The following is a 57,245-nucleotide window of genomic DNA, read 5'->3' as shown; positions in this document are numbered from 1 at the left end:
CAAAAGCAGCCATTACCGCAGCTTCCGCTGGGACCCCCAGGCCGGCACCATCGACGAGGCCGCCGTGCCCTACGCCGACTACATCGTGAACCTGGCCGGGGCCAGCGTCTCGGACGGCAAATGGACAGATGAGCGCAAGCGAGACATCATGACAAGCCGCCTCGGCGGCCTGGCGCTGCTGCACCGCGAGCTGGCCAAGGGCAAGCACCACGTGAAGGCGTTTATTTCGGCTTCGGCCATCGGTGTGTACGGCGACACCGCCGACGCCGTGCTCACGGAAGAAACCCCTCCGGGCCAGCCCACCCACGATTTCCTGGCCGATGTGGCCCATCAGTGGGAGTTGGCAGTGGAGCCCATTGCCGCGCTTGGCATCCGCACCGTGGTCCCGCGCATTGGGATTGTGCTGAGCAACGAGGGCGGCGCCCTGCCCCAAATGGCCCGCCCCATGAAGCTGGGAGCCGGCGCGGCGCTGGGCAGCGGCAAGCAGTTCATGTCCTGGATTCACCTCGACGACCTCTGCCGCCTCATCATGGCCATGATAGACGACGACACGTGGCACGGCACCTACAATGCCGTGGCCCCCACCCCCGTCACCAACCAGCAGTTTACCGAAACGCTGGCCCAGGTGATGCACCGCCGCCTGGTACTGCCCAAAGTGCCCGCCTTTGGCCTTAAGCTGGCGCTGGGCGAGATGAGTGACATTGTGCTGGCCTCCCAGCGCGTGAGCGCCCAGAAAGTGCTGGGGCAGGGATTCACCTTCGAGTACCCCGACCTGCGCGAAGCACTCGAAGCGCTGTACGGCGAGAAGGTGTAAATGCGGGCTTGCGTCACACGGGTACTTGGGCTGGCGACGGTCGGCTTGCTCGGCTGCCGGCCAGAACCTGGCTCAACCAAGCACATCCCTGATGGCGTCTACGTGGGTTTGGAGCCGATGGGCGACCTGACGCCCGACGAGCCCGGCGACAGCTGGTACCACGAAAATACCCTGACGGTCAGGCAAGACTCGCTGTATTTGAAGAAAGTCCCGGTATCGATTCGCAAACAGGAAAAAGCTATTCTTCGTCTGACGGGGGCTTCTACAACTACAAAGGCACCGTTGCGTGGAAGGGCGACTCGGCTACGGCACAACTGCTGCTTACAAGTCACGACTATGTTCTGATTCGCTACCGGCTTATCAAACCGGCTGACACTGCCCTGGCCATCAACTTTGAGGAACAGGTGAAGCGCGGCATCTACGTGGTGGATTCCAGTGTTTTCAAGAAAGCTTATCCCTTGATGGCCTCTCCCGGCTGCCTTGTGATGGCCGGCGTGGCGTACCAATTGAAATAGGCCAGCAGTGTGCTGCCGAGTCTGGCAAATTGGCCGGCTACTTCCTTGGGGAGGCATTGACTAAAAGCGGGTTAACAACGTAGAAGCGGTAGCCTTGTGGCGTGTTGTTTCCAGTTGAACAGGTCCGGGAAAGCTTTTCTAAAAACGCTTAGCATCCATCCTATGCCAGCAGCCCAATTTTCCCGTCGCGATTGGCTCAAGGCCACAGCCCTGGCTACTACCCCGCTCCTCTTGGCGCCCGTGGCGGTGTGGGCTGAGACTGCCGGGCCCGGCAAGACGCCGCCGCTGAGCGCGGCCAACATCGCCGCCATTGAGGCCGCGATGGGTAAAGGGCACCTACGTGGAGGCGCAGGCCACGCACACCACGCCCCTGCCCCGCAACGACCTGAAAGTAACCATCAAGGGCGAGCCCGTGCCCATTGCCTTCGGTTTTGGGGGCTGGGTGGCCATCAAGCACACCCTGGATGGCAAGTCCGCAATGCTCATGAGCGACACCGTACTGCTGCAGGAAGAAGTGAACCCGCTCATTTCCGCGGCGCACGCCAATGGGCTGGAAGTGGGCGCGATACACAACCATTTTTTCTACGAGGAGCCGCGCATCTTCTACATGCACCTTCACGGCATGGGCAGCCCCGCCGAGCTGGCCCGGAAATTTGCCGCGACCCTCAAAAATTCCAAGCTCCTGCCGGCCAACCAGCCACAAGCCAGCTCAACTACGCCGGCCCAACCCGGCAACAACGCCACGCCAGCCGCTGCAGCCGCCCAAACCGGCAAAGAGCTGTTTGACCTGGCCGCGCTCGACCAGATTGTGAAGTACCAGGGCGTGGTAAACGGCTCAACCTACAAATACACCGTGGGCCGTGCCGACCTGCAGTCTGTGATGATGGGCACAGAAATGACTGCGGCCATTGGGCTAAATTCCTGGGCTGCGTTTGCGGGCAAGCAGGCCGACGCACACATCGCGGGCGACATTGCCATGCTCGAACGGGAAGTGAACCCGGTTATCAAAGCCCTGCGCGCCCACAACCTGGAAGTGGTGGCCGTACACAACCACATGCTCTTCGACCAGCCCCACATGATGTTCCTGCACTACTACGGGCGCGGGCCAGCCGCTCAACTGGCCACCGGCTTTCGCGCCGCCCTCAACGAGCTGGGCAAGAAGGAAGGCGGCATGCACATGCGCCATTAGCACGCCGCCTGATTCCCCAAGTTGCAAGTGTTCCTAGCGCCGGGGCAGGCGGTTGGGCAAGCTGTCGGGAACGCCGCTGCTGGCGCTGTTCATGCGCTCCAGCAGGTTGTCGGCGGCGATGGTGTCCACGCTTTCGGCGCGGCGGCGCAGCTCGCTAGGCGATACGCAGTTGTACTTCTTGGATATCTTGACCGTGGGCTTGGGAAACGGCCCCTGGGTGTAGCCCAATTCCTTGTCGCGGTACACCTTCTCCATGAACTTGCCGAAGATGGGCAGAGCCGTGCGGCCGCCTTCGCCCTGCTGCGAGCCCACGAAGTGAATGCTGCGGTCTTCGCCGCCCACCCACACGCCGGTCATCAGGTCCTTGGTCATGCCCATGTACCAGCCGTCGGAGTAGTTGGACGTGGTGCCGGTTTTGCCGCCAATCTGGTTGTTGTTGCGCCACGTCGTAGTCCCACAGGGCCTGCGAGGTGCCACCGGGCTCCTCCATGCCGCCGCGCAGCATGTAGGTCATCAGCCACGCCGTTTCGGCCGAGATGGCCCGCTTTTGCACGGGGTCAAACTGCTTGATGACGTTGCCGTTGCGGTCTTCGATGCGCGTTACCAGGCGGGGCTCGCTGCGGAAGCCGTTGTTCATGAACGTGCCGTAGGCATTCACCATTTCAAACACGCTCACGTCGCCGCCCGAGCCCAGGCCGATGCTGGGCACGGCCAATAGTGGGCTGGTGATGCCCACTTTGTGCGCGTACTTGGCCACGTTCTCCCAGCCCACTTTTTCGGTGAGCTGGGCCGTGACGGAATTCACCGACCGAGCCATGGCGTAGCGCAGCGTCATGTTCATGCCGGTGTACTCGCGGGTCACGTTGTCGGGCTGCCATTCCATGGGCTGGCCGTTTTCCACATAGTTGATGGTCACGCGCTTGTCCTGGATGCGGTCGCAGGGCGAGTAGCCGTTGTCGAGGGCCGTGAGGTACACAAAGGGCTTAAACGTGGAGCCGGCTTGGCGCTTGCCCTGTTTCACGTGGTCGTACTGGAAAAAGCGGTAGTCGAGCCCGCCCACCCAGGCCTTGATGTGGCCCGTGAAGGGGTCCATGCTCATCATGCCGGCGCGCAGGAAGTGCTTGTAATACGCCAGCGAATCGAGCGGCGACATCACCAGCGTGGTATCGCCGTCGTCCTTTTTCCAGGTAAACACCTTCATCGGGCGCTTGGCGTGCAAGGCCGAATCCAGGCGGAAGGGCTGGTTTTTGTAGCGGTTGGCGAGGGTCTTGTAGCTCTCCGTGCGCTTCATCTGCGTTTCGATGAAGTCGGGGATTTCCTTGCCTTTGTCGTCGACCCAGGGGTCCTGGCCACGGTTGCGCCAGAAGTTGTCGAACTGGCGCTGCAGGGCCTTCATGCGCTCGTGCAGGGCCTCCTCGGCCAGGGCCTGCATGCGCGAGTCGATGGTGGTGTAGATTTTCAGGCCATCGCGGTACATGTCGTGGCCGGTGCTGTCGCACCAGGCGTTCACAAACTGGCCGATGGCGCTGCGGAAGTACGTGTCGGGCCCGTCGATGTGGCGCTCCACGTGGTAGTCCAGCACAATCGGCGTGGCTTTGAGGGCCGCGATTTCGGCGGCGGGCAGCACGCCGGCCTGGCCCATGCGGTCGAGCACCACGTTGCGGCGGCGCAGGGCCGCGGCCGGGTGGAAGCGCGGGTTGAAGGCCGTGGGGTTGTTGAGCACGCCCACCAGCATGGCAGCCTGCTCGGGCTTGAGGCTGTCGGGCGAGGTGTTAAAGAAGGTTTTGGCGGCCACCTTGATGCCGAAGGCGCTGGAGCCGTACTCCACGGTGTTGAGATACATCCGCAGAATTTCTTCCTTGGTGTAGCGCTGTTCCAGGTCCACGGCCGTGAGCCATTCCTTGGTTTTGGCCACGATGGTGCTCACCACCGGAATGTAGCCCAAGGCGCCGCGGCTCTGCTGGCGGCGGATTTTGTAGAGGTTTTTGGCCAGCTGCTGGGTGATGGTGGAGCCGCCGCGCTTGTCGCCGCGCAACGACGAGTAGAAGCCGCCCAGCACCGCCGCCAGGTCGATGCCTGAGTGCTCGTAGTAGCGCACGTCTTCGGTGGCGATGAGGGCCTTAATGAGCAACGGCGACATCTTGTTCAGCGGCACCGGCGAGCGGTTTTCGCGGAAGTACTTGCCAATCAGCACTCCGTCGGAGGTGTATAATTCGGACGCCCGCTCCACTTTGGGGTTTTCCAAATCGGCCAGGCTGGGCGACTTGCCGAACAGGAACATGAAATTGGTGCTCACCAAAAACGGGTACACCAGGAACAGAATCACGACGAGCCCAAACAGCACCCAGGCCCAGGCTGGTAATGCGCAACGGCCAGCGGCGGCGGCGCGGCGCCGCGGATTTAGCGCCCGGGGTACGGGGGAAACGGTCGGTTTGAGGTCGGCCATGCGAGGCAGCTAGGGAAAAACGGGGACAACGTCCTGCCGCGAGGAATGACAAATATACCAGTCACCCGCCCCAAAAGGTCAGTTGTGCAGGCGCGTGGGCAAAAATGCGCGCAAATCACCCGACGGCCCGCTAGCGGCGCGGGCGGGCCGACAGCAGGGCGTGGTGGTGCACGTTGCGCCGCGCCCGGGCCCGCCGGAGCTGCCAGCGCCAGCCCAGCTCCACCAGGGCTGTGAGGATAATGCCCAAGCCGAGGAAGTAGCTCCAGTGCAGCAGCCGGATTTGGCCGCGCGTGGGCGCATCCAGTTCCTGAAACAGCAGCAGGCCCCACAGGCTCGTCGAGCAAGGTGAACACCCACACCGCCGTGGCAAACGTGCGGCCCACCCGGCCCAACGCCAGCTGCCAGTGCAGCGCGTAAAGCACCACGCCCGGCAAGGCCGACAGCAACACCAGCGGCGCGGCCTTCACGAGCGGCAACCCCAGAAAAATCATGCTCAGCGTCTCCTTCAGCACCTGCGCCCCGGCCATGGTGCGGCCGAAACGCGAGAGTTTGGGAGCGACGGTGAGTTGGTGCGAGTGAGAAGTGGGCATAGGGCGGGACCGGTTAAGCCGTTGAGCCACCAAGTTACTGATTTACCGCTAGTAGCGGCGGGTCATCATGCGCGTGGCTTGGCAGCGCCATGTGAGTATCACAATAAGCAACCCTTTTACGGAATCGAGCAATAAATTGCCAGGTTTTCCGAAGGTAAAATAAATGCCGATGCCAATACCTATCCACCACAAGCCCAGCACGTAGCACCACGTAGCGTAGCTGGGCCGCCGCTGCCACACCTGCCCCAATGCTACCACCGCCACTACGGACACAAACAGCAGCAACCACCCCAGAATGTAAGTCAGAAACCGGGTTTCGGGCCCGTACTTCACCCCAAACTGCGCGAGCATAAAAGCCGGCGCATGAAACGCGCCCCCGTCAGGGTCAGCTCCAGCACCAACGCAATGAAAAGCACAATCAAGAGTAGCGTTCGGGGCATAGAAAAAAGTAAGCATGAACCCGTTGCCAGCCCAATTCTTTATGGAAAGCCAAACGGGCTGCCAAGCTAAACAATAAAAAGGGATAAATATTTATTTAAGTCTATTCTGAATCATACTTTCCACTTGGCTGGCAAACTGATAAGCAACATTTTAAACTGCATCGACCGCTTTTTATGCCTACTTAATAAGTGGGCGTGACGCTGGCTCCTCACTGCCCCGACCACAAGAGCAGCATCTGCACGAAGGCCAGGAGCAGCAGTGCCACCAGCACCACGGCACCTGGCAGCACGCCGCGCAGCAAGCGCTGGCGTCGGGCCGCGGGCGTGGCCGCGCGCTCCTGCCATGTGAGCAGGACGGCGAGCACGGCTACGTCGCCGGCACAGAAAAGCAGGCCCAGAAAAGTGAGCAGGAGTTGCGGAAGTCCAGTCATGGCATCAAGGAATTGATTAGGGGAATTGAGCTACTTGGCCCCCAGCGCCTGGGCGGTACGCCAGTCGGCGTAGGTGCGGCCCTGCCAGTCGGGGTGGGCGGAGTAGCGGCTGGTCCAGCGGGCCACGGCGGCATCGAGGCGGCGCTGGGCTTCCTCGTCCGAGATGACTACGGTGCCGCCGTATTCAGCGTCGGCAGTGAGCTGGGGCGTTTGGTTGAGCAGTTCGCGGCGGGCCACCAGCGTGGGCAGCACGCGGCCGGGCATGTCGAGCAGAAAGCCGATGTCGATGCTGCGAAAGCGGGATTGCAGATTATAGCTGGCAATCCAGACTTCCCAGTTGCCGGCCGCCAGCATTAGCAGCACCACATACGCTGCCAGCGAATTGAGCCGCACCAGGCTGTAAGCCGAGCGTCGCTGCCAGATTTTGAGCAGCACCGTGCCCAGCCCGAAAAACACCAGCAGCAGGAAGAAGCACACGCCAATGCGCTTGTAAGCCAAGCCGCTGTGGAGGATGTAGTAGTAATTGCGCAGCCCCACCGACACGGCCAGCACCACGTTTTGCAGCACCCACACGGTAGCGCCCCAGCGCAACCACGGCAGCCCGGGCTGGTAGAAGTTCAGGTTGCGGCGGAAAAACCACAGCACAATTCCCATGGCCAGCAGAATGCTGAAAATGAGGACGTAGGTACCCTCGTGCACAAACTGCGTCAGGTCGAAGCCCGGCTTGGGCACAAAGCCGAACCACAGCCAGTTGACGTCGATGGCGTTCACGACCAGCAGCAGCGCATTCACCAGCCCAAACACTGCGGCGGCCGCCACAAACTCCTTGCGCAAATCAAGCGCCTTGGCTGTGTTGAGCTGAAAATTGGGCCGGCGCACGGCAAACGAGGCCACCCGGTCGCGCTGCCGCCGGATGAATTCGCCGAAGTGGGATTCGTGGTCGGCATAGAAGTACACCGGCACCGCCACTACCGCCCCGGCCGTAACCAGGAAGCCCAGCGTGACAAACACTAGGTGCGCCAGCGAAACCTCCGGCAGCAGCCACAGCAAAAAGTCACCCAGCGCGGCCAGCACCCGGCTGCTCAGGGCGCTATACCGCGGGTTGGCCACCGCAAACAGCAGGTGGAATGCCCCCAGCACCACAAGCGGCACCAGCAGCAGACGGCCGTAGAACCAGCCCCGGCGGGCGCGGCCACTGGCGTTGCGCGGCGCCCGCAGCCCCAGCAGCACCCGCGGCCCGGCCTGCGCCACGCTGGCAAAAGCCGTGAGCAGGGCGTACAGCACCAGTTTCAGATGGGGCTGGTTGACGTAGCCCAGCAGCATGAGCACCGAGGCCACGCAGGCCAGCGCCGCCGCGCCCGAGCCGTACACGGCCATCATGGCGCCGCTAAACAAGCTGCCGCCCACCATCAGCCAGAAGTACCCCGAGCGGCGCACCGCCGCTACGCGCGGCAAGAGCACCAACTGCACTACCACCACAAAAATGGTAAACACCAGCAGGTTTGGGCCGCCCTTTTGCAACCAGAAAAGCCAGTCAAACAGCAGCGCGCCCAGCGGCAGCAGCAACTTCTGCGCGGTGGTCAGAGGAACGGAGGCTGGCGCCAGGGCCGAAATGGCGGCCGGCGAAACGGGCGAGCCGACTGGCCAGCGGGCCAGGGCGCAGAGGGTTGGGCGAAATCAGACATGAATAAAAGTTATTAAAAGAACTTTGTGTTTCAAAGTAACTGTGCAAAAAGAAGCGCCCATCGCCGGGCGCACGAATTTTTAAGGCCTTAGAAGCTTCTCCAGGGTGACAAGGTGCTGCTGAAAGGCGGCTTTGCCCGCGGCCGTGGCCGAATAAGTGGTGTTGGGCTTCTTGCCGATGAATTGCTTGCTTACGAGGATGTATTCGGCCTTTTCGAGGGCCGCCACGTGGCTGGCGAGGTTGCCATCGGTGAGGTCGAGCACCTCTTTCAGGTCGTTGAAGCTGACCGATTCGTTGGCCATCAGCACGGCCATCACGCCCAGCCGCACGCGGTGGTCGAACGCCTTGTTGAGGGTATGGATGAGGTGCTTCACCGGACAACTGCGGAGTTAGCCGCTGCGCCGGCTTTTGCCGGCCGCTCGTAGCGGTTGTACATCACCAGGCCGTAGCCGATGTGGCCCAGGCCAAAGCCCAGGGCAAAGAAAATCAGCCCCCAGCCGGGCAGCAGCATGCACACCAGCCCCAGCCCAATCTGGGTAAGCCCCAGCCACCGGATTTCGTCCAGCGTGAACTTGCTGGCATTGAGCAGTGCCAAGCCATAAAACACCAGCATGCCGGGCACCACCATGGCCGCATCGCCGCCGAGGAACAAGCGCAGGCAAAAAGGCCACCCGCCACCAGCGGCACGGCCAGAGCCAGTACCAAGCGCCGCGCCGGGCCGGTCCACAGGGGCTGGCCATCGTGCTTGGTGCGCCGCTGCGTGAAAAGGAAGGCCGCCAGCAGCGCCGCGCCTATCATCGTGCCCGAGAGCAGCAGCAGAAACGGCAGCGCCGCCCGCCGCTCCAGCGCCGAGCCTTGCATGAGCTGCAGGTAGCCGTCGGAATAATGGCTTTTCAGGTAGAAATGGCCCACCGCGGCGCCCACCAGCGCCACCACCCCAGCCCCCACCCCGCTCAGCCCCGACAGCGACAGATAGCGCGAGCCTGCGGTCCATGATGGCGCGGATTTCAGTGAGCTGAGCAAGCGGGTCGGGATTGGCGGGCTTCATAGTGTTCGAAGTTCTTTGGGCTGCAAAGTTGGGGGAAAAGATTGATACATTTGATGCCATCAACTTTTTTCTGTCGTGGAAGCCCACTATCCGTTGTCTACTCCAAGCGCCTGGGGACGGGCATGCCTGCTATGGTTGCTCACTAATCTTGTCGGCACAGCTATCTGCCTATTTTTAATAGGCTCAAGAAAAGCGCTTTTCGGGATGGAAAACATGATTCTAGCAGCCTTGTACGTAGCCTTATTTGCTGCAATTGGGTCCTTGTCGGTTATTCCCTTTACTGTTCTGGCATTTCGCAAAATGCTGCCCATGCCCATTCGTAACCTCCGGCTTTTGGCCGTTGGAGTTACTGTGTGCAGCTGCTTTCTTTTTCGAGCCTTGGCTGGTTAACATTTGGCAATGATGTGATGACCGCAATGGTCTTAATGGCGCTTTACTTAGGCGGATGGGTGTATCTGCCCGTAGCATTAGCAGCAACTGCTTTAGTATACCGCCATTGGCTGTTCAGACCTAATGTAAAAAGCATTGCGACGACCAATGGGCTCAGTTAAAAATTTGCTGCACCTTCCCCTGGAGCGTGTTTGCGCTGTTGGTTGTATTAGGTATCAACTGGCCTTTGGTGGGGCTCGACCTCAGCGCAAGTGCTAATCTAAAGCGGTTTTCGGGACCATGTACAGGTAGCGTGGACTCTGCAAGTCTGCGTGTCGTTCGGTCAGCATCACCATGCGCGGACTCGCAGAGTCCACGCTACCTGTATACCAACTTCAAAGCCGCTCTGGCTAAATTCGGCGCCCCGTCATGTTTCTGCGTATCCTTGGGCCATGCGCCTCCGCCTACGCCTGTTTGAATTTGAGGATTTGCCGTGGTTCCCCACCGTCATCCGGGCCGGGATGATGGACTACCTGCGGTTCATGATTTCTACTCTAGGCACCTACCGGCCCATCGCACCGCTGCTGGCCGAAGGCCTGCGCCGCACCGGCCAAACCGCGCTGCTGGAGCTCGGCGCCGGCGCGGGCGGCGGCACCGAAACCGTGTGGCGCGCCCTGCAAGCCGAAGGCCTGGCCGACGTCACCGTGACCCTTACCGACCTCTACCCCCAGCCCGCCGCCTGGGCCGACATCGCCCAGCGCACCCAGGGCCGCATCGGCCACGAGCCGGCGCCCGTGAATGCCCTGGCCGTGCCTGCGCAGCTGGCGGGCTTTCGGGTCATTTTCTCCGCGTTTCACCACTTTCCTCCCACCGCAGCCCAGGCCCTGCTGCACGATGCCGTACGGGCCGGCACCGGCATTGGGGTATTTGAGGGAGCCGGCAAGCATTGGGCAGAACTGCTGCTGGCCTGGACGGTGCTGCCGGTAGCCCAACTCCTGCTCACGCCTTTTTCCGGCCGTTTCGCCTCAGCCGCTTGGTGTTTACGTACCTCATCCCGCTCATACCGCTCTGCACCATTTGGGATGGCTCGGTCTCGCTGCTGCGCATGTACTCGACCCAGGAGCTATTGGCGCTGGCCCAACAAGCCGACCCCACCCAGCAATTCACCTGGCAAGCCGGTAAAAAACGTCACTGGTGGGGCCCGGAGGTCACTTACTTGATAGGCTGGCCCGACGCTTCGCTTAATGAAGAATTAAGAATGAGGAATGAGGTCTTATCAGAGCCACCTTTGCACTGATTCCTCATTCCTCATTCCTCATTCTTAATTGAGAATAGAAAACTACCGTCGGGCGCTGCCACTGCTGCGCATTCCGTTTTCCATCTACCTCATGCCCGTGTTCTGGTTTGGGCTGAGTGCCCTGCGCGGGCCGTGGAGCGGGTGGCGGGCGGCCGGGGTATTTGTGGTGTTGCACCTGCTGGTCTACCCGGCTTCCAACGGCTACAATTCCTACTACGACAAGGATGAGGGCAGCATCGGCGGGCTCAAGACGCCTCCGAAAGTAACGCCCGAGCTGCTGCACCTGGTGTGGCTCTTCGATGCGGTGGCCGTGGCCGGAGCCGCGCTGCTTTCGCTGCCTTTCGCGGCGCTGGTGGTACTGTATCTGCTTATTTCCAAGGCGTATAGCTACGACGGCATTCGGCTCAAGAAATACCCGCTACTGAGCACGCTGGTAGTGGTGCTTTTCCAGGGGGCGTTTACTTTTTTGATGACGCAGGTGGGCGCCGGAGCTTCATGGTTCCAGCTTAGCGACGAAACCAATCTGCTGCTGGCACTGGTGAGCACGCTGTTTTTGTGCGGCTCCTACCCGCTCACGCAGGTGTACCAGCACGACGAAGACGCCCGGCGCGGCGACCGCACCCTGAGCTTGCGGCTGGGCATTCGGGGCACGTTCGTGTTTGCGGCGGTGGGCCTGCTGGCGGGGGCAGCCACGCTGGGCCTGGCCTACTGGCTGCGCCAGGAAACACGGCCGCTCCTGATATTTCTGGTGGCCACCGGCCCGGTGGTTTGGCTGTTCGGGCGCTGGGCCTGGCAAGTGTGGCACGACGAGCGAGCGGCCAACTTTGAGCGCACCATGCGCATGAACCAAGTGTCGTCGTTGTGCCTGAGTGCCGCGTTTGTGGCCATGTTGCTCTGGCGCTGAGGGGCTTGAGCGTCCAGGCCGTAGGCCACCTTCTGCCGGCCTACCACGTACTTTGAGCCAGTCGTTGTTGCCTTAGCTTCCTCTCGTATGCGTTTTGTCTGGTTTGCTGTGCTGCCGCTGCTTGCGGCGTGTAATTCGACGCCCTCTGCCGTGCACGAGGGTAGCATTTCCCGCATTGCCGACCGGGACAAACCCGATACCTCGGCCCTGCCACCACCCGATACCACCCGCGCAGCCGCCGTAAGTGTTCAGGCCGATACCCTGCTCACGACACAGCAGGTGCACGTATTCAGCCAGCCTGACGGCCGGCCCGACGTATTTCGCCTGGTGCTCCGGGGTCCGTCGGTGCTGGAGGGCGCGGCCATGTTCACTATTACCGATGCGAATGGGCAAGTGATTTTTCGGGAAACCCTCAGCGCCGCCGACCTGGAGGCACCCATGGTGTACGAGATGAAAACCGCAACTGCCACGCCGGCCGAACGCGAAGCGTTTGTGCGACGGCGCATTCGGGAGTTCTTCCGGCCAGCCCAATTTTCCAGCCCGGCCGTGCCAACCGCCGCCCCCTACCCCACCGGCCCCGAAGCACCCGACCACGCCACCTGGAATGACCTGCGCAAACGGCACGAAAGCATCCGCTTCACGTACCTGGTGGGCAAGGAAGACCGGCGCAGCATCGCGTGGTCGCCCCTGAAAAAACAGGTAGTACGCCTTTGACGCTGCGCTTAATGAGGAATGAGGAGTGAAGATTGGGGTAAACCAGCTCAATTCCTCATTCCTCATTGAACAAGCGCAGCGTCACTAAGCAGCTGCTCCAGCCCCTGCCGCACCATTTCGAAGGGCTGGTAGCCGCGGGCCAGCACGTAGCCTTGCTCGCCCACGCGCACGATACTGGTTGGGAAGCCCTGCACGCCGATGCGGGCCACAGCGGCAAACTCTTGCTGCGTGGCCCGGGCTGTTTCAGGCGCGGCAAAGCGGCGTTGAAATTCTGTGGAATCGACACCGAATGGCGCCAGCAGGGCGTTGTAGGCGCTCGGGTCGTTCAGATTTTGGCCGTCGCGGAACAGGGCCGCCTGCACGGCGTGAGCAAAGGCCACGGTGCGGGCCGGGTCCTCGGTAATCTGGCGGAAGGCCACAATGGCCCGGCTCGGCGGTTCGGAGTCGTACACGTAGCTGCCTTCCTCGCCCAAGGCTCGGAAGCCTGCGCCAAACTGCACGCCGGTGGTCTTTTCCACCTCGCCCAGGGACTGGTCGATGTAGTCCCAGGTGGCGGATATCGGCTCAACTTCCTCGCCTTTCACCATGCCGCCGCACAGCACCGATACATCGATCCGGCCGGCAAACTCGGCCTGTACCCGACTAATGACCGGGCTCATGCCGTAGCACCAGCCGCACAGCGGGTCGTGGATGTAGAGCAGTTCGGGCAGGTTGGCAGCAGGGTCGGGAGCCATTGAATAAAAATTAATACAGAACAAAAATAGCTCAACTGCGGCCCCTATGGCTGCTTCAGCCTGCCCTGCACCTTACAGCCGCAAAGTTTCCTGCGCCACTGTTGAATTTATTTCTGAGCGCTACAGTTCAGATATTGCTATGCTAGATAATTTTTAGTCTACGATTATTATTTATACAAAAAAGCCCGTTGCAGTACTGCAACGGGCTTTTTTGTCCTTAAAGCAAGTTGCTTTAGCCGTTCATGGAGATGAGGAATTCCTCGTTGTCCTTGGTGCCTTTGATGCGGTCCTTGAGGAATTCCATGGCCTCGGTGGCGGTCATGTCCGACATGAACTTGCGGAGCACCCACACGCGGCTCAACTCGTCCTTGCTCATGAGCAGGTCTTCGCGGCGGGTGCCGGAAGCGGGGATGTCGATGGCCGGGAACACGCGCTTGTTGGCCAGCTTGCGGTCCAGCTGCAGTTCCATGTTGCCGGTGCCTTTGAATTCCTCGAAGATAACCTCGTCCATCTTGGAGCCGGTTTCGATGAGGGCCGTGGCGATGATGGTGAGCGAGCCGCCGCCTTCCACGTTGCGGGCCGCGCCGAAGAAGCGCTTGGGCTTTTGCAGGGCGCCCGCGTCGATACCACCCGAGAGGATGCGCGACGAGCTGGGCTGCACCGTGTTGTAGGCCCGCGCCAGGCGGGTGATGGAGTCGAGCAGAATTACCACGTCGTGGCCGCACTCCACGAGGCGCCGGGCCTTGTCGAGGGCCATTTCGGCGATTTTCACGTGGCGGTCGGCCGTTTCGTCGAAGGTTGAGCTAAGCACCTCGGCCTTCACGGTGCGGGCCATGTCGGTTACTTCCTCGGGACGTTCGTCGATGAGCAGAATCATCAGGTACACCTCGGGGTGGTTTTCCGAAATGGCGTTGGCCACTTCCTGCAACAGCACGGTTTTACCGGTCTTGGGCTGGGCCACAATCAGGCCGCGCTGCCCCTTGCCGATGGGCGCAAACAAGTCGAGCACGCGGGTGCTGATTTGGCTGGACTTCGTGCTCAGCTTCATGCGCTGGTCGGCGAAGAGCGGGGTGAGGTGGCTGAACGGCACCCGGTCACGGACTTCCTCCACGGTGCGGCCGTTCATGCTGTCTACGCCCACCAGGGCAAAGTATTTCTCGCCTTCGCGCGGCGGCCGGATGGTGCAAATCACCGTGTCGCCGGGCTTCATAGCAAACTGCTTCACCTGCTGCGGCGACACATAGATATCGTCGGGCGAGGATAGGTAGTTATAGTAAGGCGAGCGCAGGAAGCCGTAGCCGCCGTCGGGCATCAGCTCAAACGTGCCGCCGCCGGGCACCACCAGGTCGAGGTCCTGTCGGGCGGGGCGCTGAGGCTCGCGCGGCTGTTGGGGTTCGCGTGGTTCACGCTGGGGCTGGTCGGTGCGGGGCGTGCCGTCGGGGTTGAGGGCGCGCTGCTGGCGCTGCAGGTCGCGCTGGGCGTAGCGCTCCTCGCGGGTCAGGGTGCGGTTGTCGCGGTCGTTGCGGGGCTGGTCGGTACGCGGCTCGCGCGGCTGGCCTTCGCGGTTCTCGCGGGGTTGGTCGTTGCGCGGCTCCCGGGGCTGGTCGTTGCGAAGGTCGCGCGGCTCCCGGTTGTCGCGGGGCTGGTCATTCCGGGGTTCCCGCGGTTCACGAGGCTCGCGGTTTTCGCGCGGCTGGTCGTTGCGGGGGCGCTGCTGGTCGCGCCCGTCGCGCCCGTCCCGCACTTCACGGTTGTCGCGCTCGAACCGGTCGGCGCGGTTCTCGCGGCGGTCGGCAAAGCCGTTGCCACCGAATTCGCGGCGGTTTTCGCGGCCATTGTCGCGGGTATCAGTTCCGTTTTCGGAGGGAGCAGCAGCGGCTTGGGCAGCGGCGGCAGCTTCGGCGGCGGCTTTTTCAGCAGCCATTTCGGCAGCGCGCTGCTCCGTGATTGGGCGGCCAGCGCGGTCCACCCGCTCCCGGCGCGGGCGCTCGGGGCGACCGGCGTTGTTGGTTTCCGACTGCTCAGCACCGTTAAGTTGCTCGGCGCCGTTAATCTGCTGGTCGGCACTGGGGGCAGCGTCGGCATTCGGTTCAGTAGCAGGTGCGGCGGGCACGGGCTCGTTGGCCAGGGAGGCGCCGGTGGCATCCTGAGCTGGCACGAGGGCCAAACCTTCGATGGGGTCCAATATTTCCACGGTGGCGGCGGGGGCAGCTTGGGTCACAGCGGCTTCGCGACGCGGCTCGCGCGGCTGGCGGGCCGGGGCTTTGGCAGCGGGCGGTGCTACGTCTGAGAAAGGCTGCTCGGCCGTGCTCGGGGCTGGGCGGCGCCCGTTGGGCTTGTTGCCATTGGCACGGGGCGGGGCAGCTACGGCCACGGGCGCTTCGGCGGCGAGGGCCGGCGCGGGGCTTCTTGCTCGGCGGCGCCGGGGGTCAGGGCCTGCTGGTCGAGGATTTTATATATCAAATCCTGTTTGCTGAGCCGCTTGAAGTTGCCCACATTCATTTGCTCGGCAATCTCTTTGAGGTCGGACAGCAGCCGGTCCTTCAACTCGTTAATGGTGTGCATAAAGGGAATAGGGGAGAAACATCGGCTTAAAGCGAGGGGCTGGCTGCCCAGGAGGCCCGCTTGGGGGCCCAAAAGCCAGCTACGGCACGAAAGCGGCCAGGCCGCGATAAAGCATTGGCAAGAAACGCGGGCTATAAAGTATAGCAGCGCGCGGCGCGCAATGGAATAAGCAAGAAATGAGGTGCGAAAGGGGACCGCTGGGTAATCAGCAAAAGACGGGCCGGAGGCGAACGCTGAGGTCCGCGGTTCCTGCCACGGCGGCCGGTTGCTAGCGCAATGTTAGCGCATTACGGGCAAACCGCCAAATCGGATACTTGATGGCAAAGGTTTAACACCGGCTGGCGCAAAATAAGTTGCCGCAAGCTTCGCAAGCCCCACGGCAACAAGCCTGTGGTTCCGCCCGGTTTTACTTCCGACATTTGCCCGCATTCCACTACGCCCCCTATGCTGCAGATTTCCGTTCTCCGCGACCAGACAGAGCTTGTGCTGGCTGGCCTTGCCAAAAAACATTACGCCACCGGCCCCGCCGACGTCGCCGCCATCCTCGACCTGGACCAGCGCCGCCGCTCGCTCCAAACCACGCACGACGCCTCCCAGGCCGAAGCCAACGAGCCTGGCCCGCCAAATCGGGGGCCTCATGAAATCGGGCGACAAAGCCGGCGCCGAAACCCTGAAGGCACGCACCGCCGAGCTCAAGCTGCACACCCAAGCCGCCGCTACCGAGTTGGCGCAAGTAGAAAAAGAGCAGCAGCAACTCCTTTATAAGCTCCCCAACCTGCCCCACGCCAGCGTGCCCCAAGGCCGCTCCGCCGCCGACAACGAGGTGGTGCGCGAGCACGGCAGCAAGCCCACTCTGAGCCCTGATGCCCAGCCCCACTGGGAGCTGATTAAAAAGTACGACATCATCGATTTTGAGCTGGGCAACAAAATCACGGGCGCAGGCTTCCCGGTGTACAAAAACCAGGGCGCCCGGCTCCAGCGCGCCCTTATCAACTTCTTTCTGGACGAAGCCCGGGCGGCCGGCTACGCCGAAATGCAGCCCCCGATTCTGGTGAACGAGGCCAGCGGCTACGGCACCGGCCAGCTCCCCGACAAGGAAGGCCAGATGTACCACGACGCCAAAGACGACCTCTACCTCATTCCCACGGCCGAGGTGCCCCTGACCAATATTTACCGCGACGAAATCATTCCCGTCGACAAGCTGCCCGTGCGCATGGCTGGCCACACGCCCTGCTTTCGCCGCGAGGCCGGCTCCTGGGGCGCCGACGTGCGCGGCCTCAACCGCCTGCACCAGTTCGACAAGGTAGAAATCGTGCAAATCACGGAGCCCAACCAGAGCTACGACGCCCTGGAAGCCATGCTGGCCCACGTCGAAGGCCTGCTGCAGCAGCTCAACCTCCCCTACCGCGTGCTGCGCCTCTGCGGCGGCGACATGGGCTTCACCTCGGCCCTCACCTACGACCTCGAAGTGTGGAGCGCCGCCCAGGGCCGCTGGCTGGAAGTAAGCTCGGTGTCGAACTTCGAAACCTACCAGGCCAACCGCCTCAAGTGCCGCTACCGCGCCGACGGTGGCAAAACCCAGCTGCTGCACACGCTCAACGGCTCGGCCCTAGCCCTGCCCCGCATCGTGGCCGCGCTACTGGAAAACAACCAAACCAGCACCGGCATCGACCTGCCGCTGGTGCTGCAGAGCTACTGCGGCTTCGAGCGAATTGAGCTGTAGTTGAGCTGATTTATATAAAAAGCCGTGGCTAATGTTTTAGCCACGGCTTTTTTGTTTGTGATGAAATGGTGGCCGAGACCAATTAAATAGTCTTGCATAAGTAACCGTAGGGTCATGCTGAGCCTGTCGAAGCATCTCGGGCGGAGGAACCTCACCCCCGGCCCCTCTCCAAAAGAGAGGGGAGCCACGGCACAAGCTTTAGCTTAATTTCAGAAAACAGAAAGGCCCGCCTCACTATTAAGCCGGGCCTTTTGCTATGTAAAGAATTAAAGTCAGGCTCCCCTCTCTTATGGAGAGGGGCCGGGGGTGAGGTTCCAGCGCGGACGCCAGATGAGCAGAATAGTCCAGAGAGTGGAAATTGGTTCTGCCGCTGAGGTTACCGTCCATCGCGCGCAGGCGGCAGGTCTAGGTCTAGGTTTTGGTCGCGCATGCACTTGAAATGGCCTTGCGGGCACTTGTCGAAGCCGATTTTGGAACACGGGCGGCACGGCAGGCCTTTTACTTCCAGCACCTTGAACTCGGTGCGGTAGGGGTACATGCCAAACTCGGGCACGGTGTTGCCCCACACGCTGAAAATCTCCTTGCCAAAGGCGGCCGCAATGTGCATCAGGCCGGTATCGTGGCTCACCACAAATTGCGCCTGCCGCAGCAGCGAGGCCGATTGGTGCAGGGTATAGCGCCCGCAGCCATTCACAATGAGCGGCTGAGCGGCTGAGTGACTGAGCGGTTTTTCAGGAAATCGATAGGGTCTGTCGGGAATGGTGGCCGCGGGAGCTGCTACTGTGGCTGCTTTCGTCGCAAACGCCTGCTCAATGATGTGGCCGATGCTCTCATCCTCAGGCCCGCCGAGCAGCACGATGGGGCGGGCCAGCTTGGCGCACAGCTCAATTAGCTTTTCGACCGGGAGGCGCTTGGTGGCGTGCTGGGCCCCGATGGCCACTGCCACGTAGCCCCGCTGGAAAGCCGCGGGCAGGGTATTAAGCTCAACTTCCTGCCCTTCCGGGATGAAGTAGTCCAGGCCCCGGCCGTCGTCTTTCACGCCAAGCATAGCAGCCGCCTCCAGGTAGCGCTGCACGATGTGCACGCGCGGCAGCTTATCAATCTTGAAATTAACCAGCAGCCATTTCTGCCAGTTGAGCTTGTCGAAGGTGCTGCCGGGCACGCCCAGCCGCACCTTTAGCAGGGTGGTGCGCAGGTTGTTGTGCAGGTCAATGACGTAGTCGAACCGCTCAGCGTGCATTTCGCGCACCAACTCACCGAGGCTGCCGGTGAGGCAGTGCACTTTGGTGATGTAGGGGTTGGCTTCGAGCAGGCCCCGGTAGCCGGGTTTTGTAGCAAAGTGAACCTCTGCCCCTGGCACCTGCTGGGCCAGCGCCCGCACCACGGGTGTGGTGAGCACGATGTCGCCAATAGAGGAAAAGCGGAGAACGAGGATTTTCATAACAGAACAAACTCCCCTCCTTAGTTAAGGAGGGGATGTTCGCGCTTCAGCGCGAACGGGGGTGGTTGAGTCGTTGAACTACACGCGTACGACTGACGGCAGAACGACTTGAGTGGCATCGTTCGGGTGTCGTTCAACGGCTCAACCACCCCAGTTGCCGCTTGCGCGGCAACGTCCCCTCCTTAACTAAGCAGGGGAGTTTTTTCTTTTAAACAACGCCTATTCAAACAGCGACTTTTTGTATTCCAGCGGGGGCGTGATGCCGGCTTTTCGCTTTTCGAAATAGGCCGCGGCTTCGTCCACCGACTTTGCGTTGAACGTCATTTCCTTGGTCAAAAATCCCTTGCGGCCCATGAGCACGCCGTAGCGCATGTCGGCATAGCCATCGGTGTGGTGGGCGTCGGGGTTGATGCTGAGCATCACACCCTGGTCGTGGGCGTAGCGCACCCAGCGCCAGTCCAGGTCGAGGCGCCAGGGGTTGGAGTTGATTTCGATGATGACCTGGTGCTTGGTGCAGGCGTCGATAACGGCTTTGTAGTCGATGGGGTAGCCCTGGCGACGCAGCAGCAGGCGGCCGGTGGGGTGGCCCAGCATGGTGGTGTAGGGGTTTTCGATGGCGCGCAGCAGGCGTTCGGTGGCTTTGCGCTCGTCCATTTTCAGGTTGGAGTGCACGGAGGCCACGATGAAATCGAAGCTGGCCAGCACGTCGGACGGGTAATCCAGGGAACCGTCGCTGAGGATGTCGCTCTCGATGCCCTTGAAGATGCGGAAGGGCGCGAGCTCGGCGTTGAGCTTGTCTATTTCCTGGTGCTGCTGGCGCACGCGCTCCACGCCGAGGCCGTTGGCGTAGTGCGCGGCCTGGCTGTGGTCGCAGATGCCGAGGTACTCGTAATTGTGGTCGCGCAGGAAGGTGGCCATCTCGCGCAGGCTGTGGTTGCCGTCGGAGTAGGTGCTGTGGTTGTGTAGGGAGCCGCGCAGGTCGCTGTCTTCGAGCAGGCGGGGCAGTTTCTGCTCAGCGGCCAGCTCAATTTCGCCCAGGCCTTCGCGCAGCTCGGGCACGATGTACTGCAGGCCGGCTTTCTCGTAAAGGGCTTCTTCCTGCTGGAATGTTTCGCGGCGGGCCCACTGGCGCAGCGTGGCCGGGGCCCCGCCGCCGTGGCCCTGCACGCCGGGCAGCGGCTCGTTCAGGTGCTCTTCGGCGGCCGAGTTCAGGAACAGCTCGGTGGTGAAGGCTTCGGCCGTGGTGAGCAGCACTTCCACCTGCACGCCCGACTCGGTGGCCGTGCCGCGCCAGGCAAACGGGCCGGAGCGGTGCGGATTGGCCGTGAGGCCGTCCAGGGAATTGAGCAGCAGGTGGGCCTGGGCCGGGCGGTCGGTAGCGGCCACGAGGCGCACGGTTTCCACGGTTTCGAGGCGGCGGCGGATTTCGCCGGCCACGGCTACTTTTTCGATTTTCAAGCCGTCGCGCAGCTGCTGGCACAACTGTTCGGCCAGGCTTTCGGCCTGCGGGTAGAGCAGCTTGCCCTTGCTTTGGCCGGCAAACTCCAGGGCTTCGAGTATGGAATCCTGGGTCTTTTTGCCGAAGCCTTTGAGCTTGCTCACCAGGTCTTTTTCGGCCGCTTCGCGCAGCTGCTCGGCGCTTTCGATGCCCAGGTCGCGCCACAAGGCCCGGATTTTCTTCGGCCCGATGCCTTTGATGTTCAGCATCTCGACCACGCCGGGCGGGGTGATTTCGAGCAAGTGGCGCAGCTCCGGAAACGTGCCAGTGTCGAGCAGCTCGGCCACTTTGGCTGCGGCGGTTTTGCTCAGGCCGGTGCGGTCGGGCAGGCCGGAACGCTCGATTTCCGATACCGGAAAGCTCAGAGCGTCGAGGGCGTTGGCCGTGCCTTCGATGGCGCGGATTTTAAAGGGGTTTTCGTCGTGCAGCTCCATGAGCCTGGGCGGCCAGCTTGAAGGCGCGGGTCAGGGCGCGGTTATCCACGGGGAAGGGGTTTTGTGGGAACGAATGTAGCGTACACTGCTGCTTACGCGCCTTGCCGGCCAATGGCCAAACCCAGCGAAAGAACGTACCTGCTTGATTGGCCTTATCTTTCCGCCCACCCCATTTCCCAGAAATCGATGCTCACGTTGCATTTCCGTGGCCGGGTGCTGCTTCTGCTGCTGCTCATAACCATTGCCGGCTGCAAGAAGCGCCGCACTGTAGCCATTACCCCTAACAATATGAAACAACTGGAAGGCACCTGGCTTCTTTCGCAGGAGGAAAACACCGGCGACACCCTCGTGTATCGGCCCAACACCTACGCCTTTCCGCCGGCGCGGGGCCGCACGGGCTTCGCCATCAAGCCCTACGGCCGTTTTGAGCAGTTCGACATTGCGCCCACCGACGGCCTGGACGGCCGGCCGGGAACGTGGACCATCGACCGCAAAACCAAATTGCGCATCCACCTCAACGATGAGCTCGACCCCAACTACACCCTGGAAATTCTCGAAGTAGACTCCGTGAATAAGATACTAAAAGTGCGTCGCTTGGCCTCGCCGGGCTAGCCAAGGCCGCTAAGCAGAAAGTGGCTCAATTTTCGCCAACTCGGGGCGTTAGAACTGTCCAATCCCGGCCTGCGTTCTTTAACCCTTCGCTCTTTATTCATTCCCACATGTCGTTTTCCACTTCCTTCCGCCCCATTCGCGTAGCTCTTTTTGGCCTGTCATTGGCCGCGGTAGCTCCGGCGCATGCCCAGCAAGCCACCGTTAAAGTCAAAACCAAAACCGAAACGGCCGGCACCAAGGTGAGCAAGAACAAAAACAAGCTGGCCACGCCCGCGCCGGCCCCCAGCGCGCCGCAGCCCAAGTCGCCGCTGATTTCGGCCCCGCAGGTAATCGTGGATGCGCCCGTGGTAGCGGGCGAGGCGGCGGCCCCCGGCTGGCTTTCCGACTTGAGTGCTGCCAAGGCCCAGGCCAAGGCTACGAACCGGCCCATCGTAGCCGTTTTTCGGGCTCCGACTGGTGCAAGCCCTGCATCATGTACGAGCAGGAGGTTTTCTCTAAGCCCGAGTTTGCAGCTTTCGCCAAAGACCGGCTGGTGCTGGCCCACTTCGATTTCCCGCGCCAGAAGCGCAACCAGCCCACGGCCGCCCAGGCTCAAGCTCAACGAAGCTGCCGCAGGCCACCAACCGCGAAGGCGACTTCCCCTGGCCGTCATTATTTCGCCCGAAGGCAAGGTACTGGCCAAAACGGGCTACATTGCCGGTGGCCCGGCCGCGTTTGAGGCCTACCTGAAAAAGTAGTGCCCACGCTGTAGGCAGGCCCAGGCAAGTAGGTTTCAAGGAGTCGGAACGGCTCCGGTTTTTGTACACTGATGAAAGCATACGGCAAACCGGGGCGGTTTTTGGGCACTGCTGGTGGCGCTGCTGGCGGGCCTGCCCGGGCAGAGCCAGCCCAACGCGCCGCGCCACACCTACACCCGGAGCGCCCACCTGATGGGCTCCCGGTTCACGTTTACGGTGGTGGCCGAGAACGACTCGGCCGGGCAGCGGGCCCTGCGCGCCGGCCTGGGCGAGGTGAAGCGCATCGACCGGCTCATGTCGTTCTGGGATTCTACGTCGGAAGTGGTGCGCATCAACCGGATGGCGGGCGTGAGGCCCGTGGCCGTTTCGCCCGAAACCTTCGACCTCATCAACCGCACGCTACGCCTTTCGCAGCTCAGCGGCGGCGCCTTCGACATCACCTTTGCCAGCGCCGACAAGCTGTATAAGTTCGACCGGCAGGCCCACTCCGCCCTGCCCGACTCGGCGCTGGTGCGGGCGTCGGTGCGGCGCATCGGCTGGCAAAAATCAAGCTGGACCCGGCTCAACACACGGTGTTCCTGCCCGAAAAAGGCATGCGCATCAACCTGGCGGGCATTCTGCAGGGCTACGGCATCCGCCGGGCCAAACAGGTGCTCGAGGGCCTGGGCATCAAGGGCGGCCTGCTCAACGGCTCGGGCGACATCTACTGCTGGGGCCGGCAGGCCGACGGCTCGCTCTGGCGCGTGGCCATCGGCGACCCCGACCACCCGCGCAGCGTGGCCGCCTGGGTCGACGTGACCGACGTGGCCGTGGTGACGGCCGGCAACTACGAGCAGTACTTCACGGTGGGCGGGCAGGTGTACGGCCACATCATCAACCCGCACACGGGCTACCCGTCCACGGGGCTGCGCTCGGTTACGATAGTATGCCCCGACGTGGAGCTGGCCGATGGCCTCGATGAGGTGGTTTTCGTGAAAGGCGCCGAAGCCGGCCTGGCCTTCATAAATACGCTAAAAGGGGTTGAATGCGCGTTGATTACCGACGACAACCGCACGCTGGTGTCGCGGGGCATGAAGCTGAATTATTATCACGGGGCCACCACCACTCACCCCTGATTTCTCGTACCGATGGTTGTGCACCCATTCCGCCTTTTACTCCGTTCCCGCCGCCTGCTGCTGGGACTGTTGCTGCTGCCCCTGGGGCGGCCCTGCCCAGCTGTGTGTCCGTCGCCGCGTACCAGAAAGTGTACCTCAACGACGAGGACATGAAGCTGGCCAACAAAACCGTCGAAACCCCCGAAACCAACTTCGAAAGCTACCGCGAAGGCGCCGGCGGCGCCAACGGCGGGAAAGTAGGCGGCGGCTGCGGCTGCAACTAACTCTTTTTGAAGCCGCAGCAGGGTCCGTCCGCGGAGCTGCTTCAGCCTGATGCCCTTATCCTAAGCCAACTGTGAAACGCTTACCCTACTTCGTTGCCGTGGTCTTGCTGGCTGCTCCGGTTTTAGCTCAGGCCCAAACTCAGCCAGGTACGACTCAGCCGGGCGGCGCGCCCCTGATTCCCAACCGCGTGGACGGCTTCGGGGCGCCGGTGAGTGCCACCGTCCCCGTGAACCGAGCCGCCGACGAAACCACCGTTGACATTCTGGGCAGCTACTACCAGCAGGACGGCACCCACGGCGCCGTGGAGGGCGGCCGCGGCACCGAGAAGCTCACCGACGTCACGCCCACCATCATCGTGAACGTGCCGCTGGACACCGTGAGCCGGCTTTCCGTCAACGTCGGTGCCGATTTTTACGCCTCGGCTTCCACCGACCGAATTGACTACGCGCTGTCGACGCCCTCAAGCCACGACACCCGCTTTCACGCCGATTTTGGCTACACCCGCGAGCAAAAGGCCCGGGGCACGCAGTGGGGCGTGGGTACGGGAGTTTCGAAAGAATACGACTACTTCTCCTTCAACGTCCAGGGCTCGTTTGCCAAGACGTCGGAGGACGGCAACCGGCAACTGGGCCTCACCGGGCAGGTTTTTCTGGACCAGGTGACGCTGATTTTGCCCGTTGAGCCTGCGCCCGGGCTTTGCTCAGGGCCGCGACAACAAGGACTATGGCAAAGCCGCCCGCCAGAGCTATAATTTCTCGGCCACCTACTCGCAGGTGCTCACCAAGCGGCTGCAGGTGGCCGTCAGCGCCGAGCCTGGTGCAGCAGAACGGCTTGCTGAGCACGCCGTTTCATCGGGTATATTTCTTCGACAACCCCGAGCGCAACCCCGTGCCCGCGGTCAGCACCGAATTTTCGGCCGTGGCGCCGTCAGCTCCCCGAGTGGAAAAGCTGCCCAGCTCGCGCTTCAAGTACCCCGTGGGGCTGCGCCTGAACTACTACGCGTCGGATTTGGTGCAGGTGCGTTCGTACTACCGGTTCTACAACGACAACTTTGGCATCCGGGCGCACACCTTCGAAGTGGAGCTACCGGTGAAGGTGACGCCGTTTTTCGTGCTCTACCCCTTCTACCGCTACCACACCCAAACGGCCTCCACCTACTTTGCGCCCTACCTGGCCCATTCCATAGCCGACGAATTCTACACCTCCGACTACGACCTCTCGGACTTCACGGCCCACAAAACCGGCCTGGGCCTGCGCTACTCGCCGGTGTACGGCATCGGGCGCTTCCACGTGCCGGGCCGCGACCGCCAGGGCCGTACCCACGTTATGCGCTTTAAAGCGGTTGACCTGCGCTACGCGCACTACCAGCGCAGCACCGACCTCACCGCCGACATCGTGAGCGTCGATTTGGGCTTTGCGCTTTGATGAGTGATGAAGTAATGGGGTGAGGAGGTGATGAGGGGAACGGAATTAGGTTTGTAGTCTGAAACGACTGCCCAGCTTCGTCAGCCCCATCACTTCATCACCCCATCACCTCCTCACCCCATCACCAAAAATGAAGCATTGGCTGGTTAAATCTGAACCCGAAGCCTATTCCTGGGCCACGTTTGTGCTGGAAGACGGCACCGCCTGGACCGGCGTGCGCAACTACCAGGCCCGCAACAACCTCAACCTGATGCAGCCCGGCGACCTCGTGCTGTTCTACCACAGCGTGAGCGAAAAAGCCGTGGTGGGCATCGCCGAAGTAGCGGCCCTGGCCGCGCCCGATACCACCGCCGAAGCCGGCTCGCCGTGGGTGGCCGTGGCCCTGCGCCCGGTGCAGCCCCTGCCCCAACCCGTGAGCCTGGCCCAGGCTCAAGGCCGATGTGCGCCTGAGCGAGCTGGCGTTGCTGCGCCAGTCGCGGCTTTCGGTGCTGCCCGTGCGGCCCGAAGAGTTTGACGCCGTGCTGGCCCTGGGCGCAAAATAAAGGCGAGCCCTTCGGGACAAAAACGCTGGTTTAGGTTGTATATTTAAAGTAGTTACCACTTGTTGGAATAGGGTTGGAATAGATTTTTTCATTTGTTCTTAACGGCGCACAGGCATGAAACTCCGTTACTTTTCCCTGCTGCTTTCGTTCTGCGTGCTGGCGCACTCGCCGGCCCTCCGCGCTCAGCGGCGGGCACCTGCTCCGCCCCCGCCCAACGCGCCCGCGCAAACGGCCCGTACCGAGCTCCCCCTCACCGCCACCAATAGCGAAATCCACGTGCAGCCCCTGCCCGCCGACAGCTCGGTGGTGCTGCTGGTGGGGCGCGAAAAGCCGCTTTCGGGCAAGTCTACCTGGGCCTTTCAGCAATACGACCAGCAGCTGCACCTTCGCCAGGAAACGCCGCTCGAGATACCCGACGAATTCGACTTCACGCGCATGTGCTCGGAGGGCAGTACGGTGTACGCCCTGTATTCTTCGCACACCAAGCCCGGCCGCCTGTGGGTAACGGCCTACAACGGCCGCCTGGCCCAGGTGCGCAGCCAGCAGTACGAAAGCCGCCTGAGCCGCGACATTGTGGAGCTCAAGGCCCTGGACGGACGCTTGTTTGCCACGGTGCTCCTCAACGACCAGCAGCACGTGACGGTGCTGCTGCTTGACGTGGCCACGGGCCAGATGCAGTATCTCTCCTCCATCTACGAGCCGGTGCCCACCCAGCTCACCTTCGTGGCCGATGCCGCCAGCCGCCGCGCCGAATACGTGCTGAGCCAAACCAACGGCCGCAAGTCGCGCCTGCTGCTCAAACAGCTCACCGAGCGCGGCCAGCCTGGTGAGCTCCGAGCCTGGTGCAGGCCGAAAGCGAGCGCAGCCTCATCACCGCCCAGGTGACGCCGCCGCAGGACACCACGGCCCGGCTGCTCATGGGTACCTACTCGCTGCGCGACCCCAACTACGCCCAGGGTCTCTTTGCCACCGACCTGCGCCCCGTGGCCACCCCCGGCACCAAGCCCCGCTCCGGTTCTACGACTTTCTGCGCTTCAAGCACTTTTTCGACTACCTCAAGCCTTCGCGCCAGGCCCGGCTGCGGGAGCGTACCGAGCGCCGCATCGCCCGCTCCATGCCGCCCTTGCGCTGGCGCTACCGCGTGCTGCTGCACGGTGATGCCCCAGCCCGACGGCGGCTACGTGCTGGTGGCCGAGGTGTACTACCCCCACTACCGCTACAATAGCTACGGCAGCATTCAGCCCCCGTACTTTGGGGCCATGATGCCGTACGGCTCGGGCTACGCCAACTCGCGGGTGTTCGACGGCTACCAGACCACCCACGCGCTGGTGTGCGGCTTCGACCGCTCCGGCACCCTGCTCTGGGACAACACCTTTGTGGTGGAAAACCTGCGGCGCAACACCCTGGAAGAAGGCGTTCGGCTCCAGACCCTGCCCGACGGCCGCCTCGTGCTGGCGTATCTCGACGAGAGCAAGCTGCGCTACAAGCTGATAAACCGCGCTGAATCGTCGCCCAACGACCACCAAGTGCCCCTGCAGACCGGCGCCGGCACCGCCGATACCGGCGCCGAGCAAGCTACCGACACGTCGCAGGGCGAATTGCTGCCCTGGTTCGGCACCCGATTTATTGCCAGCGGCTTTCAGCGGGTACGTGCCGAGCGCGGGCCCGACCGGGAAGTGTTTTTCCTCAATTCGATAGCGTTTTAGCCATTAGCGCGATGGGGCCGGGCGAAGCTGGACGAGGCACTAAGTTTCGTCCAGCTTCGCCCGGCCCCGTCGTTCCATATCCGCCAAACGCAACCGTGCCAAGGTCGGCGTGCGTACAACGCACCCTATCCTCTTGTCACCTTTGCTTCATGATGCTAAAACTTCGTTTACCCGCCCTCTTTCTCTTTTTGCTGATGGTGGGCTGCCGCGCCGCTGGCCCAGGCACACCCGCGCGCACCGTCGCCTCGTTTTTTAACAAATACGAAGGGCGCCCCGGCTTCAAAACCATGGACTGGTCGGCCGACCTGCTCGAACGCCTGGCCCTGGTGAAAGCCGCCAAGCTGCTCGGCGGCTCCGACCTCACCGACGGCATCACCGGCATCCGTTCGGCCAAAGTCATCAGCTTCGCGCCCACCACCGGCTCGGCCCGCGACCTGGCCGAGCAGGGCCTGCGTCAGGAAGCCAGCGGCATCCTGGTCGGCGAAAAGTACACGCCGCTCTCCGGCGCCGGCTTTGGAGGCAGCGACTACTCCGTTTCCACCCGCGGCTCGGGCGACAAAGTCTCGGAATTCGCCGCCCTCGGCACCCTGCCGGATGTCGCCGACTCGTTTGTGCTGGTATCGGTGCAGGGTAACTTCACCAGCGCCCAGGTAGCGGCCCTGAGCAAATACCTGCCGCAACTGGTGCAGGCTACCAGCAAATAGCGAGATTCAGCTAAAAACGGCACGGCCTGTCGCGCGGGGAACCTCCCCCCGGCCCCTCTCCAAAAGAGAGGGGAGCCGGATGCCAACCAAACAGAAAGCCCCGGCTCAATCTTGAGCCGGGGCTTTCTGTTTTTACAAATTGAGCTGGTTCTTGTGCCGTGGCTCCCCTCTCTTTTGGAGAGGGGCCGGGGGTGAGGTTCCGGCGAGCGAGATGCTTCGACAAGCTCTGCATGACGTTCTTTTTACTCTCCTCTAGGCCTCAAATGGTTACCGCCCCTTACCCATCAACGCCTCAATGTCATCGGCTTGCAGCGGGATGTTGGCCATCAGGTCCTCGTTGCCGTTGGCCGTGAGCAGGATGTCGTTTTCCAGGCGAATGCCGAGGCCTTCTTCCGGTATGTAGATGCCCGGCTCCACGGTGTACACCATGCCGGCTTCGAAGGTGCGGTACTTGTAGCCCACGTCGTGCACGTCGAGGCCCAGGTAGTGGCTGGTGCCGTGCATGAAGTACTTCTTGTAGAGCGGCGCGGCGGGGTCCTGGTTCTTCACGTCGGAGGCGTTGAGCAAATCAAGCTTGATGAGCTCCTGCTCCATGCACTCGCCCACGGCCTGGTGGTAGGCTTCGATTTCGCCGCCGGGCACAAGGCGCGTTTTGGCGAAGTTCATTACCGTCAGCACCGAGTCGTACACCTGGCGCTGGCGTGCCGTAAACTTGCCGTTGACGGGAATGCTGCGCGAGAGGTCCGCGGCGTAGTTGGCGTACTCGGCGCCGAAGTCCAGCAGAATCACCTCGCCGTCCTGGCACTGGTTGTCGTTGGTGGTGTAGTGCAGCACGCAGGCATTTTTGCCGCTGGCCACGATGCTGCCGTAGGCCGGCCCGCGGCTGCGGTTGCGCATGAATTCGTGCACGAGCTCGGCCTCAATCTCGAACTCCCACACGCCCGGTTTCACGAAGCCCAACAGCCGCCGAAACGCCTTCTCGGTGATGTTGCAGGCTTCGCGCATCACCCGGATTTCCTCGGGGCTCTTGATGGCGCGCTGGCGGTGCAGCAGCGGCGCGGCGCGGCGATAGGTGTGCAGCGGGTACTGGCTCTGCAGCGACTTAATGAAGCGGGCGTCGCGGGTTTCCACTTCCACTACAGCCCGGATGTGCTCGTTGGAATTCAGATACACGTTTTCCGCCTCGTTCATCAAAGCAGGGAGCACCGTCTTGAAGCTATCGAGCCACATGATGCTGCGGATGCCGGAGTTGGTGCGGGCCTCGTCCTTGGTCAGCTTGTAGCCCTCCCAGATGAGGATATGCTCGGAGGTTTCTTTCAGGAACAGAATTTCGCGGTGCTGCGGCAGGCGCGCGTCCGGAAAAATGACCAGAATGCTCTCCTCCTGGTCGACCCCGCTTAGGTAGAACAAGTCGTTGTTTTGCCGGAAGGCCAGGGTGCCGTCGGCATTGGTCGGCATGATGTCGTTGGACTGAAAAATGGCCAGCGAAGCCGGCGGCAACTGCTCGCGAAAGCGGCGGCGGTTTTCAACAAAAAGCTCGGGGGCCAGGGGGCGTAGCGCATGCGATGGATTGGTTGGGAATGGGGCCCGCAAGTTAGGCAGGCAGCTGTTGAGGCGGCGAGCCCTGCTTCCCATGAGTTGGCCTAAGCGCCAAAAAGCCCTCGTCTGGGCGAACGAAGGCTTTTTGGCAAGTAGTGGCCGGAGTCTACTTCTTGGTTTTGGTCATCACTTTGGTCGACTTGTTGGCCTTGTAGCGCATGTCGGCGGTGCCATCGGCTTTGCGGGGGCCGGTGGTTACCTGGGTGCTCTTTTTGTTTTCCGAGTAGCGCATGTCGGGCGTGCCATCGGCCTTCATTTTGGTGCTGGTGGTGGTTTTGGTATTGCCCGAGGGCGTGGTCATGGTGCTCGACTTGGTCATCGTGCCCTGGGTCTTGGTGCTGGTCGACGACTTGGTCATGCCCGCGGGGTTACTCATCGTGGTCGACTTCGTGGTCGTAATCTTGCCCGGTTGCTGCGTCCGGGTGGTCATTTTCGAGGCGCTGGTGCTCACCTTGGTGGTGGCCGTGGGAGCCGGGGCCGTGGTGGGGGTTTGGGCTAGGGCAGCGCCACCAAGCAGGCTCAAGGAGAGCAGGAAACCAACAATGCGTTTCATAACAGATGCCAAAAAGGGTGAAAAGATGAGCAGTTTACGGGGCGGTCGGCTCCGTAGTTCGTTGGCAATGCATCCTTTTTCTGCCTCTTTACAAGCCGGTTGCGCAGCGGCAGCCCGCGGGCGCGGGCAGGGTTTTCAGCACTCATCAGCCAAGTGACAGTTGAGCTAACTGCCAAGCTCCCGGCAAGTAGTATCAAGCAGATTATTCGCTGTCATCAGCCACCTGAGCGGACATTACCCTTGCACCTTTTCACCGCCGGGCAACCAGCCAAAAGCGGGTCCATATTTAAGACTTTAATAATTATCCGATTTATTATGACTAATAACTTGCATAATAGATTCAAAATATATTACTTTGGCAAAATCTTCTGCAGGCCCTTTAAGCTCAACCGGCTCAAATAAAGAGCTGCAGGCGTCGCCGATTTCTTCACCCTCCATCCTTTCACCTAATGAAAAGAACGATTTACTCTTTCCTCATGGCTGTAGCCGTTATGCTTGCTACCGCCAACTTCGCTCACGCCACGGCCAGCCGTTCGCCGCTGGCCAAGAGCCCAACCGCCAAGGGTGCTGCTGCCGTGTTTGCCAAACTCGGCATTGGAGAAGGAAAGCCCGTAACGTCGCCCGCCAAGCTCAACCGGCAGCTACACCGCATGCAAATGCAGCTCCAAGCCAAAGCCAAGCAGCAGGCCCGCGAAAATCGCCGCCGCTACCAGAGCAACGGCTACCGCTAGAATCATCCGGTGGGAGCCTTTTTCACCCACCGCTATCAACTAAAAAAGCCCCTTGCCAATACCGGCAAGGGGCTTTTCTTTATGGGCAATAACGGAATTAAGCCGTTACCTGTGCTTCTAGTTTCTGAGCCAGCACGTGCTTGGGCACGGCACCAACTTGCTTGTCAACGATTTGGCCGTTCTTGAACACCAACAGCGTCGGGATGCTGCGGATGCCGAACTTCATCGAGGTCTGGGGGTTGGCGTCAACGTCAACTTTGCCCACAATGACTTTGCCTTCGTACTCGCCGGCCAGTTCTTCCACTACGGGGCCCACCATGCGGCAGGGGCCGCACCATTCGGCCCAGAAATCGACCAATACGGGCTTGTCGCCGCTGATGATTTCGTCAAAGTTGGCGTCGGTTATTTCAATTGCTTTGTGTCCCATTACGGTTTGGGTTGGGTTAAGATTAGTCTGGCGTGTACGGCCAACGGGGTCGCAAGGTAGCAGATTGGATGGTTAAACAGAGTGTACGGGGGAAAGTTCAGAAGGGCTACCTCTCCGGCCGTGAGGCCCGGTGAATGGCTCAATTAGCTATGCGAAAGCTCGAAAAGGGATGCCAAACGGAAAGCAGCATTTTAGCGGTTTCTAGCCCAATCAACCCTCCAGGGCTTTAAATGAGCGTGCAGACCTCCATTTCCATTTCGTGCATCTTCTGGATAAACGTCTTTGGCTCAATCTGGAAACGGCGCGAGAACATGTCGACGGCCAGGTGCTCGTGGGGCTCCACAAACTGGATTTCGAGGCGCTTGCTGCCGGGCGCGTGGTCGATGGCGTCCTGCAAGCGGTCGAGCATGGGGCCGGTCACTGTGCGCAGGTCCAGCTTCACGCGCACGCCTTTGCTGCGCTTCTCGGCCACGTCGGCCAGGGGCTCCATCGTGAGGATGCGCAGGTCCCACTGGTCTTGGGTGTGGCGGCGCAGCTCCTGCTTGAGGCGCACGTACATGGGCGGCACCTGCTCGTTGGGGTAGTTGCGCGGGTTGATGAGCGGCGCAAACTTGGTGTAGTCGTCGCGGAACAGCGCCGGGTTGATGCTGGTCTCGTAGTCCTCCAGGGTGAAGGTGCAGAAGGGCTGGCCCGTTTTGGTGGTCTTGAACAGGACGTTGTTGATGAGGCCCGCCACGGCCAGCTCCTTGTTCTTGATTTCATCCACCTTGTCGAGGCCGCAGGTACAATAGGCGTCCAGTTCCAGCTTGTAAGTATCGAGCGGGTGGCCCGAAAGATAGAAGCCCACCACTTCCTTTTCGCGGCGCAGGCTGCTCGGTTTTGCTCCAGGGCTCCATCTCGTGCATCTTGGGCAGCGGCGCGGCCACGGCCCCGAAGGCACCCGCCCCGAAGAGGCTGTGTTGGGCTGATTCCTTGGCGGCCTGGTGCTGCTGGCCCATTTTCATGGCCTTCTCGATGAGATTCTGGTCTCCAGCAGGCGCATCTAGATATAGGCGGCGGTGCTTACCGAAACCGTCGAACGCGCCGGCTTGAGCCAGGCTTTCAAAGGTTTTCTTATTCACGGTGCGCAAACTCACGCGCTTGGCAAAGTCGAAAATATCGGAGTATTCGCCGCCTTTCTCGCGCTCCTCCACCATGCTTTCCACCGCGAGCTCGCCGGCCCCCTTCACGGCGCCCATTCCGAAACGGATGGCGCCCTCCTGGTTCACGTTGAACTTGAGCAGGGATTCGTTTACGTCGGGCCCAAGCACGGGCACGCCCTGCTTGCGGGCTTCTTCGATGAAGAACGTCACCTTCTTGATGTCGCCCATGTTGTTGGTGAGCACGGCGGCCATGTACTCGGCCGGGTAGTTGGCCTTCAGATAGCCAGTTTGGTAGGCGACTACGGAGTAAGCAGCGGAGTGCGAGCGGTTGAAGCCGTACTCGGCAAACTTCTCCATCACGTCGAAGACTTCGTTTGCCTTCTTCGCGGGAATATCGTGCAGCTTCTTGGCGCCTTCGATGAACTTCTCGCGCTCCAAGGCCATCTTTTTCATGTCCTTCTTGCCCATGGCGCGGCGCAGCAAGTCGGCACCGCCGAGCGAGTAGCCGGCCAGAATCTGAGCCGTCTGCATAATCTGCTCCTGGTACACCATGATGCCCTGGCTGTACTCCAGGATGGGCTTGAGCAGGTCGTGCGGGTACACCACTTCCTCGCGCCCGTGCTTGCGGTTGATGAAGTTCGGGATGAACTGCATCGGGCCCGGGCGGTAGAGGGCGTTCATGGCAATCAAGTCCTCGATGTTGGTGGGCTTGAGGTCCTTGAGGTACTGGCGCATGCCTTCCGATTCAAACTGGAAGGTGCCGATGGTATCGCCGCGCTGGTACAGGGCGTAGGTCTTTTCGTCGTCGAGCGGAATGTCGTCGATGTCGATGGTCACGCCGTGGTTGCGCTCAATCAAACGCAAGGCATCCACGATGATGGTCAGGGTTTTCAGGCCCAGGAAGTCCATCTTCAGCATGCCGGCGCTCTCAATCACCTTGCCGTCGAACTGCGTGATGAGCAGGTCTGAGTCCTTGGAAGTGGAGACCGGAATGTACTTCGTGATGTCATCCGGGGCGATGATGACGCCGGCCGCGTGAATGCCGGTGTTGCGCACCGAGCCTTCGAGCCTGCGTAGCCAGGCGCAGAATCTGGCCCTTGAGGTTGTCGGCCGACTCGTCGCGCCGAATCATGTCTAGCTCCTGGTTTTCGGCAAAGGCGCCGGCCAGGGTGGTGCCGGGCTTGTCGGGCACCATCTTGGTGAGGTCGTTGGTTTGCGGCAGCGGCAGCTCCATGGCGCGGGCCACGTCCTTGATGCTGGACTTGGCGGCCATGGTGCCGAAGGTGATAATCTGAGCCACCTGCGTTTTGCCGTACTTATCCACCACGTAGTCGATGACTTTCTGACGGTTCACGTCGTCAAAGTCGATGTCGATATCGGGCATGGACACGCGCTCCGGGTTCAGGAAGCGCTCGAACAGCAGCGAGTACTTAATCGGGTCGATGTTGGTGATACCTACGCAATAGGCCACCGCCGAGCCGGCGGCCGAGCCCCGGCCCGGGCCCACGGCTACGCCGATGTTGCGGCCGTGGTTGATGAAGTCCTGGGTGATGAGGAAGTAGCCCGCAAAACCCATGGTCTGGATGATGCGCAGCTCATAATCAAGCCGTTCCTCAATTTCGGGTGTGCGCTCGGAATAGCGCGGCGGTTTGCTCATCGTCACGATGCCCTTGCCGGCGCTGGGGCCGAAAGCGCCCACGTAGGTGAGTTCCCGCAGAAACTCGTCGGCGTTAGCAAAGGGCGCCGGAATGGGGAAGTTGGGCAACAGAATGTCGCGCGCCAGCTTGGGCGGCGTGATTTTGTCGACAATCTCATTGGTGTTGTCCACGCTGTCGGGCCGGTCGATGAACAGCTCGTTCATCTGCGCCTGGTTCTTGAAGAAGAACTGGTCGTTGGCAAAGCCGAAGCGGGTGTGCGGCTTGGGCTTTTGCAGCTCCTCGTCGATGCGGCGCAGCTGCTTCTGGGCATTTTCGTCGCGCCCGTAGTTGCTGCGCAGGTTGTCGAGCAGGTCGTATTTCACCTCGCCCTTGCTCGTGAGTAGGGTGTAGTAGTTGGTGCGGATGTCGCCGACTGGGATGCTGTGCTCCTCGCCGGTGTTCACGCACAGCAGCAGGTCGTGGGCGGCGTAGTCGGTTTGGTCGACGTAGTGCGAGTCGTTGGTGCAGATAACCTTGACGTTGTACTTCTTGGCGAAGCCAAGCAGTACCTGGTTCACGTCTTCCTGGCTTTTGCCGGTGCCGTCGAAGTTCATCAGGCCGTGGCGCTGGATTTCGATGTAGAAGTCCCCGCCGAACACGTCGAGCCACCACTTCAGCTTCTCCTCGGCCTCAGCTTCGGTCCCGAACAAAATCGTCTGCGGAATCTCGGCGCCGATGCAGCAACTGGTGGCAATTAGGCCCTCGTGGTACTGCAGCAGCAGCTCTTTGTCGATGCGCGGAAACTTAGAGTACAGGCCCTCGATGAAGCTCATGGAGCAGAGCTTGCTCAGGTTGTGGTAGCCGGCCTGGTCTTTGGCCAACAAGAGTTGGTGGTGGCGCACGTCCCTTTCCCCTTTTTCCCGGCTGAAGGCCTTTTTGTGGCGGTCCTGCACCATGTAAAACTCGCAGCCCACAATGGGCTTCACGTTGTACTTGTTGGCCTCGGCCACGAAGTTGAACGCCCCGAACATGTTGCCGTGGTCGGTGAGGGCCACGGCGGGCATCTCGTCCTTCTGCGCCTTCTTCATCAGGGCCGAAATGCTGGCCTGGCCGTCGAGCAGCGAGTATTGGGTGTGCGAGTGAAGGTGCGAGAAAACGGGCATTAGGCGCTGCGCTTAATGAGGAATGAAGAATGAGGAATGAAGAATTGTCGTTTGGGAATTCTTCATTCCTCACTCTTCATTCCTCATTTTAGTAAAGATACCCCCGGCTGGCGGGCATTCCCAAACCCCATTTCCCTGCTGCCTGATTCCCTGAGCGCTGCGTTTTTTGGTATGGGTTGTTGCTAAAGATGTTTCCCTTTAAGCAAGGATGTCGACCTTGTATGAACGCGCCATGGCGCGTTCAATCGTTGAACATTAATCGTTCAACGGTTCCACCACCCTCGTTCTGGCGCCGAACGCGCCATGGCGCGTCCCTACATTCTGACCATAATTCCTACTTGGCTGGGGCCTGCACCTGCAGCACCTCCCCTACTTTCACGTTGCCGTCGAGCTTACCATTCCAGGCCTGGAGGTCGGCTACCTTCACCGCATAGCGGCGGGCAATACTGTACAGGGTTTCGCCCTTAGCTACGGTGTGCTGAATCGCCGTTTCCGTCGCCGCAACTGGCCCCGATGCCGCCGTTCTGGGCACGTATATCGCCGGATTTGCCCGCCGGCTGCCTGGGCTGGCTGCGCGCGCTGGCGCAGTTGGAACAGGTACCGCAGCTGGCTGTGGCTCCCGCGACTTAAGCACCAGCACCTGCCCCACGACCAGGCTAGCCGGAGGTGTCAGGTTGTTCAGCGCCATCAGTGTGGCGGGGGATACCTGATAGAGCCGGCTGATGGAGTACACCGATTCGCTCGGCCCCACGCGGTGCGTGGCAGGAATGGTTGCAGGGGTAGTAGCAGGGGCTGCAGCGGGCAAGACAGCCGGAGTGGCGGCCGGTTTGGGTGTGGCAGCAACAAGTTTAGGCGGAGCCGCCACCGGGCGGGGGCCGCGGGTACTACCGGTCTGGCAGGCGCCGGGGTGGGCTCCGGGGCGGGGGCAGAAATAGCCGGGCTGCTTGCTACCGGCGGCGTAGCTGGCTCAACTGCGGGTGTTGGCTCTGGCTCTGCCTCGCTGGGCTCGTCTGCCAGCGGCGTTGGGGCCGGGGCCGAAGCAGGGGCGGAAGTTGAGCTACCACCGGCTCGGGCGCGGCGGCCGGCAGAGGAGCCGGGCGCATGGGCTCAGACTCTGTTGGGCGTGCAGGCACTTGCGCTGGTGCGGGGGCTGGAGCCTGGGCTACACCCCCGCATTGCGGCTCGGCAGCGTCTCGCCCCACCCATCCTGGGCATCGGGCTCTACGCGTGGGCGTCGGGCCGAGCCTTTCCGTTTGATTTTAGTTTTGGTGACAACTTTCACCGGCTGCTCAACTACCTCGACCGGCTCGCTGGCGGCGGGGCGGGCAGCGACAGCCGGGTGCTCCAGGCCCCGGCCTTCGGGCAGGGCGCGGTATTCCACGGCTACTTCGCGGGGGCGCACGTGCCGGAGCCACAGCACCCGGCCGGCACTGGGCTGCTCGATGCGCGACATGCGGTTTTTGGCCAGCACGGCTTTTTTGCGCATGCCGTATTTCTGGGCCACGTCGAACACGGTTTCGCCGGGCTGCACCACGTAGTAGTCTACAGCGCCTGCGTCGCGCTTGCGCTGCAGGTAGTAGGGGCGGCCGGTTATGACCGGGTCAAAGGCGGTGATTTCGTTGTCGCGCAGGAATTCGCCCAGGCGTTTTTTGCCGCGGCGGGCCAGGTCGGCGGTGGTTTCGCCGGGCAGGGCAATGAGGGCGCGCAGGCCGTTGAGCTGCACCTCGGCCGCGCTGGTGGCGCTTACCTCAGGCGCCGTAAGCAGCTCTTTGGTGCTCTGAATGCGTTGGTTGGCAATGATGCCGGCGGCCTGGGTCACGTCGCCGATGGGCACCAGCAGGGTGTAGGGCCGGCCAGCGGGCACGGCCGCGGCCAGCAACCAGCGGTTGTGCACGGCCAGCGCGGCGGGCTCGGTGTGCAGGGTGAGGGCCTGGGCTTCGAGGGTTTGGCCGGCCACGGCGGGAAACTCCTGCAGGCGCAGCGGCGGGTGCGGGTTCAGGCCGCAGTAGGGCTCAAAGGCTACTTTCTGAGCCAGAAACATCAGCACGTAGGGCGAGGTAGCCTCGGTGATGGCCATTTCGGTGGCATCGAAGTCGGTGGGCAGCACAAAGGGCTTTACGCCGCCCAGGCCGGTGTTGTAGCTCAGCAGGGCGTTGAGCCAGTTGTGCAGGCTGACGTTGTTGCGGCTCAGGTAGCGGGCGGCGGCGCGGGTGCTGGCCGTGAGGTGCTTGCGCTCGTCGACCTCGTAGTTCATCAGCAGGCCCAGGTCGGCGGCGGTTTCGCGCTTGAACTGCCAGTAGCCCACGGCGTCGTGCACGCTCTGGGCGTTGCCGAGCAGGGCGCTTTCCTGTAGCGGCAGGTAGCGAAAATCCAGGGGCACGCCTTCTTCCTGCAGCACCCGGTCGATGATGGGAAAGGCGGCATCGGCCAGGTCCACGCGGGCTTGGAACGAAGGCTGGTGCCGGCGCAGGCCGTCGGCCTTTTGCTGCACCAAGCGTCGGGCTTCTTCGTTGAGCACCAGGTGCAGGCCAAATACATCGAAGGCGGCGGGCACCACAGCTTGGGGGCGGGCGGTGCTGGGTTGGGCTGCCCCGGGCGTAATAAAAGCCAGGGCCAATGCCAGAATTAACAAAACAGGATTTCGCATAAGCTACCCGGGCAGGAGGCGGCCACCGCGGCTACCTCCTGCCCGAAGATGCAAAGAACCTCAATTTTGGCCAAAAAACGGCCACTTCCTTAGGGAGGGCCGCCCGCCCCACCCCGCCGGCCCCCGCGGTCGGGCCGCCCAAAGCCTCGCTCGCCGCGGCCTTCGCGCGGGCCATCGGTTCGCTCGGCGGGGGCCACCACGTTGCCGCTGCGGATGTTATAGGTGAACATCAGCATGAAGTAGCGCTGCAGAATGGTGGTTTGTACGTCCTCGTAGTACGCCTCGGTCACGTTGCGCTGGATGGCGCGGTTCTGGCCCAGCAAGTCGAAGGCATACACCCGGATTTCGCCGCGCTGCCCGGGGAAAACTTTCTTGCCCAGGCTGGCATTCCACAGCAGGTACTGTTGGTTGTAGCCCGCAGACAGGCCCGAATAGGCCTGGTGCACAAGGTCGGTTTGCAGGTTGATGCCCGGGCCCACAATCCAGCCCAACCGGAAGCGCGTGACCTGCGCGAAGTAGTTGGTGTTGAGCCGCGCCTGCAGGGTGTTGCGCACAAAGTTCTGGCTGGAAGTGGTCGAGGCCGTGAAATCCAGGTTGGGACTGATGTTGGAGCTGAGCGTGAGGCCCGCCCCGAACGAGGGCACGCGGGCGTAGTTCAGGCCGCCGTTTACGATGCCCGGCGTCTGCGTGAAGTTGGCGTTCAAGCTCAGGTTCACGTTGGTTTTGATGGGCTTGATGGGCCGGCCGTAGCTCACCAGCGAGCGTAGGGTGTACTGCTGGCTCAAGTTGGTGGGCTGGGTGAGCTGGCCGCCGGCCGGCAGGCGCACGCCGGGCGCCCCCTCGGGCACCACGGTGGTGTCGCGCGAGGCGACCAGCGTGCGGTTGGAAATCGGGTTCTGGGTGTAGGAGCCCGACAGCAGCGCGAAGAAATTGCTGGCCACCTCGGGGCTCGAGGCCGTGTAGCGGAAGTTGACCGAGTGCTGGAATTCCTGGCGCAGCGTGGGGTTGCCGATGCTGAGCTGCAGCGGGTTGGCGTTGTTCACCACGGCCTGCAGCTGGCTCACGTTGGGCGGGTTGGTGCTGGTGCGGTAGTTGAAGCGCAGGTTTTTCTGCCGCGTGAAGCGGTAGTTGACGTTGGCGTTGGGCAGCACGTTTACGAAGGTGTAGCGCCCGATGCTGGGCCGCGGGTACTGCGCGTCGCTGTACAGCTCCGAGTACTGGCCCGACAGCCCCACGCTGGCCTGGTACTTGGGCGTGATGTGCCGGTAAGTCAAACCGCCCGACTGGGTTAAGTAGTAGTTATCGAACACGTTGCTCAGGCCCGTGTTGAGCTCGCGGGTGTCGCCGGTGAGCAGGTCGTAGGTGTATTTATTGGAGCTGTTGGGCGCGTAGTTGATGGTGTAGTTGCCTTGCAGCACGTCCTGCCGGGTCAGGGCCTCGGTCAGCGAGAGGTTGGCGTTCATGCTGCCGCCGTTCTGGTTGAGCAGGCTGTTCTGGTTGAGGTTGTTGAGCGCCGAGCCCGTGTCGAGGGTGCGCAGCGTCGAGTTTGACTCGCGCTGGCTGTAGGTGCCGCCCACGCTCAGGCTGGCGGTGCGGCCGGCCTTGGCAAAGCGGTGGCGCAGCAGCAGGTCGCCGCCCATGTTCAGGCCTTCGTTTAGGGAGGCATAGTTGCTTGTGATGCGGCTTTGCTCCTCGCCCGAGCGGCGCGTGAGGCCCACCACGTTGCTGCCCGCCTCGTTCTGCTGGTAGCTGAAGCGCGGCCGGAACAGGATGGAGTTGGCCGAATCAATCTTGTGCTCCAGGCGCATGTTGAAGCGCTGGTTGGTGTTCAGGCCGTTGGTGTTGGCACTTTGGGTGTAGGTGGTACTGGCCTGCTGGGGCAGCACGTACTGCCGCTGGGTGCTGCTGAGCAGCGTGTTGTTGGCCCGGTTGAAGAAGTAGCTGGCCGAAAGGTCGGTCTTCTTGTTCCAGGAATCCGAGTAGTTCAAACCCACGGCGTTGGTTTTGGTGATGCCGCCATTCTGGTTTACCAGGAAGTCGCCGGCGTTGCCGCCATTGCCCCCGCCGCCCTGGCCACCGCCACCTCCCCTGCCGCCGCGGCCGCCGCCGCCCTGGTTGGAATTGCCCACCACGCCCAGCAGGTCTTCGGTGCCGAAGTTCTGCTCGTTCACGTTGTTGGACTGGGCCAGCACCGAAATGCGCTGGTTGCCTTTGAAGTTGTTTACGTTGCCGCTGGCTTTGTAGCGCTCGGGTCCCGCCCCGGCCAGCACCCGCCCAAACGTGCCGTTGCGGAATTCCACCTTGGTCACGATGTTGATGGTCTTGGTGGTGTTGCCGTCGTCGAAGCCCGAAAAGCGGCTCTGCTCGCTGCGCTGGTCGAATACTTCCACCTTGTCCACCATCTCGGCGGGCAGGTTCTTGAGCACGGCGTCGGGGTCGTTGCCGAAGAATTCCTTGCCGTCGACCAGCACGCGCTGCACGTTTTCGCCCTGGGCCTGCACCTTGCCGTCGGTGCCCACGCTCACGCCCGGCATCTTCGTGATGAGGTCCTGGGCGTTGGCGTCGGGGTTGGTTTTGAAGGCCTTGGCGTTGAACTGCGTGGTATCGCCCTTCTGCACCGATTGGGCCGCCTGGCCCGTCACCACCACGCCCTTGAGCTGCACGCCGCCGGTTTGCAAAGCCAGCGTGCCCAGTTGCACGGGCGCCCCATTCACGGCTACATTCTGCCGGATTTTCTGGTAGCCCACGAAGGATGCATCCAGAATGTAGCGTCCGGCGGCCACGTTATCGAACTGAAACCGGCCATCAGCATCGGCCGCCGCGCCGGTTTTCACGGAGTCGGGCAAGCGGATGAGCAGCACGTTGGCGCCAATGAGCGGCGACTGGTCTTTGCCGTCGGTCACGCGGCCGCTCACGGTGGTGGGCGCCTGGGCGCGGGCCGCACCCAGCCCAATCAACGAGAAAAACAGTACCGGTAGAAGCCGCATAAGAACTGAAGAAAGCAACGGAAACTCAGTCTGACGGCTCAATGCCGGGCAGGGTTTGCAAACCAGTCAAGCGGGCGCGGCAGCTATTTCTTGCGCAACAGCAGCAGCCCATCGCGCAAGGGTAGAAAAACCGGCTCTACCCGAGCGTCTTGGGCCATTTTGTCGTTGAAGGCGCGCACAAAAGGCGTGTCCTTGTCGCCGCTTTTTACCTCGTGCGTGGGCAGCACCTTGCCGCTCCACAGCACATTGTCGACGATAAGCAACCCGCCCGGGCGCACCTGCCCGATGACTGCCTCAAAATAAGCGTCGTTGCTCCGCTTATCGGCGTCAATAAAGACCAAGTCCCACTCTTCATCGACCAAGCCGGGCAAAACGTCGAGCGCTGCGCCGATGTGCAGCCGAACCTGCTCGGTAATACCGGCAGCAGCCACATAGCGCCGGATGCGCGGCTCCTTTTCCGGGTCTATCTCAATGGTGTGCAGCAGGCCATCGGCTGGCAGCCCCTCGGCCAGGCACAGCGTGGCATACCCGCAAAACGTGCCGATTTCCAGCACCCGTCGGGGCCGCATCAGGTGGCTCAACAAACTCAGGAACCGGCCCTGCACGTGGCCGCTGCTCATGCGCGGCATCAGGGTTTGCAGGTGGGTTTCGCGGGTGAGTTGGGCCAGTAGCGGCGGCTCGGGTGCGGTGTGCAGTTCGGCATAAGCCAGGATGGGGTCTTGGTTCATTCGTCGTTAGAACTGGCTACGGCTTTAGAGGCAGTGCGTAGATGAATGTGCTGACGCTGGTACGCCAGAAACTCAGCCCCTAATTGATGCAGAGGCTTATAATGCAACCTGCCTGGCAGCCCAATTAGCGCCAAATCTTGGCCAATCGCGAAACTCCCGAGGTCGAAAAGCACGTGATGGTTGGGGCATAGGCAAAGCACATTGGCCAGCACATCGGGCCCATGGTGCGGCGCACCGAGCGGCTTGATATGAGCGGCTTCGGCATACAAGCCCGATGGACTCTGCAATTGAGTATCGCACATCTGACACCGGTATTTGTACATGGTTTTCACCTGCCGCGTCACCGCGGTATCACGAATGAGCCTTGAAGTAGTGGCTTCGTAACGCGGGGCTGCTTCCTGCGCTGTCGAGGAGGCATCATCCAACAAATCGGGTAACCCATAAGGGAGCGGCTCGCTCGGCATGACGACTACCGGCTCCAGCCGAAATCGAAACACTCCGAAACCGGATTTTCCAGTCGTAAACTGATGGCTCGTCACTCTAAACAAGCCTTCATACCGAAAAGCAGCCCCATTAGAAGAGGTGCGAACTTTCCGGTAAACCCGTACGGGACGACCAGTTGCCTCGCTGCGAGCCAAGCCCAAATTAGCATCAGTTAAGGTCTGGTCGGTTACCTGCTTGCCGCTTTCGGGGTCGCGCCCGCCGTGGCCGGTGTAGAGGATATAATCCTCGTGCACCTCGTCGTCCTCGTACTTATCGGACAGCACAATGCTTTCGGCGCCTTCTTTTTGCGTGGCACAGATGCCGGCTTGCCGAGGACGATGCTGCCGGTGTAGCGACAGCTCCAGGCGTGACTCAAATAAATCGCCTGGGCGCGCGGTCCCTACATGCCCGAATATCGGCACACTCATTTCCCCTCGGGCACGTACTGCAGTACGCTCAGATGCTCATCCGTGAGTACTTCGTTGGCCATGTCGCGCAACTCGGCGGCTGAAATCAGCTCAATTTTCCCGAAAATCTCGCTAAGCGGCTCCACTCGGCCCAGGTCGAGGGTGCTTTTGCCGAGGAGCTGCATCATGCCGCTGTTGCTTTCCTCACTCATGGCGAGCTGGCCCATGGTGGTGCTTAGCGGTATGCAGCTGATTGGTGGTCAGAGGTTTTTCGCGCAACAGCTTGAGCTCCTTCTGCACCAGGCTCAGCGTGCGCTTTACCTGCTTGCCTTCGGTGCCGAAGTAGATGCCAAACAGGCCGGTATCGGTGTAAGGCGAATACGTGCTGTCGATGGTGTACACGAGGCCGTACTTTTCCCGCACCGCCAGGTTGAGCCGGGAGTTCATGCCCGGGCCGCCCAGGATGTTGTTCAGCATGAAAAACGGGATGCGGCGCGGGTCGCTGAGCGGATAGGCGGGGCCGCCCACCAGGCAGTGCGCCTGCGATATGGGCCGGGTTTCGACTTGGGTTTTGCGTTGGTAGCCGCCCACCGGGCGGCGTACGCGCGGCCCAAGCTTGGCCGGCAGCGGCGCCAGAAACTTGTCGGCTAGCCGCTTTACCTCCTTGAAAGGCAGGTTGCTCACGGAGCTGAACACCAGCCGGTCGGTACGCATCTGCTCCTGCAGGAAGGCATGGAAATCGGCGGTCTGGAAGCGGCTCACGCTCTCGCGGGTGCCCAGGATGTTCACGCCCAGCGGATGGTCGCCGAACACCACCGTGTCGAAATCGTCGATGATGGCATCTTCGGGCGCGTCCTGGTACATGCTCATTTCTTCCAGAATCACGCCCCGCTCCTTCTCCACCTCGCGGCCCGGAAAGATGGAGTGGAACGTGAGGTCCGTGAGCAGCTCAAACGCGCGCTCGAAATGCGTGCTAAGTAGGGCGGCGTAGAAGCAGATTTTTCCTTGGTGGTGTAGGCGTTCAGCTCCCCGCCCACGGTTTCGAGGCGGTTGAGGATGTGGAACGACTTGCGCTTTTCGGTGCCCTTAAAGGCCATGTGCTCCCAAAAGTGAGCCAGGCCCTGCTGGTGCGGGGCCTCATCGCGGGAGCCAATGTCGAGCAGGAAGCCGCAATGCGCAATTTTGGTGTGCAGTACCTGCTTGTGCAGCAAGCGGATACCATTTGGGTATTCGTGGATTTCGTAGTCGGGCATAGGAAGGACAAAGGTACCGGACGCTGCGCGTAATGAGTCATAAACAAGTGGGCTGGCAGAATTGCTTCGGCGGCGCCTACTTCTTTATCCCACCGAATTCAGGGACTGAAGCAGCTGGTCTACCTCAATGCCGTAGGCGCAGCGAAAGTGCCCCAGCGGGCAGGCGCCGTGCCCGTGCAGCCCGCATGGCTTGCAGGCCAATGGCTCCCGGGTTTGCACCACGAACGACACCGGCGCGAGCGGCCCAAACCCAAACTCCGGCACGGTGCTGCAAAACACCGCCGTGACGGGCGCCCCCACGGCCGAGCACAGGTGCATGGGCGCCGAGTCATTGACGTAGTTCATCACGGCCCCGCGCATGAGCGCGGCCGAGGCCAGCAGGTTCAGTTTGCCAGCCAGGTTGGTTAGGTTGGCGCGGCCACTGGCGGCGGCCAGGCGCTCGCAGGGCGCTACGTCGGGCGGGCCGCCCAGCAGGTACACGCGCAAGTGGGCCGGCAGCGCCGCCAGCAGCTCCAGCCACTTTTCCTCCGGGTATTGCTTGGTAAACCACACGGAAGTGGGCGCCAGGCAGACGTAAGCCCCCTCAGCAGCAAAAGCAGCAGCCGTGGCCTCATCAGCCGCCGAGGGGTACAGCTTGGGCTTTGTTATTGAGGAATGAGGAATGAAGAATGGAGAATTACCGCCCGTCGATAACTCTTCATTCTTCATTCTTAATTCTTCATTGCCGCCCAGCAGCGCCAGATTGCGCACCACCTCGTGGGTGCCGTCGCCGATGTTGTGCGGCACGCGCCGGGTGAAAAACCGGCTCAACGGGTTTTTGGCAAAGCCCACCCGCTCCGGTGCCCTCGAAAAAGCGGTGAGAAATCCGGTGCTGGCAAACCGCTGCAGAGTTACTACCCGCCCGTAGCCTGTGGCCCGAATCTGGCGCAGCAGCTGCCACAGGGCGGCGTATTTGCGGTGCTTTTTATCCCAAATCAGCACCTGACGCACGTAGGGGTGGCCGGCCAGCAGGCTTTCGTTGCCCCGGCGCACCAGCACGTCTACCGGCGTATTGGGCTCGGTGCGGTGCAGGTGCTCCAGCAGCGCCGTCATCAGAATAACGTCGCCGATGAAAGCGGTTTGAATGAGCAGCGTAGCGGGCGGGGCGGTGGGCATAAGCGAAGGACAAAAGTACGACGCGCGGGCAGGGCTCGCGTTTTTCAGGCTGCCATGCTTACTAAAAGAACGGTCCTGCTGAGCGCAGTCGAAGCATCTCGCTCGGGGAACCTCACCCCCTGCCCCCTCTCCAAATAAGAGGGGGCACCGGAATCGCAGCTTTTGAAATCGTTCGGCTCCCCTCTCTTTTGGAGAGGGGCTGGGGGTGAGGTTCCTGCGGGTCCGATCAGCAGTACCGTTCCTCTCTTTTAAGGGCTGAGACACTTAAGTTTCAAAGGCACCTTACCCATGGGTGCATCTGCATTTGTACAGCCCCGATTCCACTTCTAAACCGATATAAAAGCAAACAGGGCCGCCGTGCACCTTCGTGCGCAGCGGCCCTGTTCTTAGCTGGAAGCCGGCTTTGTTAAGTCAGCTGCGCGGGGCGGTTGATAACTTCCTCGAGCGAAATGAGCGTTTCGGTACGCTCGATGCCATCGATGGGCTGGATGCGGTCGTGCAGCACGTCGCGCAGGTGCTGGGTATCGCGGCACACCAGCCGGGCAAAGACGCCGTAGGCCCCGGTAGTGAAGTGAATGCTCACCACTTCAGGGATGTCGCGTAACTGGTGCACCACGCTGGTATACACCGAGCTTTTGAGCAGGTAAATGCCCAGGAAGGCATTCACGCCATAGCCCAGCTTTTGGTAATCGATGCGGAGCGTGGCGCCCTGCACGATACCCAACTCCTCGAGCCGGGCCATGCGCACGTGCACGGTGCCGCCCGAAACGTTGACCTTGCGGGCAATTTCGGTGTAAGGCATTTTGGCATCCTGAATGAGTAGGTTCAGGATATTCCGGTCGGTGTCATCAAGTTCGTAATTTCGAGCCATTTTTTGCAGAAAGAAATTTAATACAACGCAAAATTAGCGGTATTAAATTGAATTTATTGTAAATTTTGAGTTAAACAATGCATTAGTTTGTATCACCTTGGTTCTTAACTTACATTTGTTGTAATCCAAGGCAGAAGGCTGTGGCAGTAAAACCGGGTGAGGAAATTGGGCACCAAACGCTGACTGTTCAGCTTTATTGCCCGTTTATCTCCCTATGAGAGGATAACTCCTTTCGCAACTGTTGTGGTTGGACACAGAGGAGAAGAGGGGAAAAACGGGGTACTGCATCTGGGTGGATGCACGCCTCACATTTGGAAGAGGCGACCTCTGGGTGGGGGTCGCCTCTTCGCGTTTTCAGTCATTTGCGATAATCTATGCTTGCCTAAGCCAGCGCCCCTAGCGGGCGGCTACCGGCGCCTGCGGTCCACGGTACTGCTTCAGGCCAGCTTGCAGGAAGGCGCTGAATTGAGCCACGTCGGGCTCGTAGGCGATAGGGGTTACCAGGGGCTTGCTGGTCGCGTCGTCGGGGTCGATGATGACGTAGTAGGGCTGCGCATTGAAGCCGTAACGGGTCACCTGCAGGTCGGCATTTTGCTTGCCCAGGGTGGTCTTGAGCTGTTTGTCGCGGGCCGAGGTGTACCACTCCTTCTCGGGCAGCTCGGTTTTGTCGTCCACGTACAGGGCCACCACCACGTAGTCGTTGCGCAGGCGCTCGAGTACTTGCGGGTCGCTCCACACCGTCGCTTCCATCTTGCGGCAGTTCACGCAGGCGTGGCCCGTGAAGTCGATGAAAATGGGCTTTTTCTGGGCGCGGGCCACGCGTTTGGCCTGCTCCAGGTCGAAATAGCCGTCGAGGTTGTGGGGCAATTCGAGAAACTCGCCAAAGCGCGGCGCTTCGTAGCCGGCGCTGCGGCCCGCAGCAGCCACGGCGGGACTGCCGCCGTTACTGGCCGTGGCCAGCGAAAAGTCGCGCTTGGTCTGGGGCGGCAGGTAGCCGGCCAACAAGGGCAGCGGCGCCCCAAACAAGCCCGGCACCAGGTACACGGTGAAGGCGAAAGCCAGCACGGCCATCAGCAAGCGACCCACGCTGAGGTGGTCGAGCGGGGAGTCGTGCGAGAGGCGGAACTTGCCCAGCAGGTAGAAGCCGAGCAGGGCCGAGAGCACAATCCAGAGCACGATGTACACGTCGCGGTCGAGCAGGTGCCAGTGGTAGGCCAGGTCGGCGGTGCTCAGGAATTTTAGGGCCAGCATCAGCTCCACAAAGCCCAGCACCACCTTCACGGTGTTGAGCCAGCCGCCGGAACGGGGCAGGCTTTTCAGCCACGACGGGAAAATGGCAAATAGCGTAAACGGCAGCGCAAACGCCAGCGAGAAGCCCAACATGCCCACAATGGGCTGAATCCGCTCGCCGCGGGCCGCCAGGCTCAGAATGCTGCCCACGATGGGCGCGGTGCACGAAAACGACACCACCACCAGCGTGAGGGCCATAAAGAAGATGCCGGCCCAGCCGCCTTTGTCGGCCTGGGTATCCACGGTATTCACGATGTTGTGCGGCAAGGTGATTTCGAACAAGCCCAGAAACGACAAGCCAAACACCACGAAGACCAGGAAGAAAATAACGTTCGGCAGCCAGTGGGTACTGATGAGATTGGGCCCATCTTCGCCGAGCAAGGCGGAGACGAGCACGCCCACCAGCACATATATGGCAATGATGCTGGCGCCGTACACCAGCGCCTTAAAGATGCCACGCTGCCGGCTGTCATTGCCGCTGGTGAAGAGCGAGACCGTCATGGGCACCATCGGGAAGACACAAGGTGTAATCAGGGCCGCCAGGCCGAAGGTGAAGGCCAGCAGCGCAAAGCTCCACAGGCCGCCGGCCTTGCTCACGGGGTTTTCTGGGGTTATGGCCGTGGCGGCGGGTGCCGCGGCGATTACGTCAGCGCCTTGAGCAGCGCTAGGCGCCGCGGCAGCAGTTGAGCCAGCCGGCCCGGTTGCAGGGGCCAATTGAGCGGCTGAATCAGTAGTTGCCGGAGCCGTAGCAGTTGCAGGGGCCGGGGTACCAGCCGGGGCAGCCGCTACCGCCGGGCTCGCCGGAGCAGGAGTCGCGGCAGCGGGCGGCACGGCACCAGTGGCTTTGGCTGCGGGGGCGGCGCCCGTCACGGCTATCGGGCCGAAGCGCAGGGTTTCGCTGCCGGGCACGCAGCGGCCGTCTACCGTGGTGCAGCTCTGGTACTCGGCATCGGCCGAGACGGTGAGCGGGCCGGGCTGCAGCACTTTGATGCGCTGCCGCATCTGGCCGGTTTTTTCCCAGAAGGCTACCTCGCCTTTAAATACCTCGTCCTGCTCGTGGTGCGATTTGATGGATTGCAGCTTGCCTACCAGCGCGTAAGCGGGATTAGGCTTGAAGGTGAGCGTAAAAACCACCGGGCCTACCTCGTCGCTAAAATCGGAGGCGTACAGGTGCCATTTGTCGTCGATGCGGGCGTTCACCACCAGCTCAATTTCCTCCCCTACCTTGACCGTGGGCCGGCTCAGGGCGGTGCTCAGGTGGGTGGGCGTGAGAATCTGAGCCGTAGCGGGCCCGACCATACTTACCCAGAGCAACAATAAGTTAACCAGCAAAAAATTCTTCATAACAGCAAACCAGAAGCACCGTGTAATGTGTTACCTCTTCCTGATGAAAGAAGGTTCTAACTGCAGATTCCGTTCCCGGCAAATTGCCGGCGCAAATGGCTACCTCCGCAGTGGCTGACGCGCGCTTTCTACTACAAAATAAGGCTGTCCGTACCACAAACTCTTGGCCGGAAAGTTCAACGGCCCAACTAGCCGCACTAATCTCCGTACTTTTGAGCAACTAAGGCCCTCAGACCGTCCGTGTCGCGGGGGCCATTCACATGGGTTTAAAAATATTATTCACCGTTTTACTTGTCTTAGTAAACGGATTTTTCGTGGCCGCCGAATTCGCGCTGGTCAAGGTGCGCATTTCGCAGATTGAGCTGCGGGCCAAAGAAGGCAACCGACTGGCCAAGCTCACACTCAGCATGTTGCAGGACCTGGAGGCTTACCTCTCAGCCTCGCAGCTGGGCATTACGCTGGCCTCCCTGGGCTTGGGTTGGATAGGCGAAAGCGTGGTGGCCTCCATCATTCTGGCGGCCGTGCACGCCCTCGATTTGAACGTGACGCCCGAGCTGGCCCACCAGATTGCGCTGCCGGTGTCGTTTGCCACCATCACGGTGCTGCACATCGTCATCGGCGAGCAGGCGCCCAAAATGCTGGCCATTCAGCGGCCCGAGGCCCTGAGCATTGCCATCGCCCTGCCGCTGCGGATATTTTATATCATCAGCTTTCCGGCCATCTGGATTCTGAACAAGCTGTCGGGCATGACGCTGCGCCTGTTTGGCGTGGATTCGGCCCACGGCACCGACGCCCACACCTCCGACGAGCTGCGCATGCTGCTCGACCAGAGCAAGGAAAGCGGCGAAATCCAGGACTCCGAGCACGAGCTGATTGAAAACGTGTTCCAGTTCAACGACCGGATGGTGAAGCAGATTATGGTGCCCCGCACCAAGCTCTCGGCCCTGGACGTGAACGCGCCCGCCGACCAGATTCTCGACGTCGTCTTCAACGAAGGCTACTCGCGCATGCCGGTCTACGAAGGCAACATCGACAACATCGTGGGCGTGCTCAACGTGAAAGACCTGCTGCCCATCATCCGGCGGGGCGAGCCCGTGGAGCTGGCTCGCATCATGCGGCCGCCCTACTTCGTGCCCGAAACCAAGAAAATCAACCGCCTGCTGCGCCAGTTCCAGCGCAAGCATATTGTGATGGCCATCGTGAGCGACGAGTTCGGCGGCGTGTCGGGCATCGTCACCATCGAGGACATCATGGAGGAGCCTGGTGGGCGAAATCCAAGACGAGTACGACAACGAGGTGCCCGTGGTGGAAAAGGTGACCGAGGACGAATACCGCGTGAACCCCGCCACGCCCATCTCCGATGCCAACGAGTATCTCCCCTTCCCCCTGCCCGAAGGCGAAGACTACGAAACCGTGGGCGGCCTGCTCAACGTCATCTACGGCAGCATCCCGGAAGTGGGCGACGTGGCCGTGCTCGACCCCTACGAGTTCCGCGTATTGCAGCGCTCCCGCCGCGCCGTGGAGCTGGTGCAGCTGCGCGTGACCACCGTGGCCGAGCGCGCCGAACCCCGCGGCGACATGGGCGACGAGCTCTAGCGCCGGGCAGCACTTGCCTGGGCGCTGCGCTTAGCCCCTCCTTTCCAGGTTGCACAACACTGCTAGCCGGTAAGGGGCAGTGCCGGGTTATACACCTCCTATCAGGATGCGGACGCCATCCTGCAGGGCACGTATGTACACGCTCAGTATTGCGCCGGCGCCCAGTACCAGCATAGAAATCCCGACCAGCGCGCCTCCCCAACCGCCGCCAAAGAACGCCAGATTGGCTACCGGAATGGCGAGGGCCATAAGGACTGCGCCGGCCAGCGTGAGGAGTAGGTACCGGATGGCCCGCCTATGGTCGCCGATATAGAATAAATGGGCGCCAAACATGCCCAGCAACAAGGCCAGCGCAAACGCCACTCCTTTGCGGACGTAGCGCACAGGCTCGGGCGCTGGAAATTGAGCCAGCCGTGCTGATTCCTGGGCCATAGGCTTCGCAGCCAGCTGCAATCGCACTACGCTCGATGCGTTGGCAGGATTCGGGCGCACCACATGGCGAGCAGCCGGCTCAATTTGCCAGCCAACTACGTGCCGGGATACCGGCCGGCTGATGTGCCTTGCCCTCAGGGGCATCGGCTCAATTGCTTCGGGTACCTCCGTAAGCGTAGCCGCAGCGGCTACCTGCGCAGTGGGTTCGGGCTGCTGCGCACTATTGGGCTGAAAGGTGTAGCTGGAGCGCTGGCAGCTACCAATAAGCCCTGTTAGCGTGAGGCCAAAAAGCACACAAACAACGCGGCTGCAATGGGACATTATTTGCGAAGCAATTGGTAGAAGCGCAACGAAGCAACACCAAGGTGGCCACTCATTCCAAGTCAAATTTCAGATGCGGTAGACTTTCCATTCACTCTATTGAAGTAGAATGGAGCGCAATCAGACACACCTACACCGATAAACACCGCCATTTTGCGGACTTTATAAACCCGCTGTGCCAGGCAAAAGAAACCCCGGCGCATTATGCTTCGCGCAGTTTCTGAGAAGGCAAATTGAGCTGACTTGTGCCAATTATCGGCACGCACTCTGGCCTACTCCCGAAACCAGGCGGCATACGTCTGGTAATTGGCGGCCGTGCGCCGCAGCCCTTCGCGCTGCTCCCCCGTCACGGGCTTGATTTTCTTAGCCGGCACCCCAGCATATAAGTAGCCCGGCTCGCACACGAAATTCTCCAGCACCACCGCCCCTGCTGCGATGATGCAGCCGCTGCCCACCACGGCGTGGTCCATCACAATGGCGCCCATGCCGATGAGCACGTCGTCCTCCACAGTGCAGCCGTGCACAATGGCCCGGTGCCCAATGCTGACGCGGCTACCAATGGTGAGCGGCGCCCGCTGGTAGCTGCAGTGAAGCACGGCGCCATCCTGAATATTGGTTTCGTTGCCAATGCGGATGCGGTGCACATCGCCCCGAATCACGGCCGTAAACCAGACCGTACAGCCCCGACCCAGCACGACATCGCCGACAATGGTCGCATTATCAGCCACAAAGCAGTCAGCCGGAATTTCGGGATGAATACCGTTAACGGGAAGAATGAGAGCAGGCATGGCTTAAGGGCAGTGAGCAGTGAGCAGTGAGCAGTGAGCAGTGAGCAGTGAGCAGTGAGCAGTGAGCAGTGAGCAAAAGAACGTCATGCTGAGCGCAGCGAAGCATCTTTACCACAATACTTACTCAATCGTCCGTCAATAATCGGCTGTCATCCTGAGCGTAGCGGAGGACCTTATCACCGAAGAACGATTTATAGTAAACTCAAATGGCGCAAGCGTGATAAGGTCCTTCGCTGCGCTCAGGATGACAGTTAAGCCACCCCAATCAACCGCTTCCAGGTGCCCTTTTCCCAATTATACTTCAGCGTGCTAGGCAGCGCCTGCCAGAAGTACTTGCTGGTTTCTACCGCAAAGCTCGGCTGCATGTAGCAGTTGATGGTGCAGCCTTCGCAGGCCGGCAGCCGGCCTTCCAGCGCGGCCAGCCGCTGCGTTTCGGGCGCATTGTACAGGGCATACAGCTGGCCTTCGATGGGAAACTTCTGCTCGCCGAGGTGGTAGCAGGGCAGCACCAGGCTCGTTGCTGGGCGAGATAACCAGCGTGGTGCTAGCAGCCCGGCACACGGGCGCGGCCACGTGGTTGCCCCCATCGCGCCGCAACTGGATGAAGGCTTCATTCAAATACACGCCCTTGCGCTTGCCAAAGGCGGAGAGGTAGTCCAGTTCTTCGGGCGTTAGCTGTTCCCCGGTTTCCACGTCGCCGTACTCGAAGGCGGGGTTCAGAATCAGCACTAGGCCATTGGGCTTGGTAATGTCGCGGTACACGGCCTCCAGGTCCGCCAGGTTTTTGCGGAACACGGTGAAGAGGATGTCCGGCCGCTCACCCAGCTCCTTGGCCACGCGGATGCTTTCCAGTACGAAGTCGTAGCAGGCCACGCCGCGGCCCAGGTCGTGGGTGTCGCGGTCGGCCGAGTCGAGCGAGAAGTGCAGCATATCGACCAGCCCGCGCAGCTTTTCGGCGTTCTTGGGATAAAGCAGGCCGTTGGTGGTAACCGTGGTGATGAAGCCCATCTCGCGGGCCAGGGCCAGAAACTCGGGCAGCTGGCGGTGCAGCAGGGGCTCGCCGCCCGTGAAATCAATCACCGACACGCCCAGGCGCTTGAGGTCGCGCAGGTTCTGGGCCACATCCTCCAGCGTGATGTAGGGCGAAGGCTTCTCCCAGATGTCGCAAAACGCACATTTCGCATTGCAGCGGTACGTGACGTAGTAATTGCACAGAACGGGATGCTTGACGAGGCGCATATTTTGAGCTGTTAGCCGTTAGCTTTTAGCTGTTAGCTTTTTATGTTCCGGGCCTTTTGGGCGCTATAACGAAGCTAACAGCTAAAAGCTAACGGCTAACAGCTAAGCCCTAATGCGGCAGCTTGCCCCAGGCCGCCGGGTCCCATTGGGTGGGCGTGGCCGCCAGCGCCTCCGGAGTGGCCTCGCCGTAGTGCTCCAGGTAATAGTTGCAAAAGCCTTTCAGGGGGCAGCGCGGGCAGTTGGGCCGCAGGAAAAAGCAGATTTGCTGCCCGTGCCAGTAGTTGTGCTTGTGGAAGTTAAACAGGGTTTCGGCATCGGCGGGCAGCAGCGCGAGCAGCACGGCATGCGCCTTCTCCACCGAGACCTTGGGCCCCAGAAATCCCACCCGCTGGGCCACGCGGTGCACGTGCGTATCCACCGGCAATACCGGCTTTTGGTAATTAAAAAGCAGCAACAGGGAAGACGTTTTCAGCCCAATGCCGGGCATGTCGTTGAGCCAGGCCATGGCGCGCTCCAGCGGCCACTCGGCGAGGAAGTCCAGGTCAAACGGCCCGCCCGTTTCGGCCTGAATTCGACGCAGAATCTCCTGAATGCGCGGCGCTTGCGTATCCGGCCAGCGCGTGGTGCGAATGGCGTGGGCCAGCTCGGCCGTGGGGGCGGCCAGCACCCCGGGCCAGTCGCCGAAGGTTTCCAGCATGCGGTCGTAGGCCAGCTCTTCGTCGGCGTGGGTGGTGCGGTGCGACAGAATGGTGGAGACCAGCTCGCGCATGGGCGTGCGGCGCGGCTCGGGCGGCAGGTGGCCGTAGAAATGGTCGAGGATGACGTGGTCGGCCCAGGCTTTTTCGGCAGCGGGCGAGGCGTAGGTAGCGTCGGGGGTGGGCATGCCCGGTTGTACCGGCCGGCGCGGGGCAAAGTTGCGGGGCCGCGTTAGCTCAACTTAAAAGACACAAAAAAACCGGCGGCCAAGGCGGCCGCCGGTTTTTCAAGTTTAGCGCAAGCTGCGGGGTACGCAGCGGGCGTGGGCTTACAGTTGGCCGCGCTTGGCAGCTTTCTGCATTTTCTCGTTGGCGAAGATGGCTACTTCTACGCGACGGTTAGCGGCTTTGCCGGCAGCCGTCGTGTTGTCAGCCACGGGCTGGGTCGAGCCGTAGCCGGTAGCCGTGATGCGGGCATCGTCCACGCCCTGGGCCGTGATTTCGTTGGCCACAGCCTGAGCGCGACGCTCCGACAGGGGCTGGTTGATGGCGTCCGAGCCGGAGCTGTCGGTGTGGCCTTCAATCACAACGTTGGTGTCGGCGTACTTTTTCAGGGTAGCGGCGAGCTGGTCGATGTTGCCGGCGGCATCAGCGGTCAGCGCAGCCGAGTTGGTGTTGAACAGGATGCCCGAAGCGAAGGTAATTTTGATGCCTTCGCCTACGCGCTCTACTTTGGCGCCTTCCAGGTCGCGGCGCAGCTCAGCAGCGGCCTTGTCCATTTTACGGCCGATGAGGGCACCGGCACTACCACCCACAACAGCACCAATGATGGCACCTTTGGCCGTGCCCGATTTGCCGCCAATCAAACGGCCGGCTACGCCACCGGCTACGGCGCCACCCAGGCCGCCAATGATGCCGCCCTTAAGGGTTTTGCTCATGGTGCCTTTCGGCTTGGCAGTAGATACAGTGGAGCTTTGGGCTTGAGCGAAGTTGTTTACCAGCAGCAGCAAGGCAAACAGGAAGGAAAAAGACAAACGAAGAAATTTCATAATCAAAAAAGTGTTTGGGAAATATAAACAAGCCAGTATGTGACTCCGAGCCATGTGCTACGGACCGGCAAGTACGCCATTTGCAACCACCTTGCCAAACTGGCCAGCCTCGACACTAGTCGCGCAAATAAATCTTTGTCCTAAAGGAGTCTTATATAAAAAACGGCCCTCCCAAGGTGGAAGGGCCGTTTTTATGACCACTAATCGGCTGTGCCGAAGGCCGGTATTAGTTCTTTTTATTACGGTACTGCTCGTAGCGGGCAGGGTCCTTCTTTTTGTCTTTTTTACGACCTATCAGGCCGCCGCTCACCGCCCCAACCCCGGCCCCGATTACGGCACCTTTGCCACCGCCAATGATGGCGCCGCCTACAGCACCGGCACCGGCGCCCACCGTGGCACCTTTGGCTTTATTGCTCCATTTCTTCTTGGGGGTCTGGGCCTGAACATCCGAGGCAGCTACCATGAGAAAGGATATCATCAGCAGGAAAAATATTCTCAAAGTTTTCATGACACGTGCGGTTTAAGGTTGAAAAAACAACGCTGCTTAAACGCGGCCACCTCGCCCGGGGTTCACCATCCTAAGCTTAGCGAAGACCGCCAACAAAAAAGGCCACCCAAATGGGCGGCCTTTTTTGTTGTTGGCTGGCCTTTGTACCTGGCCGAGCAAAAGCGGGTTCAGATTACAAGCGGCCTTCTTCGGCAGCCTTCTTCATCTTCTCGTTGGCGTAGATGGCAACTTCTACACGACGGTTGGCCTGCTTGCCTTCCACGGTAGAGTTGTCGGCCACGGGCTGGGTTGAGCCGTAGCCCTGCGTGGTGATGCGGCTCGACGAAACGCCTTTGGCAATGGTCGAGGTGGCCACGGCCTGGGCCCGGCGCTCCGACAGGGGCTGGTTGATGGCGTCCGAACCGGTGTTGTCGGTGTGGCCTTCAATCAGCACGTTGGTGTCGGGGTATTTCTGCAGGATGGCGGCCATCTTGGTGATGTCCGATTCCGAAGCCGGGCGCAGGCTCGAGGAGTTCGAGTCGAAGAGGATACCCGAGTCGAAGGTAATTTTGATGCCTTCGCCCACGCGCTCTACTTTGGCGTCTTTCATGTCGCGCTGCAGGTCTTCGGCAGCTTTGTCCATCTTACGGCCGATGAGGGCACCAGCCGTGCCGCCAGCGGCAGCACCCACGATGGCGCCAATGGCCGTACCACGGCCTCCGCCGATAACCCGGCCCAGGATAGCACCAGCGGCCGCGCCGCTACCAGCACCAATCAGGCCACCTTTGGCGGTCTTGCTCATGCCGGTTTTGCGGGCACCGGTACCGTTGTTAGTCGAGAGGTCGGGCTGCGTGGTGGTCTGCTTCGTGCTGGCGCAGGAGCTGAACAACAGCACGAAAGCCATCAGCACAGAAAGTAGGGATTTGGAGGTGTTCATGTGAAAAAAGGAATTGGTGAAAATATTCTCGGGCTTATACGGGGAAAACCCGTTCCGGTAACGGTAACGGGCTTTCCAAGAAGTGTGCCGAAAGTGGAAAAAGCGCCTGAATGGCACTTAATGGGCTTTGGTGGGGGTGCGACGGGCCTCGCGCTGCTCGGGCGCCGCGGCCGCAACTGGCTGCAGCATACCCAATAAGTCGGCCAAACGCTGCTTGAGCTCGCGGCGGTCCACAATGAAATCCAGAAAACCGTGCTCGAGCACAAACTCGGCGCTTTGGAAGCCTTTGGGCAAATCCTTGCCAATGGTTTCCTTGATAACCCGCGGTCCGGCAAAGCCGATGAGGGCCCCGGGCTCGGCAATGTTAAAGTCGCCCAGCATGGCAAACGACGCCGTGACGCCGCCTGTGGTGGGGTCGGTAAGCAAGCTCACGTAGGGCACGCCGGCTTCGGAGAGCAGGGCCAGCTTGGCCGACGTCTTGGCCATTTGCATCAGCGAGTAGCCGGCTTCCATCATGCGGGCGCCGCCGGAGCGCGAAATCATGAGAAACGGCGTGCGATTCTGGCGGGCAAAGTCGATGGCGCGGGCAATTTTCTCGCCCACCACCGAGCCCATAGAGCCGCCAATGAACTTAAAATCCATGGCCGCTACCACCAGCGGCTGGCCGGTGGACAGGCCGTGGGCGGTGCGCACCGCGTCTTTCAGCCCGGTGCTGTGCTCCGTGGCCTTAATGCGCTTGGGGTATTCTTTGGTGTCGACAAACCGCAGCGGGTCGCCGGAGGTAAGGTCGGCGTCGAGTTCGGTGAACTGCCCGTCGTCGAACAGAAAATCGAAGTAGTCGACGGCATCAATGCGGTCGTGGTGGCTGCAGGAGGCGCACACACTGCGCAGGCGCTTGTGCTCGGCCATGGTCACCACCGTTTTGCACTCCGGGCACTTGTGCCAGAGGCCGTCGGGAGTCTCCTTTTTTGGTCGGTGGGGGTGACGATGCCTTTTTCTACGCGCTTAAACCAGGACATATAGGAGGGGTGTTTGTAGCTGGAAGCTAGTAGTTAGAATAAAACTGTAAGGTCAAAAGTAAGGAATTGTCAGGTTTGCCGGCAAAAAAGCCAGCCCAGTTCAACGAGCAGCCGGCAAATTTGCCCGGTGCTGATGGTTCCTACGCCAACGTAATTGAGCTGTCGAGGTATACATCCTGGATGGCATTGAGCAGCTCCACACCTTCGGCAAAGGGGCGCTGGAAGGCCTTACGGCCCGAAATCAGCCCCTGGCCCCCGGCGCGCTTGTTGATGATGGCCGTGCGCACGGCGGCTTCGCGGTCGCCCTCGCCGAGGCTTTCGCCC

At 61.3% G+C, this 57,245-nt stretch carries 52 protein-coding genes and 6 pseudogenes (2 of these 58 cut by a window edge); 21 read left to right on the top strand and 37 right to left on the bottom strand.

Going from position 1 to position 57,245, the window contains the following annotated elements:
- Both ACFQT0_RS10720 and ACFQT0_RS10715 read left to right on the top strand, forming a co-directional pair.
- Positions 1-814, top strand: partial view of a TIGR01777 family oxidoreductase gene (locus ACFQT0_RS10720; protein ID WP_380202630.1) — the 3' portion only. It extends 122 nt beyond the left edge of the window; 814 of the gene's 936 nt are visible here — the last part of the coding sequence; its start codon lies off the left edge, out of view; it ends in the stop codon at positions 812-814.
- Positions 815-1,669: 855 nt separating this feature from the next.
- A complete protein-coding gene (locus tag ACFQT0_RS10715) occupies positions 1,670-2,518 on the top strand; it encodes a DUF1259 domain-containing protein (protein WP_380202628.1) in 849 nt (282 codons plus the stop codon).
- A 154-nt stretch (positions 2,519-2,672) separates the two neighbouring features.
- Here ACFQT0_RS10715 and ACFQT0_RS10710 read toward each other — a convergent pair whose 3' ends face one another.
- The 7 genes from ACFQT0_RS10710 to ACFQT0_RS10680 all read right to left on the bottom strand — a co-directional run bounded on the left by ACFQT0_RS10710 (position 2,673) and on the right by ACFQT0_RS10680 (position 8,761).
- Complete coding sequence (locus ACFQT0_RS10710) at positions 2,673-4,964, bottom strand: transglycosylase domain-containing protein (protein WP_380202626.1); 2,292 nt, start codon at positions 4,962-4,964, stop codon at positions 2,673-2,675.
- A gap of 130 nt (positions 4,965-5,094) precedes the next feature.
- A complete protein-coding gene (locus tag ACFQT0_RS10705; protein WP_380202624.1) occupies positions 5,095-5,334 on the bottom strand; it encodes a hypothetical protein in 240 nt (79 codons plus the stop codon).
- 268 nt (positions 5,335-5,602) lie between these two features.
- Positions 5,603-5,905, bottom strand: a complete 303-nt coding sequence (locus ACFQT0_RS10700; protein ID WP_380202622.1) for a hypothetical protein — start codon at positions 5,903-5,905, stop codon at positions 5,603-5,605.
- 298 nt (positions 5,906-6,203) lie between these two features.
- A complete protein-coding gene (locus ACFQT0_RS10695; RefSeq protein WP_380202620.1) occupies positions 6,204-6,425 on the bottom strand; it encodes a hypothetical protein in 222 nt (73 codons plus the stop codon).
- 30 nt (positions 6,426-6,455) lie between these two features.
- Positions 6,456-7,991, bottom strand: coding sequence for a DUF4153 domain-containing protein (locus tag ACFQT0_RS10690; RefSeq protein ID WP_380202618.1), 1,536 nt, complete (start codon positions 7,989-7,991; stop codon positions 6,456-6,458).
- Positions 7,992-8,189: 198 nt separating this feature from the next.
- Complete coding sequence (locus ACFQT0_RS10685; RefSeq protein WP_380202616.1) at positions 8,190-8,483, bottom strand: winged helix-turn-helix domain-containing protein; 294 nt, start codon at positions 8,481-8,483, stop codon at positions 8,190-8,192.
- Positions 8,480-8,761 carry a hypothetical protein gene (locus ACFQT0_RS10680; protein ID WP_380202614.1) on the bottom strand — a complete coding sequence of 94 codons (282 nt, stop codon included), beginning with the start codon at positions 8,759-8,761 and terminating at the stop codon, positions 8,480-8,482. The genes ACFQT0_RS10685 and ACFQT0_RS10680 overlap by 4 nt, the downstream gene beginning before the upstream one ends.
- Before the next feature lie 89 nt (positions 8,762-8,850).
- On the opposite strand from ACFQT0_RS10680, the gene ACFQT0_RS10675 reads away from it, so the two are divergent.
- The 5 genes from ACFQT0_RS10675 (at position 8,851) to ACFQT0_RS10655 (ending at position 12,441) form a co-directional block, all read left to right on the top strand.
- The gene (locus ACFQT0_RS10675; RefSeq protein WP_380202612.1) at positions 8,851-9,105 is read left to right on the top strand and encodes a hypothetical protein; all 255 of its coding nucleotides are present in this window, start codon (positions 8,851-8,853) and stop codon (positions 9,103-9,105) included.
- A 405-nt stretch (positions 9,106-9,510) separates the two neighbouring features.
- Complete coding sequence (locus ACFQT0_RS10670) at positions 9,511-9,708, top strand: hypothetical protein (protein WP_380202610.1); 198 nt, start codon at positions 9,511-9,513, stop codon at positions 9,706-9,708.
- 270 nt (positions 9,709-9,978) lie between these two features.
- Positions 9,979-10,746, top strand: a complete 768-nt coding sequence (locus ACFQT0_RS10665; protein WP_380202608.1) for a hypothetical protein — start codon at positions 9,979-9,981, stop codon at positions 10,744-10,746.
- A 105-nt stretch (positions 10,747-10,851) separates the two neighbouring features.
- Complete coding sequence (locus ACFQT0_RS10660; protein ID WP_380202606.1) at positions 10,852-11,727, top strand: UbiA family prenyltransferase; 876 nt, start codon at positions 10,852-10,854, stop codon at positions 11,725-11,727.
- A 150-nt stretch (positions 11,728-11,877) separates the two neighbouring features.
- On the top strand, positions 11,878-12,441 hold the full coding sequence (locus ACFQT0_RS10655) for a hypothetical protein (RefSeq protein ID WP_380202604.1): 564 nt from the start codon (positions 11,878-11,880) through the stop codon (positions 12,439-12,441).
- A 62-nt stretch (positions 12,442-12,503) separates the two neighbouring features.
- On the opposite strand, the gene ACFQT0_RS10650 is transcribed toward ACFQT0_RS10655, so the two are convergent.
- From ACFQT0_RS10650 to ACFQT0_RS10640, 3 genes are all read right to left on the bottom strand, one after another.
- Complete coding sequence (locus tag ACFQT0_RS10650; protein WP_380202602.1) at positions 12,504-13,175, bottom strand: DsbA family protein; 672 nt, start codon at positions 13,173-13,175, stop codon at positions 12,504-12,506.
- Positions 13,176-13,407: 232 nt separating this feature from the next.
- On the bottom strand, positions 13,408-15,549 hold the full coding sequence (gene rho / locus ACFQT0_RS10645; protein WP_380202600.1) for a transcription termination factor Rho: 2,142 nt from the start codon (positions 15,547-15,549) through the stop codon (positions 13,408-13,410).
- On the bottom strand, positions 15,540-15,740 hold the full coding sequence (locus tag ACFQT0_RS10640; protein ID WP_380202598.1) for a Rho termination factor N-terminal domain-containing protein: 201 nt from the start codon (positions 15,738-15,740) through the stop codon (positions 15,540-15,542). Before ACFQT0_RS10640 ends, rho begins: the two co-directional genes overlap by 10 nt.
- 444 nt (positions 15,741-16,184) lie before the next feature.
- On the opposite strand from ACFQT0_RS10640, the pseudogene serS reads away from it, so the two are divergent.
- A pseudogene (serS, locus tag ACFQT0_RS10635) lies at positions 16,185-17,463 on the top strand (serine--tRNA ligase).
- Between the two features lie 376 nt (positions 17,464-17,839).
- Here serS and ACFQT0_RS10630 read toward each other — a convergent pair.
- A complete protein-coding gene (locus tag ACFQT0_RS10630; RefSeq protein ID WP_380202596.1) occupies positions 17,840-18,904 on the bottom strand; it encodes a glycosyltransferase family 9 protein in 1,065 nt (354 codons plus the stop codon).
- Positions 18,905-19,123: 219 nt separating this feature from the next.
- Positions 19,124-20,836 carry a helix-hairpin-helix domain-containing protein gene (locus ACFQT0_RS10625; RefSeq protein ID WP_380202594.1) on the bottom strand — a complete coding sequence of 571 codons (1,713 nt, stop codon included), beginning with the start codon at positions 20,834-20,836 and terminating at the stop codon, positions 19,124-19,126.
- 186 nt (positions 20,837-21,022) lie between these two features.
- Here ACFQT0_RS10625 and ACFQT0_RS10620 point away from each other — a divergent pair, with 186 nt between their 5' ends.
- The 11 genes and pseudogenes from ACFQT0_RS10620 to ACFQT0_RS10570 all read left to right on the top strand — a co-directional run bounded on the left by ACFQT0_RS10620 (position 21,023) and on the right by ACFQT0_RS10570 (position 27,941).
- Positions 21,023-21,448 (top strand): hypothetical protein, encoded by a 426-nt coding sequence (locus ACFQT0_RS10620; RefSeq protein WP_380202592.1) that lies wholly within the window; start codon positions 21,023-21,025, stop codon positions 21,446-21,448.
- 107 nt (positions 21,449-21,555) lie between these two features.
- Positions 21,556-22,185 (top strand): hypothetical protein, encoded by a 630-nt coding sequence (locus ACFQT0_RS10615; RefSeq protein ID WP_380202590.1) that lies wholly within the window; start codon positions 21,556-21,558, stop codon positions 22,183-22,185.
- Positions 22,186-22,377: 192 nt separating this feature from the next.
- A pseudogene (locus tag ACFQT0_RS10610) lies at positions 22,378-23,300 on the top strand (FAD:protein FMN transferase).
- Between the two features lie 92 nt (positions 23,301-23,392).
- Positions 23,393-23,563, top strand: coding sequence for a DUF4266 domain-containing protein (locus ACFQT0_RS10605; RefSeq protein WP_380205979.1), 171 nt, complete (start codon positions 23,393-23,395; stop codon positions 23,561-23,563).
- A gap of 71 nt (positions 23,564-23,634) precedes the next feature.
- Entirely contained in the window at positions 23,635-24,315 is a 681-nt protein-coding gene (locus tag ACFQT0_RS10600) for a DUF3570 domain-containing protein (RefSeq protein ID WP_380202588.1), read from the top strand.
- Positions 24,316-24,380: 65 nt separating this feature from the next.
- A complete protein-coding gene (locus ACFQT0_RS10595; protein WP_380202586.1) occupies positions 24,381-24,989 on the top strand; it encodes a DUF3570 domain-containing protein in 609 nt (202 codons plus the stop codon).
- 130 nt (positions 24,990-25,119) lie between these two features.
- A pseudogene (locus ACFQT0_RS10590) lies at positions 25,120-25,362 on the top strand (EVE domain-containing protein); the annotation flags it as partial.
- Positions 25,363-25,429: 67 nt separating this feature from the next.
- Positions 25,430-25,531: a hypothetical protein gene (locus tag ACFQT0_RS10585; protein ID WP_380202584.1), complete on the top strand. Its 102-nt coding sequence runs from the start codon at positions 25,430-25,432 to the stop codon at positions 25,529-25,531.
- 114 nt (positions 25,532-25,645) lie between these two features.
- Positions 25,646-26,416 (top strand): hypothetical protein, encoded by a 771-nt coding sequence (locus ACFQT0_RS10580; protein ID WP_380202582.1) that lies wholly within the window; start codon positions 25,646-25,648, stop codon positions 26,414-26,416.
- The gene (locus ACFQT0_RS10575; RefSeq protein ID WP_380202580.1) at positions 26,374-27,237 is read left to right on the top strand and encodes a hypothetical protein; all 864 of its coding nucleotides are present in this window, start codon (positions 26,374-26,376) and stop codon (positions 27,235-27,237) included. Before ACFQT0_RS10580 ends, ACFQT0_RS10575 begins: the two co-directional genes overlap by 43 nt.
- A gap of 194 nt (positions 27,238-27,431) precedes the next feature.
- Positions 27,432-27,941: a DUF4252 domain-containing protein gene (locus tag ACFQT0_RS10570; protein WP_380202579.1), complete on the top strand. Its 510-nt coding sequence runs from the start codon at positions 27,432-27,434 to the stop codon at positions 27,939-27,941.
- Between the two features lie 267 nt (positions 27,942-28,208).
- Here ACFQT0_RS10570 and ACFQT0_RS10565 read toward each other — a convergent pair whose 3' ends face one another.
- On the bottom strand, positions 28,209-29,534 hold the full coding sequence (locus tag ACFQT0_RS10565) for an aminopeptidase P N-terminal domain-containing protein (RefSeq protein ID WP_380202577.1): 1,326 nt from the start codon (positions 29,532-29,534) through the stop codon (positions 28,209-28,211).
- Between the two features lie 112 nt (positions 29,535-29,646).
- On the bottom strand, positions 29,647-30,093 hold the full coding sequence (locus ACFQT0_RS10560) for a hypothetical protein (protein ID WP_380202576.1): 447 nt from the start codon (positions 30,091-30,093) through the stop codon (positions 29,647-29,649).
- A 476-nt stretch (positions 30,094-30,569) separates the two neighbouring features.
- Between ACFQT0_RS10560 and ACFQT0_RS10555 the strand changes: the two genes are divergently transcribed.
- Positions 30,570-30,824, top strand: a complete 255-nt coding sequence (locus ACFQT0_RS10555) for a hypothetical protein (protein ID WP_380202575.1) — start codon at positions 30,570-30,572, stop codon at positions 30,822-30,824.
- A 97-nt stretch (positions 30,825-30,921) separates the two neighbouring features.
- Here the strand turns inward: ACFQT0_RS10555 and trxA are convergent, their stop codons facing one another.
- The 14 genes and pseudogenes from trxA to ACFQT0_RS10485 all read right to left on the bottom strand — a co-directional run bounded on the left by trxA (position 30,922) and on the right by ACFQT0_RS10485 (position 48,313).
- Positions 30,922-31,251, bottom strand: coding sequence for a thioredoxin (trxA, locus tag ACFQT0_RS10550; protein WP_092677057.1), 330 nt, complete (start codon positions 31,249-31,251; stop codon positions 30,922-30,924).
- Between the two features lie 226 nt (positions 31,252-31,477).
- Positions 31,478-32,101: a hypothetical protein gene (locus ACFQT0_RS10545; protein WP_380202573.1), complete on the bottom strand. Its 624-nt coding sequence runs from the start codon at positions 32,099-32,101 to the stop codon at positions 31,478-31,480.
- Positions 32,010-33,449 (bottom strand): DNA polymerase III subunit alpha, encoded by a 1,440-nt coding sequence (dnaE, locus tag ACFQT0_RS10540; RefSeq protein WP_380202571.1) that lies wholly within the window; start codon positions 33,447-33,449, stop codon positions 32,010-32,012. Before dnaE ends, ACFQT0_RS10545 begins: the two co-directional genes overlap by 92 nt.
- A complete protein-coding gene (locus ACFQT0_RS10535; RefSeq protein WP_380202569.1) occupies positions 33,400-35,193 on the bottom strand; it encodes a PHP domain-containing protein in 1,794 nt (597 codons plus the stop codon). Before ACFQT0_RS10535 ends, dnaE begins: the two co-directional genes overlap by 50 nt.
- A 334-nt stretch (positions 35,194-35,527) precedes the next feature.
- On the bottom strand, positions 35,528-35,998 hold the full coding sequence (locus ACFQT0_RS10530) for a LysM peptidoglycan-binding domain-containing protein (protein WP_380202567.1): 471 nt from the start codon (positions 35,996-35,998) through the stop codon (positions 35,528-35,530).
- A gap of 142 nt (positions 35,999-36,140) precedes the next feature.
- A complete protein-coding gene (locus tag ACFQT0_RS10525; RefSeq protein WP_380202565.1) occupies positions 36,141-36,296 on the bottom strand; it encodes a hypothetical protein in 156 nt (51 codons plus the stop codon).
- 59 nt (positions 36,297-36,355) lie between these two features.
- A complete protein-coding gene (locus ACFQT0_RS10520; RefSeq protein WP_380202563.1) occupies positions 36,356-37,810 on the bottom strand; it encodes a lytic transglycosylase domain-containing protein in 1,455 nt (484 codons plus the stop codon).
- A gap of 119 nt (positions 37,811-37,929) precedes the next feature.
- Complete coding sequence (locus tag ACFQT0_RS10515; RefSeq protein WP_380202561.1) at positions 37,930-40,827, bottom strand: outer membrane beta-barrel protein; 2,898 nt, start codon at positions 40,825-40,827, stop codon at positions 37,930-37,932.
- 83 nt (positions 40,828-40,910) lie between these two features.
- A complete protein-coding gene (locus ACFQT0_RS10510) occupies positions 40,911-41,555 on the bottom strand; it encodes an O-methyltransferase (protein WP_380202559.1) in 645 nt (214 codons plus the stop codon).
- Positions 41,552-42,466: a YDG/SRA domain-containing protein gene (locus ACFQT0_RS10505; protein ID WP_380202557.1), complete on the bottom strand. Its 915-nt coding sequence runs from the start codon at positions 42,464-42,466 to the stop codon at positions 41,552-41,554. The genes ACFQT0_RS10510 and ACFQT0_RS10505 overlap by 4 nt, the downstream gene beginning before the upstream one ends.
- Positions 42,463-43,698: pseudogene (locus ACFQT0_RS10500) on the bottom strand (M16 family metallopeptidase). Before ACFQT0_RS10500 ends, ACFQT0_RS10505 begins: the two are co-directional and overlap by 4 nt.
- Before the next feature lie 84 nt (positions 43,699-43,782).
- On the bottom strand, positions 43,783-44,853 hold the full coding sequence (locus tag ACFQT0_RS10495; protein ID WP_380202555.1) for a glycosyltransferase family 9 protein: 1,071 nt from the start codon (positions 44,851-44,853) through the stop codon (positions 43,783-43,785).
- 406 nt (positions 44,854-45,259) lie between these two features.
- The gene (locus ACFQT0_RS10490) at positions 45,260-45,724 is read right to left on the bottom strand and encodes an Lrp/AsnC ligand binding domain-containing protein (protein WP_380202553.1); all 465 of its coding nucleotides are present in this window, start codon (positions 45,722-45,724) and stop codon (positions 45,260-45,262) included.
- A gap of 396 nt (positions 45,725-46,120) precedes the next feature.
- Positions 46,121-48,313 carry a protein-disulfide reductase DsbD family protein gene (locus ACFQT0_RS10485; protein WP_380202551.1) on the bottom strand — a complete coding sequence of 731 codons (2,193 nt, stop codon included), beginning with the start codon at positions 48,311-48,313 and terminating at the stop codon, positions 46,121-46,123.
- A 359-nt stretch (positions 48,314-48,672) separates the two neighbouring features.
- On the opposite strand from ACFQT0_RS10485, the gene ACFQT0_RS31630 reads away from it, so the two are divergent.
- Positions 48,673-50,130, top strand: coding sequence for a hemolysin family protein (locus ACFQT0_RS31630; RefSeq protein ID WP_449272058.1), 1,458 nt, complete (start codon positions 48,673-48,675; stop codon positions 50,128-50,130).
- Here the strand turns inward: ACFQT0_RS31630 and ACFQT0_RS10470 are convergent.
- From ACFQT0_RS10470 to ACFQT0_RS10430, 9 genes and pseudogenes are all read right to left on the bottom strand, one after another.
- Positions 50,042-50,386 (bottom strand): NINE protein, encoded by a 345-nt coding sequence (locus tag ACFQT0_RS10470; protein ID WP_380202549.1) that lies wholly within the window; start codon positions 50,384-50,386, stop codon positions 50,042-50,044. The two genes, ACFQT0_RS31630 and ACFQT0_RS10470, sit on opposite strands and share 89 nt — an antisense overlap.
- A gap of 593 nt (positions 50,387-50,979) precedes the next feature.
- Complete coding sequence (locus tag ACFQT0_RS10465; protein ID WP_380202547.1) at positions 50,980-51,495, bottom strand: gamma carbonic anhydrase family protein; 516 nt, start codon at positions 51,493-51,495, stop codon at positions 50,980-50,982.
- Positions 51,496-51,746: 251 nt separating this feature from the next.
- Positions 51,747-52,734: pseudogene (locus tag ACFQT0_RS10460) on the bottom strand (radical SAM protein).
- A gap of 109 nt (positions 52,735-52,843) precedes the next feature.
- Complete coding sequence (locus ACFQT0_RS10455; protein ID WP_380202545.1) at positions 52,844-53,617, bottom strand: endonuclease III domain-containing protein; 774 nt, start codon at positions 53,615-53,617, stop codon at positions 52,844-52,846.
- 141 nt (positions 53,618-53,758) lie between these two features.
- On the bottom strand, positions 53,759-54,478 hold the full coding sequence (locus tag ACFQT0_RS10450) for an OmpA family protein (RefSeq protein WP_380202543.1): 720 nt from the start codon (positions 54,476-54,478) through the stop codon (positions 53,759-53,761).
- 226 nt (positions 54,479-54,704) lie between these two features.
- Positions 54,705-54,956: a YMGG-like glycine zipper-containing protein gene (locus tag ACFQT0_RS10445; protein ID WP_380202541.1), complete on the bottom strand. Its 252-nt coding sequence runs from the start codon at positions 54,954-54,956 to the stop codon at positions 54,705-54,707.
- 202 nt (positions 54,957-55,158) lie between these two features.
- The gene (locus ACFQT0_RS10440) at positions 55,159-55,902 is read right to left on the bottom strand and encodes an OmpA family protein (protein ID WP_380202539.1); all 744 of its coding nucleotides are present in this window, start codon (positions 55,900-55,902) and stop codon (positions 55,159-55,161) included.
- A gap of 117 nt (positions 55,903-56,019) precedes the next feature.
- Positions 56,020-56,921: pseudogene (gene accD / locus ACFQT0_RS10435) on the bottom strand (acetyl-CoA carboxylase, carboxyltransferase subunit beta).
- 140 nt (positions 56,922-57,061) lie between these two features.
- A protein-coding gene (locus tag ACFQT0_RS10430) for a class I fructose-bisphosphate aldolase (RefSeq protein ID WP_380202537.1) crosses the window boundary here: on the bottom strand, positions 57,062-57,245 show its 3' end. The gene runs 863 nt beyond the window's last position; the window shows 184 of its 1,047 coding nt (coding positions 864-1,047); its start codon lies beyond the right edge, outside the window; it ends in the stop codon at positions 57,062-57,064.

Origin of the sequence: Hymenobacter humi, assembly GCF_042665855.1 — a bacterium.
GTDB lineage: Bacteria > Bacteroidota > Bacteroidia > Cytophagales > Hymenobacteraceae > Hymenobacter > Hymenobacter humi.
The sequence above is the reverse complement of the archived record's forward strand: the minus strand, read 5'-3'. Positions and strand labels throughout refer to the sequence as shown.

What these genes read in the sequence shown, in the direction of transcription:
- ACFQT0_RS10710 (WP_380202626.1), bottom strand. Translation starts at nt 4,964, where the DNA reads ATGGCCGACCTCAAACCGACCGTTTCCCCCGTACCCCGGGCGCTAAAT.
- ACFQT0_RS10700 (WP_380202622.1), bottom strand. Translation starts at nt 5,905, where the DNA reads ATGCTCGCGCAGTTTGGGGTGAAGTACGGGCCCGAAACCCGGTTTCTG.
- ACFQT0_RS10695 (WP_380202620.1), bottom strand. Translation starts at nt 6,425, where the DNA reads ATGACTGGACTTCCGCAACTCCTGCTCACTTTTCTGGGCCTGCTTTTC.
- ACFQT0_RS10665 (WP_380202608.1), top strand. Translation starts at nt 9,979, where the DNA reads ATGCGCCTCCGCCTACGCCTGTTTGAATTTGAGGATTTGCCGTGGTTC.
- ACFQT0_RS10650 (WP_380202602.1), bottom strand. Translation starts at nt 13,175, where the DNA reads ATGGCTCCCGACCCTGCTGCCAACCTGCCCGAACTGCTCTACATCCAC.
- ACFQT0_RS10640 (WP_380202598.1), bottom strand. Translation starts at nt 15,740, where the DNA reads ATGCACACCATTAACGAGTTGAAGGACCGGCTGCTGTCCGACCTCAAA.
- ACFQT0_RS10630 (WP_380202596.1), bottom strand. Translation starts at nt 18,904, where the DNA reads ATGAAAATCCTCGTTCTCCGCTTTTCCTCTATTGGCGACATCGTGCTC.
- ACFQT0_RS10625 (WP_380202594.1), bottom strand. Translation starts at nt 20,836, where the DNA reads ATGGAGCTGCACGACGAAAACCCCTTTAAAATCCGCGCCATCGAAGGC.
- ACFQT0_RS10620 (WP_380202592.1), top strand. Translation starts at nt 21,023, where the DNA reads ATGCTCACGTTGCATTTCCGTGGCCGGGTGCTGCTTCTGCTGCTGCTC.
- ACFQT0_RS10615 (WP_380202590.1), top strand. Translation starts at nt 21,556, where the DNA reads ATGTCGTTTTCCACTTCCTTCCGCCCCATTCGCGTAGCTCTTTTTGGC.
- ACFQT0_RS10580 (WP_380202582.1), top strand. Translation starts at nt 25,646, where the DNA reads ATGAAACTCCGTTACTTTTCCCTGCTGCTTTCGTTCTGCGTGCTGGCG.
- ACFQT0_RS10570 (WP_380202579.1), top strand. Translation starts at nt 27,432, where the DNA reads ATGGTGGGCTGCCGCGCCGCTGGCCCAGGCACACCCGCGCGCACCGTC.
- ACFQT0_RS10560 (WP_380202576.1), bottom strand. Translation starts at nt 30,093, where the DNA reads ATGAAACGCATTGTTGGTTTCCTGCTCTCCTTGAGCCTGCTTGGTGGC.
- ACFQT0_RS10555 (WP_380202575.1), top strand. Translation starts at nt 30,570, where the DNA reads ATGGCTGTAGCCGTTATGCTTGCTACCGCCAACTTCGCTCACGCCACG.
- trxA (WP_092677057.1), bottom strand. Translation starts at nt 31,251, where the DNA reads ATGGGACACAAAGCAATTGAAATAACCGACGCCAACTTTGACGAAATC.
- ACFQT0_RS10535 (WP_380202569.1), bottom strand. Translation starts at nt 35,193, where the DNA reads ATGCCCGTTTTCTCGCACCTTCACTCGCACACCCAATACTCGCTGCTC.
- ACFQT0_RS10525 (WP_380202565.1), bottom strand. Translation starts at nt 36,296, where the DNA reads ATGCGCCCGGCTCCTCTGCCGGCCGCCGCGCCCGAGCCGGTGGTAGCT.
- ACFQT0_RS10515 (WP_380202561.1), bottom strand. Translation starts at nt 40,827, where the DNA reads ATGCGGCTTCTACCGGTACTGTTTTTCTCGTTGATTGGGCTGGGTGCG.
- ACFQT0_RS10510 (WP_380202559.1), bottom strand. Translation starts at nt 41,555, where the DNA reads ATGAACCAAGACCCCATCCTGGCTTATGCCGAACTGCACACCGCACCC.
- ACFQT0_RS10505 (WP_380202557.1), bottom strand. Translation starts at nt 42,466, where the DNA reads ATGAGTGTGCCGATATTCGGGCATGTAGGGACCGCGCGCCCAGGCGAT.
- ACFQT0_RS10495 (WP_380202555.1), bottom strand. Translation starts at nt 44,853, where the DNA reads ATGCCCACCGCCCCGCCCGCTACGCTGCTCATTCAAACCGCTTTCATC.
- ACFQT0_RS10490 (WP_380202553.1), bottom strand. Translation starts at nt 45,724, where the DNA reads ATGGCTCGAAATTACGAACTTGATGACACCGACCGGAATATCCTGAAC.
- ACFQT0_RS10485 (WP_380202551.1), bottom strand. Translation starts at nt 48,313, where the DNA reads ATGGTCGGGCCCGCTACGGCTCAGATTCTCACGCCCACCCACCTGAGC.
- ACFQT0_RS10470 (WP_380202549.1), bottom strand. Translation starts at nt 50,386, where the DNA reads ATGGCCCAGGAATCAGCACGGCTGGCTCAATTTCCAGCGCCCGAGCCT.
- ACFQT0_RS10465 (WP_380202547.1), bottom strand. Translation starts at nt 51,495, where the DNA reads ATGCCTGCTCTCATTCTTCCCGTTAACGGTATTCATCCCGAAATTCCG.
- ACFQT0_RS10455 (WP_380202545.1), bottom strand. Translation starts at nt 53,617, where the DNA reads ATGCCCACCCCCGACGCTACCTACGCCTCGCCCGCTGCCGAAAAAGCC.
- ACFQT0_RS10450 (WP_380202543.1), bottom strand. Translation starts at nt 54,478, where the DNA reads ATGAAATTTCTTCGTTTGTCTTTTTCCTTCCTGTTTGCCTTGCTGCTG.
- ACFQT0_RS10445 (WP_380202541.1), bottom strand. Translation starts at nt 54,956, where the DNA reads ATGATATCCTTTCTCATGGTAGCTGCCTCGGATGTTCAGGCCCAGACC.
- ACFQT0_RS10440 (WP_380202539.1), bottom strand. Translation starts at nt 55,902, where the DNA reads ATGAACACCTCCAAATCCCTACTTTCTGTGCTGATGGCTTTCGTGCTG.